Origin of the sequence: Roseixanthobacter liquoris (genome assembly GCF_043195135.2) — a bacterium.
In the GTDB taxonomy this organism is placed as follows: domain Bacteria; phylum Pseudomonadota; class Alphaproteobacteria; order Rhizobiales; family Xanthobacteraceae; genus NCEH01.
Genome location: NZ_CM195537.1, coordinates 709,835 through 763,910 on the forward strand (window position 1 = coordinate 709,835; position 54,076 = coordinate 763,910).

Consider the following 54,076-nt stretch of genomic DNA (forward strand, 5'->3'; position numbering starts at 1 on the left):
GCCGCCACATAGCCCGCCATGCCGGCGGCCTGCTCGGACGTGTCGAGCCGCTCCACGCGGAACGCGTCCACCACGATGTCCTGCGTCGCCGAGACCGTGGCGACGATCACCGCCCCGAGCGCGACGGCGAACGGCGCCGCCATCGGGTCCTGGATGCCGAGGAACAGGATGGCGCCGGCGAGCACGATCTGGGTCGCGAGCAGCCAGCCGCGCCGCCGGCCCAGCCAGCGCGAGAGCAGCGGCACGTCCAGCGCATCGACGATCGGCGCCCACAGGAATTTCAGCGTGTAGGGCAGGCCCACCAGGGAGAACAGGCCGATGGTGGCGAGATTGACGCCGGCTTCCGTCATCCAGACCGACAGCGTGGTGCCGGTGAGCGCCAGCGGCAGGCCGGAGGAGAAGCCGAGCAGGATCACCACCAGCACGCTCGGCCGCAGATAGACCGCGAGCGTCGACATCGCCGAGGAGACGCGCGCATTGGCAGAGGTGAGGCTCATGGGGCGGTCTCCTGCCAGGGGAGCCGGCGGGCGGGCGCGGGCTCGGATCTTCGGGCGTTCGGTGTGCGGCCGGCTCAGGCCTGCCCGTGGCTCCACAGGCCGGATTCCACCTTGGACACGGCGATGACGGCCTGGGTGCGGCTTTCCACGCCGAGCTTCTGGAGGATGGCCGAGACATGCGCCTTCACGGTCGCCTCGGACACCGACAATTCATAGGCGATCTGCTTGTTGAGCCGCCCTTCGGACAGCATCATCAGCACGCGCACCTGCTGCGGGGTCAAGGTGGAGAGACGGGCGAGGATGGCGTCGGATTCGCTGTCGCCCCGGCCGGACAGGTTGATGTCCGGCGGCGCCCAGCTGCCGCCGGCGAGCACGGTGGCCACCGCATCGCGCATGGCGGTGACGCCGAGGGTCTTCGGAATGAAGCCGGAGGCGCCGAGATCGAGGCAGCGGCGGATGATCGGCGCCTCCTCGTTTCCCGAGACCACGACCACCGGCACGCCGGCATATTGGGCGCGCAGATAGATGAGGCCGGAAAAGCCGCGCGCGCCGGGCATGGTGAGATCCAGCAGGATCAGGTCGAAATCCGCTTCCTTCTCCAGCAGGGCATGGAGATCGTCGAACGTGCCGACCTCCGCGATCTCGCTCTGCGGATAGAGGGCGGTGAGCGCCTCGCGCAGGGCGCCGCGAAACATCGGATGGTCGTCGGCGATGACGAGCCGGAAGGCGTTGGCGTCTCCCAAATGGCTTCTCCCCCCGGTCCCACCGGCTGTTACGGGCTCACCGTCTGTTGCTTGCCCGCCGGCTTGCTTGAGGCCCGCGCCCGAATCGGCCTTCAGCGAATGATCCGGCCCGTCGGCGCGCGTTGCAAGCCGGCTTATCCACCCGTGCCTTGAGGGCATAGGGGGCGGGGCGGAGTCAAGCGGGCAGGTCAAACCGGGCTGCAATCGGCGCAGAAGGGGATCGCGTCGCGGCGCGGATGAAGGATGCCTATTCAAAAGGCAGTCATGCATAAAAACAGAGCAAACCCGGCTCTCGCGGGGATGTTTCCGCCGCGGGGCGTGTCCGCCTCAAGCGCGAGAAGGATTTTTGCGCGAGGCAAGGTGACGCGGGCGGGGCGCTGCAAATAAAAAGGGCCGGCGCTCGTGCGGGCCGGCCCTCAGGTGATGTGCAAGTGTTTGAAAGACGAACGTGGCATGGGTTGCGTGAACGTCTTGAATTCAGCGCTTGCGCGGCGTCTCCGCATCCTGAATTGCGGCTTCGTGGTACCAGCTGCTGCCGAAGTTCATGGTAGCGATCTGCATTGCAGCAATTTCGTTAACCGGCTTCGCGGGGGTCTGCCGGCTGGAAACACCCGCGCGGCCGCCGGCGGGGAAGGCGTAAATCTTTGCAGATCCCGGATACTGACTCGTGGCCATTCTATCTCTCTCTCGGTTTGTGCTGTGCGATAACGCATCAGACGTTGGGTGAGCATAGCATGGTGTGCTCGCGTTTTATACAAGCTGCCTCTTTTAAAATCATCGTTTGACTACATTATCAGCACTTCGGTTTTTGCATCTTCGGCTAGCATTCCTCGAAGAGGGAACGTGCGGTTACGCATGAAGTTCCAGCCGCGCCCTGCGGCATTCCACGGGGTTGCTGTCAAATGGAGCCTGTTCATTTCCTGGGCACGCCATCCGACCGGATGTTGAGCCGTCTATCTTGTGCGGGCCTGGGAGAATCCGTTGTCGCCGTCGATTTCGCGGCCGGATCTGCCCGCTTTCGGCCGCTCGGCCGGGTTGGCATAGGAAATGCTTGGGAGAGGCCAGCCAGTTGGCGGCCGAGCACGCCATTCGCTGCCGGCCCCTTTTCGGGGTCGCGCATCCGAACACGGTCACATGTCGCGTCATCAGCTCACGAGAGGCTCGTAATGACAAAGTACAAACTCGAGTACATATGGCTGGACGGGTACACACCCGTCCCCAATCTGCGAGGAAAGACGCAGATCAAGGAATTCGACCATTTCCCCTCGCTCGATGAGCTGCCGCTCTGGGGCTTCGATGGCTCGTCCACCATGCAGGCCGAAGGCCGCAGCTCGGATTGCGTGCTGAAGCCGGTCGCGGTCTATCCCGACCCGGCGCGCAAGAACGGCGCCCTGGTGATGTGCGAAGTCATGATGCCCGATGGCGTCACCCCGCATGCCACCAATGCCCGCGCCACCATCCTGGACGACGAAGGCGCCTGGTTCGGCTTCGAGCAGGAATACTTCTTCTACAAGGACGGCCGCCCGCTCGGCTTCCCCGAGCATGGCTATCCGGCCCCGCAGGGTCCCTATTACACCGGCGTCGGCTTCAAGAATGTCGGCGACGTGGCCCGCGAGATCGTCGAGGAGCATCTTGAGCTCTGCCTCGAAGCTGGCATCAACCATGAAGGCATCAACGCGGAAGTCGCGAAGGGCCAGTGGGAATTCCAGATCTTCGGCAAGGGCTCCAAGAAGGCCGCCGACGAAGTGTGGATGGCCCGCTACCTGCTGCTCCGCCTGACCGAAAAGTACGGCGTGGACATCGAGTTCCACTGCAAGCCGCTCGGCGACACCGACTGGAACGGCTCGGGCATGCATGCCAACTTCTCGACCAAGTACATGCGCGAAGTCGGCGGCAAGGAGTATTTCGAGGCCCTCATGGCGGCCTTCGACAAGAATCTCGACGCCCATATCGCCGTGTATGGTCCCGACAACCACATGCGCCTGACCGGCAAGCACGAGACCGCGCCGTGGAACAAGTTCAGCTATGGCGTGGCTGACCGTGGCGCCTCGATCCGCGTTCCCCACTCGTTCATCAAGAACGACTACAAGGGCTATCTTGAGGATCGCCGCCCCAATTCCCAGGGCGACCCCTACCAGATCGCCTCGCAGATCCTGAAGACCATCTCCGAGGTTCCCACCAAGGACAGCGTCTCGGCCGCGGCCTGATCTTTTCGCATGGATATGAAAATGGCGCGGGCCTTCGGGTCCGCGCCATTTTCTTTTGGCGGTCGCGATGGGGCCGCTGCGCCGCCCTCAGTCCCGCGTTTCCCCGCAGAAGCACAGCACCACCTCGCGCACATGGGGGCGGGCGCGATGCTCGATGAGATAGAGCGCCTGCCAGGTGCCGAGCCGCAGCGCGCCGTCCGCCACCGGGATGGCGAGGTCGCTCGCGGTCAGCATCGTGCGGATATGGGCGGGCATGTCGTCCGGCCCCTCCAGGTCGTGCACCCAGGGATGGTCCGCCGGCGCGAGGCGCCGCAAAGCGGTGAGCAGGTCCACCCGCACGTCCGGATCGGCATTCTCCTGGATCGTCAGCGAGGCGGAGGTGTGGCGGCAGAAGGCGTGCAGCAGGCCGTCCCGCGCGCCGATCTCCGCCAGGAAGGCGCGCGCCTCGCGGGTGAGGTCGGTGAAGCCCTCGCCGCGCGTCTCCACCTCCAGCTGCGCCTGGGCGCAGATGTCGAGGGCGCTCACGCGCGGGCGACCGCGCCGGATCTGGCTCATGCCGGCCTCCCTTAAAGCATTTTCGAGCGAATCGGATCCCGGCTTGCGTGAAGAAAATGCGATGACACAATAAGTTAGAGCATTTCATCGTTTCTAATAATGATGAAATGCTCTAGAGCGCGACACCCTTCACCAGGGCCGTGATCAGCTGCGCGATCCGGCCCGAGGGTTCGGCCATGGTCTCCAATATGGTGAAATGATTGGCGTCGGGAATTTCCTCATAATGCAGCGGCAGGCCCTGCGCCGTGCGGTGGGCGGCGAAATCGGCGGTCTGCTTGCGCATGAGGGGCAGCTCGGCGCTGCCGGCCACCAGGATCAGGGGAACTTCCCCGCCCCCGGGCAGCAGGGTGGGCGAATTGCGCGCCACCGCCGCTTCGTCGAGCCTCAGCTTGGCGTTGATATAGATGTGCCGCATGGGCTCCAGATCGAACACGCCCGAGATGGCGAGGCCGCCCTTGATGAGGGGATGATCGAGGTTCATCACCGCCAGATGCCCGCCGGCCGACCAGCCGGAGAGGAACACGCGGTCCACATCGCCGCCGAGCGCCGGCAGTTCGCGCGTGAGATGGCGCAGGCCGGCGCGGATCTCCCGGCTGATCTCGTCGAGGGTGGCATCCGGCGCCAGCGTATAGCCCATGAGCGCCACATTGATGCCGTGGGCCAGCGGCCCGGCGGCGCAGAAGGTGAAATCCTCCTTCGCGCGCATCTGCCAATAGCCGCCATGGATGAACACCAGGGTCGGGGCATTCTCGCCGGCTTTCAGGAAATCGATGCGGTTGCGCGGGCCGGGGCCGTAGGGCAGGTCGAGGGTGAGGCAGCATTGCGCCCGCAGGGCGGCCGAGCGCTCGGCCCAGCCGCGCAGGATGTCGGCGCTGTCGGCGACGGCGGCCGCATTGTTGAAGGCGCGGTCGCGGGCCTCCTGGTCGAGGGCGCGCCAATCGGGCGCTTCAATCGCCATGTCCATCCTCGCTGTCTCCCGCGCGCCGAATCCGTTTCGCATCGAGCCAGAGCCGACACCGGAACGGCGCGGCATTCAAGAGGCGCGGCAATGTTCCGCGCCCCGTCGGGCGAGACCTAACGCATCAGCTCCGCGACCCGCGCCCCGTCGAGCGCCGCCACATGCCGCCCGCGCTTGCCGGTGACGGGATCGGCCGCCAGCATGGCGTTCAACACCGCCTCCTCCACGCTCTCCACCGCCGCCAGGAAGATCGGGTCGAGATCGTCGCTGGAGAGCGCCTCCAGCTTCAGGCGCGGTGGCTCGGGCAGCGGGCCGGGGGAATTGGCGGTGGTGAAGGCCAGGAAGATGTCGCCGGAATTATTGCCCGAGGGCGTGCCGCCGCGCCCGATGCCGATCGCCGCCCGCTTGGCGAGGCGCTGCATCTGGGTCGGCAGCAGGGGCGCGTCGGTGGCGAGGATGACGATGATGGAGCCGCGCTCGCGGGTCCACAGCAGGTTGTCGGTCAACGTCTCGCCCAGCCGGCGGCCGCATATGGTGAGCCAGGGCCGGATGCCGTGATTGGCCTGCACCAGCGCGCCCACGGTGAATGCCCCCGTGGGGGTCTGGGCGATGCGCGAGGCGGTGCCGGTGCCGCCCTTGTATTCATAGCAGATCATGCCCGCGCCGCCGCCCACCGAGCCCTCCGCCACCGGGCCGTCCCGGGCACTGTCGATGGCCGCGCGCACATCCTCTTCCGTGATGTGGAAGCCTGAGATGTCGTTGAGATATCCATCATAGGTCTCGGCCACCACCGGCAGCACCCACAGGTCCTCCCCGATCATCGGGCCGAACCGGTGGCACAGCCAGCGCGCCGTCGCATGATGGGCCATGCCGAGAGAGAGCGTGTTGGTCAGGACGATCGGCCCGGTGAACCAGCCGGCCTCGTGGATCCAGTGCACCCCGGTCATCTCGCCATTGCCGTTCAGGGAGAAGGCGCCGGCCCAGATGGGTTCGAGCAGGGCATCGGGCAGGCGGGGCAGGACGGCGGTGACCCCGGTGAGGATGCCGTCTGCCGGTGCCGTGCGCGTCGTCATGCCCACGCTGACGCCCGCCACATCGGTGATGGCGTTGAGCGGGCCGGGCCTCCCCGGCAGCTTCAGCCCGAGGCCGAGGGCGCGCGGCCGGCCGGTGGCGGCATGGGTCGCGGGGGCGAATCGGATGTGAGGTTCGCTCATGGTTCGGCCTTCGCGATTGCCTCGGGGAGGCGCAATTGCGGACATCGGGCGAAATCGGGGGGAAAAGACCCGAACATTGGTTTCGTGGCGCGTAAAGCGGGGATGAAACCGACGTTCGTCAGGTGCGGTCGCCGCTCGGCGTGCCGTTCACCAGGTCGCGCAGGCGGCGGAAGGCGCGCTCGGCATAATCCAGGGCCGCGTCGAAATCCGACTGGCTCGGCAGGTAGGATGATCCCGCTTTCGGGGCGGCGGCGGGTTGTCCTTCCAGGGTGGCGATCCGGGCCTGGAGGCGGGCGATCTCCGCCTCATAGGCATCGCGGGAATCCGGCACCGCCTCGCAGGAATAGCCCGCAGAACCCTTGCCGCAGAAGGAAACCTGCCCGGTCTGGGTGTCGAGCTTCAGCGCCCCTCCCTCGACGGGAGAGAAGGTGTAGCGCGGTCCCGCCGGTGCCTGGGCCCGTGCCGCCGTCCCGGGCGCGGCCGGTTCCGCCGCGTGCGCCGGTACCAGTAGAAGCGCCACAAACCCAATGCCCGCAAGGGCTGGCCGGCCCATGGAAACCCAGTTCATCGTCCGTCTCCCGTCAGGCATCGTTGAATCGACTGTCGCAGGGGAAAGGGGCCGAACAGCGGCGCTCAGGCCCGCTCCACGGGGCGAAACGGCGCCCGGCCGCTGGCCAGCGCATCGTCCAGCAGCTCGATCCGATCCTGGCCCCAAAACACTTCCCCATCAAGCACATAGGCCGGTGCGCCGAAGACGTCGGCGGCCAATGCCTGCTCACGGTTGGCGAGATAGGCGGCGTCAACCTCGGCGGTTTCTGCGGCGGCGAGCAGGTCCGCGCCGGGCAGTCCGGCGGCATCGCACAGGGCGGCGATCACCTGCGGGTCGGCCAAGTCCTGCTGCTTCTGCCAGATGCCGGAAAAGATAAGCGGCAGAAGGGGTTCGATGTTGTGCCCGCGGGCCAGCGCGGCAATCAGCACCTTGTCGGCGCGCGCCCCGTCGAGCGGCCAATGGGCCGGATGAATATGGAAATCCACCCCCAGCTTCACCCGCCAGCGCTGGAGTTCCAGCAGGCGATAGCGCTGGCGCTGCGGCGCCCGCCTGGCCAGTGGCAGTCCTCCGGATTCCGCGAACACCGGCCCCAATTCCACCGGAACGAACCGCACCTGCGCTTTGTGCCGCGCCGCGACCGCCATGAAAGGGGCATGGCCAAGGAAGGTCCAGGGACTGACGACGGAGAAGAAATAGTCGATATGGCGGGATGTTGCGGACATGGACGCCTCCGATTGCGCGTGTTCTAGCACGCCGGCGCGGGAGACGGAGCAGGGGGACTCGCTCCAAATAAACAATATTATAGTGTGATATAATTCATATATTGACTCGATGATGTGAAATTGGCATCGTTCGGCATTGCCTGCTGGTTCGTTCGTCATGTCGAACACCCCGCAGCTCTGGTAGAGGTCCTCCCTGACACCTTTGGGCGCGAACGCCGGTTCGCGCCCTTTTTCTATGATCGGCCCAAGCGCCCGGCGTTTGATGCGGGTCAAGGCGCGGAGGCGGCACAGGCGCATGGTTTCGCAAGACTTTGCCGAGCGGGGCCGCCGTGTCTAAGCTGTAGCGAGACCGTCGTCCGGCCGCTCATTCGAAAAAGGCCCGCCATGGCAACCCGCCGTCCCGAACTCGACGCCCTTAAGGCCGAACTGGCGGCCCAGTCCCCCGCCGATCCCGCGCCGGCGCCCCGCGCAACGCGCGCCCGCACCAAGGCGGCGGCGCACGATGGTCCGCCCGACCCGACGCGCCAGGAGCCGCCGCCCCCGGCGGACGAGGCCGCCCCCGACGCCGAGGCGGCAGGGGCGGCGGAGCCGAGCCTGAGCGAACTCCAGGCCCTCGTGCGCGATCTCCAGGCGGCCGTCACCGATGCGAAGGCGCAGGCCGACGCCACCGTTTCCGCCCATCCGGCGGTTTCCGTCGCCTCGGCATTCCTTCTCGGCGTCCTGGTGGGACGCGCATGGGGACGTTCGTCATGAAGCTCGACAATGCCGTGCGAAACCTGCGGGTGCTGTGGCGCGCCGATTCCATCATCGCGGACATTCACCTGCGCACGCTGCTGGCACGGTCCGGCATCTTCGTTTTCGCCGCCCTGATCGCCTCTGGCGGCGTACTGATGCTGGGCGTCGCGGCCTATCTCGCCTTGTCCCAGCTGTGGGGACCCATCTGGGCGGCAGTTGCGGTGGGCGGGGGAAACATCGTCGTCGCGGGCCTTGCCGCGGTGATCGCCAGCGCCATCAAGCCCGGGCGCGACCTGGATTTCGCAAATGAAATCCACAAATCGGCCATCGAGGCGCTGGCGGCGGACCTGCGCGAGGCGGAGGGCGAGGTGAAGGCGATCGCGAACGCGGTGCGCCACCCCTTCGATTCGGCCTTGCCCGCCTTGCTGGTGCCGGTGGTGGGATCGCTGCTGAAGGGGCTGCGATCCGACCGGGGAAAGCAGCAATAGGGCAAGGGTCTACGCCTTGCGCACCCAGCGGCCGTTCTCGTCCTGCTGCCAATAGGTGAGGGTGTGGCCGGCGGCCTTGGCCTCGCGCCAGCGGTCGCGCGCCGCGGCGACGGCTTCTTCGTCGCGGCCGTTGAACATGTGGACCACACGCACATAAGGCGTGGCGTCGGCGAGGATCGCACCATCCACCAGGAAGCGCACCTGCGCCCCGTTGGGATTGTCCTCGGTGGTGGTGATGAGGATCGGCTGGCGCTCCACCTGGGGCTGCGCGTCCGTGCCGTGGGGCAGGAACGAGCTTTCGTTATAGGTCCACAGATGGGCGTCGAGCGCGTCGCGCCGCTCGGGCGAGGAGCATTGGACGATGCAGCGCCATCCCCGCTCCAGGCTCTTTTCGAGCAAGGCGGGAAGCGCGTCCTCCAGGGGGCGCCGCTCCAGATGGTAGAAGACGACTTCGCTCAACGCCCGTTCCTTCGCCGCGCGACCGTGCGGAGTTGGAGCATTTCATTGTTTCACGGAAACAATGAAATGCTCCAACTCATTGCTTTTTTGCATTTTCTTCACGCGAACCGGTATCCACCTCGCTCGAAAATGCTCTAAGCGCCAGATGTGCGGCGCCCCGTGGGCCGGGTCAAGCGGCGCGCGGTCAGACGAATTCCTCCAGCACCGCCGTGAGCCGCTCCAGATCCTCCGGCCGGGAGAGGCGATGGTCGCCGTCCTTCACCAGCGAGAACACCACGTCGTCCTCCGCGAGGCAGGATACGAGGCGCATGGCGTGCTGCCAGGGCACGTCCACATCCTGTGCGCCCTGGAGGATGCGGACCGGACATCCCACCGCGAACGGGGCGCCAAGAATCAGATGGCGCCGCCCGTCCTCGATCAGGGCGCGGGTGATGACATAGGGATCGGCGCTGTAGTCGGAAGGCCGCTCATAACGGCCGGTCTCCAGGATCGCGTGCTGCGCCTCGGGCGGAAAGCGTGCCCACATGAGGTCCTCGGTGAAGTCGGGCGCGGGGGCGATGAGCACGAGGGCCTTCAGCCGGCTCTCGCCCCGTGCCGCGAGGGTGCGGGCGAGCAGCAGCGCCATCCAGCCGCCCATGGACGAGCCGACGAGGATCTGCGGCCCTTGGGTCTCCCGGTCGAACACGGCGAGCGCCTCGTCGGCCCACGCCGAGATGGTGCCATCCTCGAACTGGCCGGCGGATTCCCCATGGCCGGAATAATCGAACCGCACATAGGCCTGCCCGCGCTGGGCCGCCCAATGGGCAAGCGCCTGCGCCTTCGAGCCCATCATGTCGGACTTGAAGCCGCCGAGCCACATCACGCCGGGCACTTGGCCGGGCAGGCGGCGCACCGCGATGGCGCGGCCGTTCACGTCGAGATGGGAAAGGATTTCCGCGCCGGGAGTGGTCATGGTCGGTTCCGAACGGTCAGGCCGCGAAGGCGGCGAAATAGCGCGCGATCATCAGCTCATAGATGCGGGTCAGGTCTTCGAGGTCGGCGACCGGGGTGGATTCATCGACCGCATGCATGGTGCGGCCCACGAGCCCGAACTCTACCACCGGGCACAGGTCCTTGATGAAGCGGGCGTCCGACGTGCCGCCGGAGGTGGAATGCTCCGGCACGCAGCCCGTCACTTCGGCGATGGCGCCGCTGACGAGATCGACGAACGGGCCGGGCGCCGTGAGGAAGCTCGTGCTCGCACCGGTCTGGAAGCTCACGTCATAGGACCCCGTGCGGTGTGCCGAGGCGAGGCGCCGGGTGATCTCGGCCTTCAGGCTGTCGAGCGTGAACTGGTCGTTGAAGCGCACGTTGAACTTGGCCTGGGCCTCGGAGGGAATGACGTTGAACGCGGGGTTGCCGACGTCGACCGACACCACTTCCAGGTTCGAGGGCGGAAAATGCGCCGATCCGGAATCGAGCGGCTGCGCGGTCAAGGCCGTCAGAAGCCGCAGGAGGCGGGGCACCGGATTGTCCGCCAGATGGGGATAGGCCACATGGCCCTGCTTGCCGTGCACGCGGATGATGCCGGAAAGGCTGCCGCGCCGGCCGATCTTCACCGCATCGCCGAGCGCCGAGGGATTGGTGGGTTCGCCGAGGATGCAATGGTCCACCCGCTCGCCGCGGGCTTTCAGCCATTCGACCACCTTCACCGTACCGTCCAGGGCGGGGCCTTCCTCGTCGCCGGTGATGAGGAAGGAAATCGCGCCCGTGTTCGGTGCGCCATGGCGTGCCGCCGCAGCCAGAGCCGCGGCGACCGCGCCCTTCATGTCCACGGCGCCGCGGCCGAAAAGCTGCCCGTCCGCCACCTCCCCGCCGAACGGGGGATGCCGCCAGGTGGCCTCATCGCCCGGCGGCACCACGTCCACATGGCCGGCGAAGCACAGATTGGGCGCGCCGGAGCCGATCCGCGCATAGAGATTGGCGATCGGGGTCCCCGCGCTGTCGAACGGCAGGAGCGTGACCTCATAGCCGACGCTTTCGAGAATCTGGGCGACCAGGGCGATGGCGCCTTCGGCATGGGGGGTCACCGAGGGCGCGCGCACCAGGGCCTGGGCCAAAGCAAGGGGATCACGCACCGCGATCGGGGCTTCGCTCTTGACGGGAAGGGGGCTGCTCATGGAGGTAGGTCCGCCGAGGTTTTCCTGTTCTTAGTGCGCTTCGCCCACGAATGGAAACAGTCGCGCGCGGCGGACCCGGTGCGTATCGCGGCCATTTGCGGGCGGCCATCAGTCTGCCGCCTTCGCTTTCCTATAAGGGCGCCTTGGTACGGGCGCCCCCTGGAGGTTTTCTCATGTCGCGACCGATCGCGCGCGCCGCCGTTCTGGCCGCAGTCCTGATCGCCGTCCTGCTCGCCGGCATGGCCGCGCCCGGCTTTGCCGCCAGCGATCCGGCCGTGCAGGCCGCGCGCGAGAAGGTGGACGCGACGCGGTCCTCGCTCGACAGCATCGAGGGCGCGCTCTCGGTGGAGGGGCTGCGCGCCGACGATCTCGACGAATTGCGCAACCGCCTCGATCCGGTGCGCCGCGAACTGGCCCAGCGCACCGATGCCCTGGTGCCGCGCCTCGCCAATGCCAAGACCCGCGCGCAGGAACTGGGCGAGCCGCCGGCTGCCGGCGCGCCGCCGGAAGATCCCTCCGTCACCGCCGACCGCGAGAGCATGCAGAGCCTGATCGCGGAGCTGGATGCGGTGATCAAGCAGAACCGTGCCCTGCTGGTGCGGGCGGACCAATTGTCGGACCGCCTGTCGAGCCGCCGCCGCAGCCTGTTCACCGGGCAATTGTTCGACCGCTCCATGAGCATCCTCGACCCGAGCCTGTGGACCGGGGCGGCGAGCGGGCTCGGCAGCGAGGGCCGCTCGCTGCGCTTCCTCGCGAACGACTGGCTGGCTTTCGCCCTGCAACGCCAGGGCGCCCCGGTGCTGGTGGCGATCAATGCCGGCGCGCTGCTGATCTTTGCCCTGGTGTTCGCCGGCGGGCGTTTCCTGCGGCGCAAGTTCGCCTGTCCTCCGCCGGCGGAGGGCAACAGCTATTCGCGGCTCCGCTCCGGCCGCGAGGCGGTCAAGATGGGCGTGTTCAACGCCTTGACCACGCCGGTGGCGGTGATCGCGGCCTTCGCGTTCCTGGGCGGTTTCGACATCACGCCGCCGCGCGCCGCCGACGTGATCCACGGACTGCTGGTGGCGGTCTTCATCCAGTCGATCGGCCTTGCGGTGTCGCGCGCGGTGCTGGCGCCGGGCGAGCCCTGGCGGCGGCTCCCGCCCCTGTCGGATTATTCCGCGAGCCTCGGCTATCGCTATTTCACCTGGATGGTGTGGACGCTGTCGATCGCGGCCTTCCTCAATTCCATCCATCGCGCCCTGTTCGCCCCGGTGGCGCTGACGGTGGCCACCAGCGCGGTGATGGCGCTGCTGATCGGCCTGTTCATCTCCCGCATGCTGGTGGTGCTCGCCCGCGAAGGCGAAGAGGAGACGGGCACGGGGGAAATGCCGAGCAGCGGCGTGCCCTGGGTGCGGTTCCTGATGTGGCTGCTGCTGGCGGGGCTCGCCGGCGCGCTGGTGGCGGGCTATGTCGGCCTCGCCGCGTTCGTCGCCGCGCGGATCGTGGTCGCGACCACCGTGATCGCCGGCCTCTATGTGCTGAACGCGCTGATCGAGGCCTTCTTCGGCAGCCTTACGCCGGAAGCGATCCATGCCCGCCAGCTGTCGCGCACCCTCGGCCTGCGGCAGGAACGGCTGGACCTGCTGGGCACGCTGATCGCCGCGCTGCTCAAGCTGATGCTGCTCGCCATCGGCCTGCTGGTGATCGCAGGCAGCTGGGGCACCTCCACCGCCGACGTGATGGACACCATCGAGCGCGCCTCGTTCGGCGTGCGCATCGGCGCCACCACCATCACGCTGAGCAACGTGGTGTATGCCGTTGCCCTGCTGATGGCGGGTATCTTCATCGCCCGCACCATCCAGCGCTGGGTGTCCACCAAGTTCCTGCCCCGCACCGGCCTTGAACCGAGCCTGCAATCCTCCATCGCCACCATCGTCGGCTATATCGGCACCATCGTCGCCCTGATGGTCGCCATGGGGGAGATCGGGCTCAATCTTGAGAACATCGCCCTGGTCGCCGGCGCGCTCTCGGTCGGTATCGGTTTCGGCCTGCAATCGATCGTGTCGAACTTCGTATCCGGCCTGATCCTGCTGGCGGAACGGCCGATCCGGGTGGGCGACACCATCAATGTGAAGGGCGAGGAAGGCTATGTGCGCCGCATCAGCGTGCGCTCCACCGAGATCGAGACCTTCGAGCGGGCGACCGTCATCGTGCCCAATTCCGACCTGATCTCGGGCATGGTGAAGAACTTCACGCACTCCAACACCACCGGGCGCGTGATCGTGGCGGTGAACGTCACCTATGACGGCGACCTGGAGGAGGTGCGGGACATTCTGGTGGCCTGTGCGTGCGACCATCCCCAGGTGCTGCAATCGCCGCCGCCACGCGTGTTCCTGACCAAGTTTTCCGACGCGGGCCTCGGCTTCGAGCTGCGCTGCGTGGTGGCGAACGTGGATTACGGCCTGACGGTGAAAAGCGATCTGCACTTCGCCATCCTGACGCGCTTCCGCAAGGCGGGTATCGGCATGGCCTGCCAGCCCTGGGCGGCGCTGGCGCGCGCCCCCGCCGACCTGGTGCCCCCTCCGCCTCGGCCGGAAGGCGCCCCGCCGGCAGAGATTGCGCCGCCGCCTGCCGCCCCGGCCGCAGCTCCCCCCGCGCCCTCGTCGGCCCCCGTCGCTGATGCCGCGGAGGAGGAAAAGCCCAGCCGCCCGGGCATCATCGGCGCGGCGCAACAGCCGGAGGGCGCCTGAGGGAGAGGATGCTAACGCTTCCTAAACCTCGCCGCCCTCACATAGCGGGCCGAAACCTTTCCAGTTCTGGAGGCCGCATGCGCGCCGCTCCCCTCATCGTGCTCCTGTCTTTCCTGCTGGCCGCCTGCGGCACGACGGAAGTGGAGCCGACCAAGCCCGCTTTCTATGACGATCTCGCCAAGAGCGGGCAGCCCGTGGACCCGGCCGCCGCCGCCTCCATCATCAGCGCCTACCGGACCGGCAAGGGCCTGTCCGCCGTGACCATCGATCCCGCCCTCAGCCGCGTCGCCCAGGACCAGGCCGATGCCATGGCCAAGGCCGACACGCTCTCGCATGAAGTGGGCGGACGCACCTTCGTCATGCGCATGAAGGCCTCGGGCTATGACCCGGCGATTGCGGTGGAGAATGTGGGCGCCGGCTATCATACCCTCGCCGAGGCGTTCTCCGGCTGGCGCGACAGCCCGCCCCACAACAAGAACATGCTCACCCCCGGCGTCACCCGCATGGGCATCGCGACCGCCTTCAATCCGCGCTCCAAATACAAGGTCTATTGGGCCCTGGTGCTGGCGCAGCCGGAGAAGGTGCGCTGACGCGGGCGTCCGTGTCCCGGCCGGTGCATCGCACAATGAGGATGGACGCGGACGCAACAGCGCTTTAGCTTGCGTTCCTGCCTAAGCTTTAAGCAGGAAGGTGACGTTGTCCGCATCGGGTGAGTATGAACGCCGTCGTGCCGCGTTCCAATGGCACGTTCCTGCGCGCTACAACATCGCAATCCACGCCTGCGACAGCTGGGCCGAACGCGAGCCGGATCGCCCGGCCCTGTTCCTGCCGCGCGAGAACGGCTTCGCGCCGCTGAGCTATGGAGCGGTGGCCGCCGCCTCGAACCGGCTGGCGCGGGCACTCGCCCGCCGCGGCATCGGGCGCGGCGACCGGGTGGCCATCCTGCTGCCGCAAGGGCTGGAAGTGCTCGCCACCCATCTCGCCCTCTACAAGCTCGGCGCCATCGCCGTGCCGCTGGCGGCGGTATTCGGCATCGATGCCATCGCCTATCGCCTGGAGGATTCCGGCGCCGCCGCGCTGGTGAGCGATGCGGCGGGCCTCGCCAAGCTGCCGGTGCGGCCGGCCGGCCTGTCGGTCCTCGTCTCCACCGACGGCCCCTCGGGCGACGTGCTCGGCTTTCAGGAAATGAGTGCCGGCGAGAGCCCGGCGCCGCTGCCGATCGACAGCGGGCCGGACGATCCGGCGCTGATGATCTACACCTCGGGCACCACGGGCCAGCCCAAGGGCGCGCTGCACGGCCACCGGGTGCTGCTGCCCCATGTGGCGGGCATGCAATTCACCCATGACGATCTTCCCAAGGCCGGCGACCGCATGTGGACCCCGTCCGACTGGGCCTGGGCCGGCGGGCTGCTGAACACGCTGTTCCCTTCGCTCGCGCTGGGCGTGCCGGTGGTGGTGCAGCCGCCGGGCAAGTTCGACCCCGAGCGGGCGTTCCACATGATGGCGCGGGCGCAGGTGCGCAACGTCTTCATCCCGCCGACGGCGCTCAAGATGATGCGGGCGGTGCCGCGCCCGCGCGAACGCTTCGGCTTCGACCTGCGCACCGTGGGGTCGGCGGGGGAGGCGCTGGGAGCGGAGACGTTCCAATGGGGGCGCGAGGCCCTGGGCGTTGCCATCAACGAATTCTACGGCCAGACCGAATGCAATTACGTCATCGGCTCCAACGCCGCCATGGGGGTCGCGCGGGCCGGCGCCACGGGCAAGCCTTTGCCAGGCCATGACGTTGCGGTGCTGCGGCCCGACGGCACGCCGTGCGCCGTCGAGGAGATGGGGCAGATTGCCATTCGCGCGCCCAACCCGGTGATGTTCCTCAATTATTGGAACCGTCCCGAGGCGACGGCGGAGAAATTCTCCGGCGACTGGATGCTGACCGGCGACCTCGCCCGGCAGGACGGCGACGGCTATATCCATTTCCTCGGCCGGGATGACGATGTCATCACCTCCGCCGGCTATCGCATCGGCCCGGCGGAGATCGAGGACTGCATCCTGCGCCATCCCGCCATCGCCATCGCCGCCGTGGTCGGCAAGCCGGACCCGGTGCGCACGGAAGTGGTGAAAGCCTTCCTGGTGCTGAAGGACGGCGTGGTGCCGAGCGAGGCCTTGAAGGCCGAGGTGCAGGCGCTCGTGCGGAACAATCTGGCGGGCTACGAATATCCTCGCGAGATCGTGTTTCTGGAGGAACTACCGCTCACCAGCTCCGGCAAGGTGATCCGCCGCCTGCTGCGGGAGGGGGATTACTGACGCCCTGAGCCAGCTGCGGACCCGCGAGGTTCATATTCTCGTATTCTTCAAATTCTAAGACCGTCGCCGGCAGGTACGGGAGGTACTGGAGTGTCGTCACGCTCCGGGCGTTGCCACCCGTCTCGGTGAGCCACCGCCGTCGGAAGACCGCGGTCGACATTATTCAATTTGAGGATATGAGAATGACGGTCTCGTCCCGGGCCAAGTGGGCTGAAGACGCGCGCTATTTCGAATACACCAAGGTTGCAAATCCGATTGGGCATCAAACTCCGAAATGCCCCCTTGGAAGTTTTGACCGTCAGCTGCATCAGGGCGGCGAAACCCGCATCATCCCGCTGGATCTCAGCGCGGGCCTCATGTGTCCCAGTCCGGCGACAAGCCCCAATCTGAGCGCCAACTTCATTCGGATCAACGCCGGCGAGAGCATCACGACCTCCATCAATGCGACGTCCGAGCTTTATTTCGTGATCGAAGGCAAGGGTCAGACGCAGATTGGTGGCGACGCCCTTCCCTGGGAGCAGCACGATCTGTTCACGCTGCCCCTCGGCGCGGCGACGCACGTCGCCACCACGGACAGCGTCCTCTACTGGGTCCACGATCAGCCGCTGCTGACCTATCTCGGCGTTCGCGCAGAGACGCCGCGGTTTCGTCCGACCCTCTTCCGGCACGAGGACGAAGACAGCAATCTGAGCGCGATCCGCAATGATCCGCATGCAAAGGACCGCAATCGCGTCAGCGTGCTCCTGGCCAACAGCCAGTGCGCGATGACCGAGACCGCCACGCACGTTCTCTGGGCCATGTATGGCGTTCTGCCCGCCGGAGCGACCCAGCTGCCTCATCGCCACCAGTCCGTGGCGCTCGACCTCATCATCCATTGCAAGCCCGGCTGCTACAGCCTGCTGGGAGAGGAACTGGACGCAGACGGCAATATCATCAATCCGGTCCGCGCCGACTGGAACACCGCCTCCGCCTTCGTGACGCCGCCCGGCTGGTGGCATGCCCATTATAACGAAACCGACGAGGACGCTTTCCTGTTGCCGATCCAGGACGCGGGTCTCCAGACGTTCATGAGAACGCTCGACATCCACTTCTTCCACAAGGATCACCAGAGCTTCATCTCGTTGAAGAAGTGAGAAGCTCTGAGCGGAGGCTGGAGGTGCAATCCATCGCCGCGCCGCACTGATTTCGGGTGCGGTCAGGAAAAGCCGGACCGGGCCGTGGCAGCTCTACATGCTTCCGCGGCCCGGCCGGCCCGAGCGGCGTTGCCCGCTTCAGGCGCGGGCGCGCTCCGGGCCGGGCCACGCCGGCATGCGGGCGATGAGGGCGCGATAGGGGCCGAGGAACAGCAGGATCATGGCGAGCTTCACCCCATAGTCGAACACCGCCCAGGTCTGCCACGGCAGGTCGGTGCCGGCGAAGGCGAGGGTGAAGAAGACGATCGTGTCGATGGCGCTGGAGATCAGGCCCGAGACGAAGGGCGGCATCCACCAGGCGCGGCGGCGCAGGCGGTCGAACACGCGCGCGTCCAGCAATTGGGCGGCGAGGAAGGCGGTGCCCGAGGCGAGTGCGATGCGCGGAGTCGCCAGCCATGCGGAAAGCGCCACCGCCAGCGCAAACCCCACATAGATCACCCGCCGCGTGCGGGCGGGCCCGAGGCGTCGATTGGTGAGATCGTTCACCAGGAAGGTGACGGGATAGGTGAAGGCGCCATAGGTGAGGTAATCCGCGAGGCCGAACGGCTCGAACGGAAACTGCACCAGCACATTGGCGGTGAGCACCGCCGCGCACATGAAAAAAACCGCGAGCGCAAACGCCCGCGGTTCGGATTGCAGCGGAAACAGGCGCGCCATGGCGGACCGCCCAGACCGTCGATCGCGAGACGCGATCAGGCGGCCGGCTTCGCCTCGGCGAGGGCCTTGACCACGAGACGCTTCAGCTCGAGGGCGCGCTGGGAGAGCTCCTCGTCGCGCGCCTTCTTGAGGAAGGCATCGAGGCCGCCGCGATGATCAACGCTCTTCAGCGCGTTGGCGCTGACGCGGAAGCGCACCGAACGGCCGAGCACTTCGCTCTCGAGCGTCACGTTGCAGAGATTCGGCAAGAACCGGCGCTTGGTCTTGTGGTTCGAGTGGCTCACGAGGTGGCCAGTCAGAACCCCCTTGCCGGTCAGGTCGCACCGCCGGGACATGGCAGAAGTCCTTCAAATTCGTTGGTCACGGACGCGGAAGCCCAGGGCCGAACCCGACCCCTCGTCTCACACCCGCATGTATCGGGAAGGCGCTCGTATAAGGGGAGCCGGCTTCCGCGTCAAGGTGGGGAGGCGGGTTCCGGTGTCATGGCGCCGGGCAGGGCGCCTCCGGCGGTGCCGCTGGGGCACGGGGAGAGATCCGCAATCGGCGTGTATGGTGGCGCCCGAACGTCGATTTTCAGCCCAGGGCCGCCCCATGCCAGACCAGCCGGACGAACGCCTCGATCGCCGCGACTTTCTGATCGCGTCCCTTGCAACGATCGGCGGCTCGGCCGCGCTGGTCGCCGATGCGGGCGCCGCGAGTGCCCAATCCCAGCCCCCGACCGCACCGTCCTCGGGCACGGTCTATACCGGCGACACGATCCAGGGAAAGCAGGTCGTCAGCACGCTCGACGTCGGCGACCTGGAGCCGGGGCGGACGCACTTTTTATATTTTCAGGGCGTCCAGATGCCCACGGGACAATATTGGTACGTGTCCGTCACCGTCGCCAGGGGGGCAAAGCCGGGCAAGCGCGTGGTGCTGGTCAGCGGCGTGCACGGCGACGAGATGAGTTCCGTGCATACGGTGCAGAGCGTGATGAATCAGCTCGATCCGCGGCAGATGTCGGGCACGGTGATGGCGGTGACGGACGTCTCCCGCCCGGCGCTGGAAGGCATGCAGCGCCGCTGGCCCAACGCGGGCCGGGGCGCCGATCTCATTGACATGAACCGGGAATGGCCGGGCAATGAAAACGGCCTCACCGCGCCCAGCCGGCATGCCGGGCTGCTGTTCAACCGCCTGCTGCGGCCGAACGCCGATGCGGCCATCGATTTCCACACCGGCACCACCGGCTTCGATGTCACCGCCTTCAACATCGCCGGCCTGGATGTGCCCGCCATCAAGGCCATGGTGGAGCTTTATCCCGTGGCCCAGATCTTCGACAATCACGTCTATCCCGGCGTGCTGCACAATGCCTTCATCGACGCGGGCATTCCCGCCTTCACCCCGGAGATCGGCGCCGCGCGGGTGCTGAACCTCGAAATGGCCGCGCTGTTCGTGGAAGGCACGATGAACGTCCTCAAGCATCACGGCATCCTGCCCGGGCCGATGGGGCGCACGGGGAAGGACGTCAACGTCTTCATCGGCAATAGCGCGTTCCCCATCCTCGCCACCCAGGGCGGGCTGGTCGAGCATCTGGTGAAGCTGAACGACAAGGTCGAGGCCGGGCAGAAGGTGGCGGTCCAGCACGACAGTTTCGGGCAGGTGGTTGCGGAATATACCAGCGGCGTGGCCGGCGCAGTCACGGGCCAGCGCAGCGACGCCATGGCCGAGCCGGGCAACCCCCTGATCTTCATCCTGTTCCACAAGCCGACGCCGGATGGCGGCGAGACCTATCCCGAATGATCGGGCGGGGCGGGCGCCTCTGAGCGCTGGCCAGGCGCGGGTTCGAGGGACACGGCTTTTCCCTTCGTCTCCCCCCGTTCGGCCGGCAGAAATACCGCCTGCGCCTCCCGCGCCGCCTTGGCGATGAAATCGGCGGCGACTTTCACGCGGGCGAGATCGCGGGTGTCGGCATGGGTGAGCAGCCAGAAGCTGCGGATCAAGGACACCTCCTGCGGCAGAAGGGGCACGAGGTCGTCGGCGGTGTCGCCCATGAAGTTCGGCAGCACGCACACCCCCGCCCCGCCGCGCGTCGCCATGAATTGCGCCACGAGGTTCGAGCTTTTCAGGCGCGGTCGCAGCTCGCGCGAGACCAGCGGCACATAGTCCAGTTCGGGCGCATAGATCAGATCGTCGATATAGCTGATGAAGGGATGGCGCAGCAGCGCCGCCCGGCTCTCGATGGGTCCGTGGCGGGCGAGATAATCGCGCGCGGCATAGAGGCCGAGGCGATAGTCCGTGAGCTTCCTCGCATGCAGGCGCCCTTCCTTCGGCCGGCTGATGGAGATGGCGATATCCGCCTCGCGTTTCGACAGGCTGAACAGGCGCGGCATGGCCAGCAATTGGATGTCGAGCGCGGGATGCAGCGCCGCGAGCGCGCCGATGCGCGGGGCGAGGAAGAAGGTGCCGAAGCCGTCCGGCGCGCCGATGCGCACCGCCCCGGAGACGCCGAGATCGGCCCCGCCAATCTCCTGCTGGGCGCCGGCGGCCAGCGTCTCCATGGCTTCGGCCGTCGCCATCAGCCGTTCGCCCGCACTGGTGAGCACATAGCCGGCCGGCTGGCGATCGAACAGTTTCGCCCCGAGGCTATGCTCAAGCGCCGCGAGGCGGCGGCTGACCGTGGAATGCTCCACCCCCAGCAGGCGCGCCGCCGTAGTGAGCTTGCCGGTGCGGGCGATGGCCAGGAAATGGCGCAGGTCCGCCCAGTCGAACGCCGCCGATGGCATGTGAAAATCCGCACAGTTACCGTGCGACAATAGCCCTGGATGTGCAAAAAATGATAGGCCATTGTGCCGGCCAACAAGCGACGCCAAAATCTGGGAAACGCTTTAAGCAGGGAGGCGCATCATGCGCGATATCGGCCATTTCATCGGCGGCAAGCACGTCGCGGGCACGTCGGGACGCTATGGCGACGTATGGCAGCCCATGACGGGCGAAGTGGTGGGCCGCGTGGCGCTCGCCTCGGCCGCCGAGATGCGCGCCGCCGTGGAGAATGCCAAGGCCGCGCAGATCGGCTGGGCCGCCACCAATCCCCAGCGCCGCGCCCGCGTGATGATGAAGTTCCTCGAACTCGTGCAGCGTGATTACGACGCCCTCGCCGACCTGCTCGCCCGCGAGCACGGCAAGACCGTTCCCGACGCCAAGGGCGACATTCAGCGCGGCCTGGAGGTGATCGAGTTCGCCTGCGGCATCCCGCACCTGCTGAAGGGCGAGTTCACCGACGGCGCCGGCCCCGGCATCGACGTCTATTCCATGCGCCAGCCGCTGGGCGTGGTGGCCGGCATCACGCCGTTCAACTTCCCGGCCATGATCCCCATGTGGAAGTTCGGCCCCGCCATCGCCTGCGGCAACGCCTTCATCCTCAAGCCGTCCGAGCGCGATCCCGGCGTGCCCATGAAGCTGGCCGAGCTGATGATGGAAGCCGGCCTTCCGGCGGGCATCCTGAACGTGGTGAACGGCGACAAGGAAGCGGTGGACGCGATCCTCGACGACCCGGACATCCAGGCGGTCGGCTTCGTCGGCTCGTCCAACATCGCGCAATATATCTATGCGCGCGGCGCGGCTTCGGGCAAGCGCATCCAGGGCTTCGGCGGCGCCAAGAACCATATGATCATCATGCCCGACGCGGACATGGACCAGGCCGTGGACGCCCTGATCGGCGCCGGCTACGGCTCCGCCGGCGAGCGCTGCATGGCGATTTCGGTGGCGGTGCCGGTGGGCGACTATGCCGCCGAGAAGCTGCTGGAAAAGCTCGTCCCCCGCGTGGAAAGCCTGAAGATCGGCCCGTCCACCGATGTCACCGCCGATTTCGGCCCGCTCGTCACCCGCGAGGCGCTGGAGCGGGTGAAGAATTATGTCGACATCGGCATCAACGAAGGCGCCAAGCTGCTGGTGGACGGCCGCAATTTCAAGCTCCAGGGCTATGAGAACGGCTTCTACATGGGCGGCTGCCTGTTCGACAATGTCACCGCCGACATGCGCATCTACAAGGAAGAGATCTTCGGCCCGGTGCTGAGCGTCGTCCGCGCGCCGGACTATAAGGAGGCCCTGCGCCTGCCGACCGAGCATGAATATGGCAATGGCGTCGCCATCTTCACCCGCGACGGCGATGCCGCCCGCGACTTCGCCTCCAAGGTGCAGGTGGGCATGGTGGGCATCAATGTGCCGATCCCGGTTCCCATCGCCTACCACACCTTCGGCGGCTGGAAGCGCTCGGGCTTCGGCGATCTCAACCAGCACGGGCCGGACGGCGTGCGCTTCTACACCAAGACCAAGACCGTCACCTCCCGCTGGCCCTCGGGCGTCAAGGACGGCGCGGAATTCGTCATCCCCACCATGAGCTGAGCCAAGACGGCGCGTCTGGCCTTGCCGGCCGCGCCGGTTCGCTCCAACCGTTGTAAGCGTAGACGCCTCAGGCGCATGACGCGGCCGGTTCCAGCGCCATGCGCCTTCCTGCGGCACGCCGGGCCAACCGGCGGCCGGTGGTTCGTATTCGGGAGGGTGCCGTGTTTGAATTGACGGAAGACCAGCAGGCCATCCGCGCCATGGCGCAGGATTTCGCGCGCGAGGAGATCGCCCCCCACGCCCTGGCATGGGACGAGGCGGAGCATTTCCCCATTCCCACCCTCAAGGCCGCCGCCGCGCTCGGCATGGGCGGCATCTATGTGCGCGAGGAGTTCGGCGGCTCCGGCCTCTCGCGGCTCGACGGCACGCTGATCTTCGAGGCGCTGGCCAGCGGCTGCCCGGCCACCTCCGCCTTTCTGTCGATCCACAACATGGTCGCGGCCATGATCGACCGCTTCGGCGACGATGCCCAGCGCCTCGCCTGGCTGCCGGGCCTGTGCAGCATGGAGCGGGTGGCGAGCTATTGCCTCACCGAGCCCGGCAGCGGCTCGGACGCGGCGGCGCTGAAGACCCGCGCGGTGAAGGACGGCGACCATTATGTGCTCGACGGGGTGAAGCAGTTCATCTCCGGCGCCGGGGTCTCCGACCTTTACGTGGTGATGGCGCGTACCGGCGGCCCCGGCCCCTCGGGCATCTCCGCCTTCCTGGTGGAGGCGGGCACGCCCGGCCTCTCGTTCGGCGCCAATGAGAAGAAAATGGGCTGGAAGGTCCAGCCCACCCGCGCGGTCATCATGGAAGGCGTGCGCGTGCCGGCGGCAAACCTGCTGGGGCGGGAAGGCGAGGGCTTCAAGTTTGCCATGGCCGGGCTCGACGGCGGCCGGCTCAATATCGCCGCCTGCTCGCTCGGTGGCGCGCAGAGCGCCTTCGACAAGGCCCTCGGCTACATGCGCGAGCGCACCGCCTTCGGCAAGGCGCTCAACGAATTCCAGGCGCTGCAATTCCGCCTCGCCGACATGGAGACCGAGCTGGAGGTCGCCCGCACCTTCCTGTGGCGTGCCGCGGCCGCCTACGACCGGGCGGACCCGCAGGCCACCCGCCTGTGCGCCATGGCCAAGCGCGTGGTGACCGACAGCGGGTTCGAGGTGGCGAACCAGGCGCTGCAATTGCACGGCGGCTACGGCTATCTCGCCGATTACGGGGTCGAGAAGATCGTGCGCGACCTGCGGGTGCACCAGATCCTGGAAGGCACGAACGAAATCATGCGGGTCATCATCTCCCGCGCCCTGGTGGCGCGGGCGAACTGATCCGGCAACGAGAAGATCGGGAGGAAGACATGGCCAGCATCGGTTTCATCGGGCTCGGCAACATGGGCGGGCCCATGGCGGCCAATCTGGTCAAGGCGGGGCATGCGGTGCGCGGGTTCGACCTTTCCCCCGCCGCGCTGGAGGCCGCGAAGGCCAAGGGCGTCGCGATCGCGCCCACCGCCGCCGATGCGGTGGCGGACGCGGAAATCGTCGTCACCATGCTGCCCAGCGGCAGGCATGTGGTGGGCGCCACGACCGGCGACAACGGCCTGTTCGCGGCGGCAAAGCCCGGCACTTTGTTCATCGACAGCTCCACCATCGACGTCGCCTCGGCACGCGCCTTCCATGATGCGGCGCAGGCCGCCGGGCACGAACCCCTCGACGCGCCGGTGTCCGGCGGCGTGGGCGGGGCGGAAGCGGGCACGCTCACCTTCATGGCCGGCGGCACGGCGGAGGCGTTCGCGAAGGCCCAGCCCATCCTCGCGCTCATGGGCAAGAAGATCGTCCATTGCGGCGACGCCGGCGCCGGGCAAGCGGCCAAGATCTGCAACAATATGATCCTGGGCATTTCCATGATCGCGGTCAGCGAGGCGTTCGTCCTCGGGGAAAAGCTCGGCCTCTCCCATCAGGCGCTGTTCGATGTGGCCTCGACCTCCTCGGGGCAATGCTGGTCGCTGACCACCTATTGCCCCGTGCCGGGGCCGGTGCCCACCAGCCCCGCCAATCGCGGCTATCAGCCGGGCTTTGCCGCCGCGCTGATGCTGAAGGACCTGCGCCTCTCCCAGGAAGCCGCCGGCCAGGCCGGGGCGGCGACCGCGCTCGGGGCCGCCGCCACCGCGCTCTACACCGCCTTCGAGGAAGAGGGGAATGCCGGCAAGGATTTCTCCGGCATCATCGAATGGGTGCGCACTCGCGAGGGGTGAGGCGCCCGGATCGAGCCGCACGACGCGCGATGCCCCGGCTGGTCCGGGGCATTTTTTTGTCGGCGCGTTGGACGCGCTGGCATAGGGACAGGACGCGCGAGGCATGCCGGCGCGATGTCTGTTCAGGACGATGGATCGGGACGATGTCGGCCGGGAGGCGAATGGTAGCAGCGGGCGGATTTGAACCGCCGACCTCCGGGTTATGAATCCGGCGCTCTCACCAACTGAGCTACACTGCCACATCGCACGCCGCTCGGTGCCGGGCACGCGAGCTTGCGGAGGACGGGATATAGGGGAGCGGGCGCGGCGGTGTCAAGAAAGCGCGTGCGTTCTTCAACCGCTCTGCCTGCTCCTTTAGAGCGCGATCGGTGAATCGCCCTCTCCTTTATTGAACAGAGACGGATCCAGCTCTAGCCGCGCGCTTTCTTGATGCGCACCAGCTTGAAGAAGCCGACCGGGAAAACCGGCGAGATTTCCACCACTTCCATGTCGCCCTGGCGGGCCGCCCAGGCGCCGAGGCGGCTGGCCTTGAAGGCGATGCTCCAGCCCACCTTCTTCACCAGCGGGGCGAGGGCGGTTTCCACATGCATGGCGGCGCCCGCATCGGCGCCGAGCTTGGAAGCGATAATGATCTCGCCGTTCGGCTTCAGCACGCGGCGCATCTCGTCGAGCGCGCCTTCCGGGTCCGGCACGAGGGTGATGACGAAGGGCACGGTGACGGCGTCGAACCGGGCATCGGGGAAGCCGAGCGCGCAGGCGTCCATGGCCGCCAGCAGCGACACCTGCTTGAGGCCGCGCGCCGTGGTCTTCTGCACCGCCTTGCGCAGCATGTCCGAGGACAGATCGATACCGGTCACGCGGCAGCCGCGGGGATAATAAGGCAGGGTCAGCCCGGTGCCCACGCCGACTTCCAGAATGTCCGGGCCGCAGCTCGCGGCGGCGTTGGCGGCCTTGCGCTGGGCGTCGGCCAGCAGCTTCTCATAGACGGTATCGTAGATGGGCGCCCATTTCGCATAAGCGCGCTTCTGGCCTTCGAGATCGTACTGGACCGCCATGTCTGCCTCTGCCCCAGCCTGTGCATCCCGGCGATCGCCCCGCCGGGACGTGGTGTCGTGCGGCGTGTGGGCCGCGAAAATCTCGTTCGCTCAGGCGACCTGCGCCTGCATCGCGTCGCGCACCGCCGAGCGGGTGCGCAGGATGGTGCCGCCGCCCAGCAGGCGGGCGCCGCCGTCGGGTGCATCGTAGAGCACGCATGCCTGCCCCGGTGCAACGCCTTCTTCGCCCAGATGCAATTGCACCAGCGGCAGGCCCTGGGCGTCGAGCCCCAGCCGGCCGGGGGCCGGCGCGCGGGTGGAGCGCACCTTCACGAACACCTCGCGCCCCGCCGCACAGGCCTCCGCGAATGGCTCGTCGCCGAGCCAGTTCACGTCGGCGATGCGGATGGCGTGCACCGCCAGCGCCTCGCGCGGGCCGACCCTCACCTCGCGCCGCGCGGCGTCGATGCCGATCACGTAGAGCGGCTCCGGCGTGGAAATGCCGAGGCCCTTGCGCTGGCCGATGGTGTAATGCATCACGCCGCGATGGCGGCCGAGAAGGCGCCCGTCCAGATGCACGATGTCGCCGGGATCGCCCGCCTCGGGCCGCAGGCGCTGCACCACCTCGGCATAATCGCCGCCGGGCACGAAGCAGATATCCTGGCTGTCCGGCTTGTCGGCGACCACGAGCCCCAGCTCGGTGGCGAGCGCGCGCACCTCGTTCTTCTTAAGATGACCGAGCGGAAAGCGCAGCCGTGCCAGCTGCGCCTGGGTGGTGGCATAGAGGAAATAGCTCTGGTCGCGATTGTCCTCGGCGGCGCGATAGAGCGCGCGGCGCCCGTCCGGCAAAGCGCGGCTGGAGACATAATGGCCGGTGGCCAGGACCTGGGCGCCGAGATCCTCGGCGGTGGCCAGCAGATCGCGGAACTTGACCGTGCGGTTGCAATCCACGCACGGAATGGGGGTGACGCCGGAGGCATAGCTGTCGGCGAAGCGCTCGATCACTTCCTCGCGAAAGCGGCTTTCGTAATCGAGCACATAATGGGGAATGCCCAGCTTCTCGGCGACCGTGCGGGCGTCGTAAATGTCCTGCCCGGCGCAGCAGGCGCCCTTGCGCAGGGCTGCGGCGCCCTGGTCGTACAATTGCAGCGTCACGCCCACCACGTCATAGCCGGCGTGCGCCAGCAGTCCCGCCACGACGGACGAGTCGACTCCACCCGACATGGCCACCACCACCCGCGTGGACGCGGGGTCCGCGCCGATATCGCCGATCTGGTCGAGGAGGGTCGGAGGCAAATTCATGGGGCGGTGTCACCGGCAGAAGGACTGGCGCATGGCCAGAACCTGCGCGACCACGCCCCTTTAGTATAGGTCGCCGTCGCCAGTGTGCAATTGCGACGCAACACAACGTGCATGTGCGCCAAGCAGGGCAGGCGCCCCACCGGCGCGTGCGGCGCTCAGCTGAGCCCGGTCGCGCCGGCGAGATGATGCAGCACGATGCCGCTCGTGGTGGCGACATTCAGGCTGTCGAACCCGGCCGCCATGGGGATGGAAACGCTGCGCGTGCGGGCGAGCAGGTCCGCCGGCAGGCCCGGTCCCTCGGTGCCGAACAGGGCCGCGACGCGCGCGCCGCGGTCCAGCCGCGACAAGGGAAGCGTGCCGGAGGGGCTGAGCGAGACGATGTCGAAGCCGGCCTGTTCCAGCAGCGCCAGCATGTCCGCGCCACCGGCAACCCGCGCATAAGGCACGATCAGGCTCGCCCCGACGGAGACCCGGATCGCCTTGCGATAGAGCGGATCGCAACTCGCCCCGTCCAGCAGCACGGCGGCGGCGCCGAAGGCGGCGGCGTTGCGGAAGATGCCGCCCATATTGTCATGGTTGGAGATGCCCACCAGCCCCACCACCAGCGCACGCGCCGGCAGGGACGCGAGCAAGGCGGCCGGTTCGGGCGGCGGCGGCGGCTCCACCAGAGCGAGGATGCCGCGATGGATATGGAAGCCGACGATGGCGTCCATCACCGGCTGGGTGGCCACATGCACCTGCACCTCGTCCGCGAGCCGCTCGAGCACATCGGCCAGGCGCGCGGCGCTGGCGGCCGAGAGCAGCAGGGCCCGGATGCGGTGGTCGGCGCGCGGCGCCAGCAGGCGCAGCACCACCTCGCCCTCGGCGATGAAGCGGTCTTTCCGGCCGATCAGGTCACGCTCGCGCACGGCGACGAAATCGGCGACGCGCGGGTCGTGCGCATCGCTGATGGTGACGATCTCCGGCACGTCAGCGCGCGGGGCGGGCCGGCGGCGGGCCGGCGGAGGCGCGCGCCACGAGCCGCGGTTCCAGCACCACGCGCTCCACCGGGCGGGAAGGCGCGGCGATGCGCGCCAGCGCGAGCGCGGCGGCGGAGCGGCCATATTCGGGAATGCGCGTGTAGACGGTGGTCAACGCCGGATGCCACAGCGCGGCCTCGCCGATGTCGTCATAGCCGACGATGGAGAAGTCCGCCCCCACTTCCAGCCCCGCGGCCTGCACGCCCATGACCGCGCCGAACGCGCACAGATCATTGAAGCAGACCGCGGCGGTGGGCGGATGTTCCAGCGCCAGCAGGCGCGCGACGCCCTCGCGGCCATATTCGCGCAGGCCGGGACCGGGCACATGCAGCTCGGGCTCGAACGGCAGGCCCGCCTTCGCGAGCCCGGCCTTGTAGCCGGCGAGGCGCTTGCGCCCGGTGGAGGTTCCCTGCAGCCCGCCGATCATGCCGATGCGGCGATGGCCGAGCGCCACCAGATGGGCGACGCCGAGGCTCACGCCCGTTTCATCGTCGGAGCCGGCGAAATCGAAGCCCGATCCCTCCACTTCGCGCGTCACCTGCACCACGGCGATGCCGCTGATGGCCAGCGCTCGCAGGTCGGCGATGGTGGTGTCCACGGCGGGCGAGATGATGAAGGCGTCGGGCCGGTATTCGGCCAGCGTGCCGAGGGTGCGGGCCTGGCGCACCACGTCTTCCTGGCTCACCCCCAGCAGAATGGTCTTTCCGGCGCCGCTCAGCGCATCCTCGAGCGCCGCGAGCAGCTCGGTGAAGGAGGGGTTGACGATATCGTGCAGCCCGACACCGATGATGTTGGTGCGGGCGGTGCGCAGGGAGGCGGCGCCGCGATTGGCCACATAGCCGCGCTCGCGGGCCATCTCCTGCACCCGCTGGCGCGTGGCCTGCGCCACCACGGGGCTGTCGCGCAGGGCAAGCGAGATCGTGGCCGTCGACAGTCCCAGTTCCGACGCCAGACGTTGCAGCGTGACCCGACCGAGGCTGGCAGTCTCCGTATCGTCCATGATCCCTCCGTGCTGCCAAGTCTTAGACGCTTCGCTTGCTCACTTCATCCATGCTAAACGATTTAAGCCCCGCGACCAAAAGACAAAGTCACTCGGAGGAACCGGAAATGGAAAAACCGCGCATCGGCTTCATCGGCGTCGGCATCATGGGCCACGGCATGGCGAAGAACCTGCTGGAGAAGGGTTTTCCCCTGACCGTTCTCGCCCATCGCAACCGGGCGCCGATCGAGGATCTGCTCGCGCGCGGCGCGCAGGAGGCTGAGAGCGCGGCGCAAATGGCCGGCACCTGCGACATCATCTTCCTGTGCGTCACCGGCGCGCCCCAGGTGGAAGCGGTGGTGCGCGGTCCCGGTGGCCTGCTGGAAGGCGCCCGGCCGGGGCTGCATCTGGTGGATACGTCCACCTCGGAGCCGGCCTTGACCATCGCCCTGCATGCGGAACTGAAGGAAAAAGGCATCGCTCTCTGCGATTCCCCGCTCGGGGGCACGCCCACCAACGCGGCCGAGGGCACGCTGATCGCCATCGTCGGCGCCGAGGATGACGCCTTCGCCGTGATCAGGCCGGCGTTGGAGGCGATCGCTGCGCGGATCAATCATGTGGGCGCCCCCGGCGCCGGCCACACCATGAAGCTGCTCAACAATTTCCTGTCGCTGGGCTATGGCGCGCTCTATGCCGAGGCGCTCTCGCTGGCCGCCAAGGTGGGCGTCTCGCCACAGACCTTCGACAGTGTCATCCGCGGCTCGCGCATGGATTGCGGCTTCTACCAGACCTATTTCAAATATGTGCTGGAGCGCGACGAGAACGCCCATAAGTTCACTCTGTCCAATGCCCACAAGGACATGCGCTACGTGAACAATCTCGCCTCCGCGACCGGGGCGGCGAATTTCATCGGCGCCACCATCAAGAATGTCTATGCCGCAGCCGAGGGGCTCGGCCGGGGCGATTGGAACGTTCCGCAAATTTCCGACGTGGTGGCGGAGATGAACGACGTCTCGCTGGGCGAGATCCCGCAGATGAAAGCGGCGGCGGAATAGGGGCTGGAGCATTTCGTCGTTTCATAGAAGCGATGAGATGCTCTAACTCATTGCGTTGACGCATTTTCTTTACGCGAAGCGGTGTCCGTTTCGCGCGAAAATGCTCTATTCCACCTCGCTTTCCACCGGGCCACCGTCCATCAGCCGGCGCAGCGCCAGCAGCGCCTCGCGCAGGACCGCATGCGAGGGGGGCGACAGCGCGAGCCGCACCGCGTTCGGCGCATGGCCGGGGGTGACCGCGAACGCGCTGGACGGGGTGATGGCGATGCCCTGCCGCGCCGCGGCGCCGGCGAAGGCTTCCGCGCGCCAGGTGTCCGGCAGTTCCAGCCAGGCGTGATAGGAGCGCGGGTCGGTCTTCAGCATCGGGCCGTCGAACACGCTGCGCACGATCGCCTGGCGCGTCTGCGCATCCGCGCGCTTCGCCGCCACGAGACGGGCGACCACGCCCTCGGCCATGATGTGCAGCCCCTGGGCCAGGGGCAGGCCGGTCACCGCCCAGGCGCCGGCCCGCACCGCCGCGACCAGCCGCTCGCTCCAGGCCGGCGGCGCCGCGATGAAGCCGAGGGTGAGCCCCGGCGCGACCTGCTTGGACAGGCTGTCCACCAGCAGCACATGGTCCGGCGCGCGCGCGCTGAGGGGCGCGTCGTCGCACAAAAAGCCGTAGATGACGTCTTCCACGGCCATCAGCCCTTCGCCCGTCAGCAGATCGGCGAAGTCCGCACGCCGCGCCGCATCCATGGAGACGCCCAGCGGATTGTGCAGGCTCGGCTGCACATAGACGCCGCGCAGCGGCGCCGCGCGATGGGCGCGCAGGATGGCGTCGGGCTTGAGGCCCTTCTCGTCCATGGCGAGCGGCACCAGCGTGATGCCGAGGCGCGCCGCGATCCATTTGACGGCCGGATAGGTCATGGCCTCGACCCCGATGCGCTCTCCGGGCGGGGCGAGGGCGGCGAAGCTCGCGGCGATGGCCTGCCGCCCGTTGCCGGTGAACAGGATGCCGGCGGGATCGGGCTGCCAGCCGGCGCGGGCGAGGAAATCCGCCGTGGCGCTGCGGGCCGCGCGCGTGCCCGCGGCGCCGGTGGGTCGGAACGCCGCCGAAAGCCCACCCTGCCGGGCAAATTGCGCCAGGATCTGCTCCAGCTCCGCATCCTGGTTCGGCAGCATGGGGAAATTGAGCTGGAGATCGACCGACGCCTGCACCGGCTCGCCGAGCCCGCTGGTGCCCGTGGTCGGGGAGGTGCGTACATAGCTGCCGCGCCCCACCTCGCCCGAAACCAGGCCCCGCCGCACCAGCTCGGCATAGACGCGGCTGGCGGTGGAGGGCGCGATGCCGACCGTATAGGCGAAGTCCCGCTGGGTCGGCAGCCGGCTGCCGGGGGCGAGACGGCCGGCCGCGATATCGGCGGCGAGCATGTCGGCGAGAGCGCGATAATCGGTCGAAGGCATTATTGATCCGAGTGCAATATAATAATTGCACCGATATCATGGCGGCGCAATGAATGCGAGCAATTCATGAGGATCTCACCATGACGCCGCGCATTCGCCAGATTACACCGACCGAGAGCCGGGGACGCCCCTCGCTCCCCGGTGCGCACCCGCTCCGGCCGACCCCGCTCTCCGCCGCGCGCGGGCGGGTGGCCCATCAAGACGGGATCACGGAGGCCTTCGGCGCGCCGCAGGATCGGCTCGCGGGGCTTTGGGGGCTGCTGCGGGTGTGGCTGCGGCGGGCGCGCGAGCGGCGCGCCCTGGCGGATCTGGACGACGACCAGATGCGCGATGCGGGCATCAGCCGGGAGGCGGCGCGCCGCGAGGCGGAAAAGCCGTTCTGGCGGGCGTGAGCGCGCTCAGCGCTTCACGCCATAGGCGCCCATGAACATGCGCACCGCGCGGCCGACCACGGCCTCGATCTGATCATGCTGGATCGTGGCGGCGGCCCCGAACAGGACCGGTGCCAGGATGGTATCCTTGGACAGCGACAGGAACTGGCTCGCTGCCGCCTCGGTGTCGTCGATATCGAGCACGCCCTGGTCCACCTTGGCCTGAAGGAAGGCGGACAGGCGCTGCGTGCCGGAGTTTGGCCCCGCCTCCAGGAACCGCAACCCGATGGCGGGGAATTTCTCGGCGATGGCGATCACGCTGCGCACGGTCGCCACGTGGCAGGGCCGCAGCATAGCTTCGATGAAGGAGATGCCGAGCTTGGTCAGCGCCGCTTCCACGTCCGGCTCCTTGGCGTCGAGCACGAACAGGCGCTCGGCGGTTTCCGCGCATTCGCAGCTCACGAGGCTGGCGAAAAGATCGACCTTGTCGTGGAAATAGACATAGAGCGTGCCCTTGGAGACGCCGGCCGCGCGCGCAATCTCGCCCATGCTGGCGGCGTCGAAGCCCTGGTCCAGAAACACCTGCCGCGCGCCGGCCAGGATCTGCCTGCGCTTTTCCGGGTCCTGGCCCGCCACTGCTTCCCTGGTTTCCACAACCGACAAAATATGTTCTCCGCGCTCCGCCACGGCGCGCCAAGGCGCTGCCAATGTTGCATTACCCTTGGCTGAAAGGACCGCCGCGTCAATTGTCTGCGCGCCGACAATGGTTAAAAATTGACCGAACCGTTCAGTACCACTTGCATCGATCTAAAAGCTCAGCTAGATAGAGGATGTCTTGACCGAACCGTTCGGTCACGTCCGGTGCCGCAACCCGGATTTGACTGGCGTTGAGGGAGGAGAGCACCGCCCCCGCTCTCCTCCCTCATTCTCTCCAAGACCCTCTTTCCCAAGACCTTCCCGCCTCTCCCGTGCTGAACCGGCGGATCTCCTCGCCCGGGCGCGCGCCTTCACGCGCAATGGCCCTCACGCCGGCCCTGGGGTTCGCGCGCTTGGGTTCACCGCTGCATGGCCAGCGCGGGTGTTTCGAGGGGGGCGGCGACGCTCAGGTGATTGTGGCCCTCGCGCTTGGCGTCATAGAGCGCCCGGTCCGCCGCCTGGAGAAGCGCCTCCATGTTGCCGGTCGTGCCGGCGCGGGTCGAGGCGATGCCGGCGGAAGCGGTGCACAGGCTTTCGCAGCCCTCCACCATGCCCGAGAGATGGGTGAATGTGACCATGATGCGCCGCGCCGCGATGGCCGCCTGCTGGCCATCCGTTTCCGGCAGCAGCACCGCGAATTCTTCGCCGCCGATCCGCCCGGCCATGTCGCCGGCGCGCAATTGCGTCGTGGCGGCGCTCGCGAACGCCAGCAGCACCGCATCACCCACCGGATGGCCGTAGGTATCGTTGATGTATTTGAAGCGGTCGAGATCGAACACGATCACCGCGCTCGGCCGCGCGCGTCGCGCATCGCGGGCCAGAGCGGAGACCGCGTGAACGAACAGGGCGCGCCGGTTCGGCAGGCCGGTCAGCGCATCGGTGTTGGCGGCGAGCCGCAGGTCCACCGCGATCTTCTCCTTGGTCAGGGTTACCAGGAGAAAGGCGAACAATTGCAGCATCATCACGTTTTCAAGCGCAATCGGGATGAACCACGGATTGGCGAACATGAAGATCGGCCCCTGGGGCTGCGCGAGCGCCAGCGGGATGCGCAGCAGCAGGCCGATGCCGTGCACGAACAGCAGGCCGGCCAGCAGAATGCGGCTCGGCAGGCCCTTGGCCCGCAGGAACTCCAGCGCCGCGGCCGCGCAATAGCCCGCCAGCAGCACCGAGGCGAGCGTGATGCGGCCGGCCGTGTTGCTGTAGAAATCGGGGAATTGGCAGGCCATCAGCCACAGCACGGCGCCGGCAATCGCGACCAGGGGCTCCATCTGCCGGCCGTTGAAGGCGCGCGCGGCGGCATACATGAGGCCGCCGCCATAGATGACGAGGCCGGTGCCCAGCATCTGCGAGAACAGCGCCGGCAACATCTCGCGCGCCGCATTCAGCAAGATGCCGAGCGTGATGATCGCATAGGCGATGCCGCCCCACAGCAGCAGCCGCTCGCTGCGCGCCTGCGACCACGCCCAGATCTGAAGGCAGGCGCCGATCGCGGACGTGAGCACAAGCAAGGCGAATAGGGTATAAGGCTCTGACGGCATCGGGATTTTCGTGGCCTGCGGCGAAAAGCTACGCGCGGGCGATCGTCGCGCCAAGCCTATATAGCACCGCCCTGGGTTGTCGTCGCGCGCTCCGGCCAGTGGGTGCTGCGGCCAGCGTGCAATGCCCTGGCGCGCCCTCCGGCGGATCGGCTAGTCTGCGCCTCATCTGCCTTCGCGCGCGCCTCAGGCGCCCCCTTGCCCGGACGCCTCGATGACCCCTCAGGCCCGCAACGACACCCGCTTTTCCCGCCAGGCGTGGGACGCCAACGCGCCGCTCTACGACGCCATCCGCGCCATGCCGTTCAATGCCGAGCTTGCGGCGGGGTCGCTGGAGGAGGCGCGGTTCAAGCAATATATCGTGCAGGACGCCCATTATCTGATCGGCTTCGGCCGCGCCCTGGCGCTGGCGGCCGCCAAGGCGCCGACTCCGGACCGGATCGTGCAATTCGCCAAGGGGGCGGAGGTCGCGATCATCGTCGAGCGGGAATTGCACGGCTCGTTCTTCCTCCAGTTCGGCATCGGCCCGTCGGCGTTCGCGCACACGCCCCTGTCCCCCGCCTGCCATCATTATGTGTCCTTCCTGCTGGCCACCGCCCATGGGGAACCGTATGAGGTGGTGCTCGGGGCGCTGCTGCCGTGCTTCTGGATCTATGCCGAGGTGGGACGCGACATTCTCGCCCGCGCGGCGCCCGCCAATCCCTATCAGGCCTGGATCGACACCTATGCCGGAGAGGAATTCCACGCCGCCGTGCGGGAGGTGATCGCCGCCACCGACGAGGCGGCGGAGCAGGCCTCCGCCGGCACCCGCGCACGCATGCATGCGGCCTTCACCCGCGCGACCCAGCTCGAGTGGATGTTCTGGGACTCCGCCTATCGCCTGGAAGCCTGGCCGGTCTGAAGGCGCGATTCCCCCGCCAGGGGCAGCCATGCGAAAAGGGACGGGAAGACGCGCGCAATTCGTCCACAGCATGGTCTTGCCGCCGTCGCCGGACATGGACACACTCCGCCGCAAATCACCCCGGAGCCGCGCCGCGAGCGGCTGCACGGGCCGCGCAGATGGAGCCGCCATGACCGCCCAACCCGCATTCGTCCGCACCGTCGCCGCCTGCGTCGCGGCTGCCGGCCTTCTGGCCGCCGTGGCGGTTCCGCTGGCGCCCGCGCGCGCGGAAACCTGCCTGGAGCAGATCGTCGCGCTTCAGAAGCGCGTGGACGCGGTGCAGGGCCAGCCCGCGACCCCGCGCTCGGAGCCGCAGACCGTCGGCGCCCAGCTCGACCGGCAGCCGACCCCGGGTTCGGTCGCCGCCGCGGCCGGAGACCTGCCGCCGCCGGTCGGCCCGGCCGCCGCGCTCAATGCGGCGCAGAATTTCCAGGCCGCCGGCGATGAAGCCAAGTGCCTGAAGGCGGTCGGCGAGGCCCGCGACATGCTGGAAGGCCGCTGAGCGACCGCTTTTTTCCGCGCGGCTGTCCTTGCGGCCGTCCTTCCGTCTGCCCGCAGGCCGCGGACAGCGCAAGATCCCGGTGACGGCGCACGCCGGCGCCGGCAGCCTCAGGGGCGTGCGGCGGGGCGGCCTTGTCGGCCTTATCCATTTGGCTAAGGTGGCGCCATGATCGATCCCTTCCTCGCCGGCCGCCTCACCTTCACCCCCACCGCCCCGAGCAAGCCGCCGCTTTCCCCCGGCCGCCATGCGCTGGGCATCGCGGCGGAGCGCGACGCCATCCTGTTTGTGCCCGCCGGGCTTGATCCCGCCCGGCCGGCGCCGCTGGTGGTGCTGTTCCACGGCGGCGGCGGCAGCGCGGAGAAGATTCTCCCCGTGCTGGAAGCCCAGGCGCAGATGCATTCCTTCCTGCTCCTGGCACCGCAATCGCAGTTTCCCACCTGGGACATCGTCATCGCCGGGAACGGCCCGGACCGCGAGCGGCTCGACAAGGCGCTGGCCGAGGTGGCGGCGCATTTCACCGTGGACCGCGGCCACCTGGCCTTCGCCGGCTTCTCCGACGGCGGCAGCTATGCCCTGTCGCTGGGCCTGACCAATGGCGACATCGTCAGCCATATCATCGCATTCTCGGCCGGCTTCATGTCGGTGCATGTGCAGGAAGGCGCGCCGCGGGTGTTCATCGCGCACGGCCTCCAGGACGAGCAATTGCCCATCGCCACCGCCGGTCGCGCCAATGCCGCCAAGCTCCAGGCGGCCGGCTATGATGTGCAATATGTGGAATTCAACGGCAACCACTCGGTCCAGCCGCCGATCGTGTTCCTGGCCATGAGTTTCTTTCTCGGCGCCGGCGGGGCGGCGTGAGGCGCCGCACCCTCAGGGCTTGGCGTTCAGGAACTTGATCCGGCCCACCGCCGCGATCAGGGCTGCGACCAGGCGCGGGGCAAAGCGCTGGTAGCGTTTCGCCTCGCGGGTGATCTCCTCCGCCACGCTTTGGTTGAAGCGATCGTTCATCACGATGCCGCTCAAGGGCGCATTGGCGGTGCGCAGGGCGGCGGCGGCGCGGGACAGGGCGATCCGGGAATCGCGCCCCGGCATGCACAGCACCACGACGCTGTCGCACGCCGCGGCGATGCTCGTCACCGGCACGGCGACGCGCTCGCGCGGCTCCACGGCCGCAAGGTCGAGCACGATGGCGTCGTAGGACTCCAGCAATTGGTCGAGCATGGCGCGGATCGCCGGCGCGCTGCGAAAGGCGAAACTGGCTTCCGGCAGCGGCGCGGCGAGCAGCGTATCGAAGCCGCGCGGGTCGGCGCCGACGAACGCGAGCAGGTCGGGGTCGCCGGGGGTCCAGGCGGTCGCCTGCGCCGGCACGGCGGCGGTGGGGTCCGCAAGGCCGATCAGCAAGGTGCGGTTCTGGCGCTGCGACCGCACCGCCAGAGCCCCCGACAGCGCCGACACCCCGCTGGCGCTGTGCACGCTGGTGATGCCGACCGCGCGGGCGCCTTGCCCGAAGGTGGAGAGGTAGATGGATTCGACCTCGCGCAGGCTGCGTCCCCTCACCTTACCCTCCCATCGCCAGAATGAGCGAGATCACCGGCAGGATGTTGCGCATGGCGTCGACGAAGATCTTCCACTCGCTCTGGGAGGAGTTGGGCACATAGACGGTATCTCCCGGCCCGACCACGGGCAGCATCGTGATGTCGCCGGTGCGGGCGAACTCCACGAGATCGAACACCCGCGCCTGCTCCCGGCAGCAGCCAAGATTCACCACCACGATGCGCTGCTGATAGGCGTCCGCCGTGGGGCCGCCGGCCTCGGCGAGGAGATCCAGCAGGGTCATGTTGGCGGCGAAGCGGTAGCGGCCGGGCTTGCCCACGGCGCCCAGCACCCGCACGGTGTTTTCGGCGGGTTCGTCGAACCAGTCCTTGTTGGTGCGGTCGGGCACGAAGATGACATCGCCGGTGCGCACCTTGGGCAACAGCTTTTCGTCTCCGGTGGCGAAATATTGCGCCAAGTTGACCTGGGTGACCTTCGAGCCCGGCTGGTTGCGATGGGATACCCGCACGTTGCGCAGGTCGGCATTGGAGGTGGGCCCGTTGGCGGCGGTGAGGATGTCCATGAAGGTCATGCTCTTGTTGAAGGCATAGCGCCCGGGCGCGCCCACCTGTCCCATCACATAGATGGCGTCCTCCTTGGCCAGCTGGACCCACTTCGCCTTGTTGTCCACCGGCGAATCCGGCAGCGACGGCACGCGGATCACGTCGCCGGCCTCGATCTTCGGCAGGTCCGACAGCTTCCCGCCCGTGGTGATGAAGGCGCCGAGATCGAAGCTGATCGCCTTGCCGCCCTGGCGCGCCTTGAGAATCTGCAAATGGGCGATGTCGCCGTTCTGGGTCGGGCCGCCCGCCTCGCCCAGCAGGTCCAGCAAGGTCATCTCGTCGGACCATTCGTAGCGGCCGGTCCGCTGCACGGCGCCCAGCACCTCCACCGCCCGGCCGGGAGGGATCTTCAGCCAGGAGGGGCGATCCGAGGCCTCGACCTTCTCCGGCACGAACACCGCATCGCCGGGCAGGATCTCCGGCAGGGGCTTCTTGTCGCCCTCCGTATAGGCGAACAGGTTGAATTGCAGGACGCTGCCGTCGGCCTTCAGGATCTTAACCCGCGTCGTATCGGCGAAGCGGGTCGGGCCACCGGCATTGGCGAGGATCTCCACCAGCCGCGCATCGGGCGGGGCTTCTAGCGAGCCCGGCCGCGCCACCTCGCCGATCACATAGACAGTGCGCACCGAGCGGCGGATCTCGTCCTCCTGCTTGGGAATGAAGATGGTGGCGCCGGGCTTCAGCGGCGGCATCAGCTTCGCGTCGCCGGTATCGAGATATTTGCGCAGGTTGAAGATCTTCGGCTCGCCGCCGTCTATCACCCGCACCTGGTCGATGGAGGAGAAGCGGGTGACGCCGCCGGCGCGCATGATCATGTCCACCACGCTGAGCCCCTCCTTGTAGGCGAAGGAGCCGGCACGGCTCACCTCGCCGAACACCTTCACGGCGGACGGGGATTCGGCGGCATCGCCCTGCTCGGCGAGGGTGCGGCTGTCGAAATTGATCTGGACGTTGCCGGTGGCGGGGGAGGCCGGCACGAAGATGATGTCGAGCGGCTGCAATTGCGGCAGCAGGCTGGTATCGCCGGTGTCGAGATAGCGCTTGTAATTGAACACGGTGGTGCGGGTGCCGCGGCGCACCTGGAGGCGGTCGAGCTGGGCCCCCTGGAGCAGGCCGCCGGCCGCGCCGATGGCCTGCTGCACGTTGGAATCCCCCGGCAGATCCACTTCGCCGGGCTTGTCCACATAGCCGAGCACGGTGATGTAGAGCCGCCGGTCCTTGAGCGTCACGGTGAGGCGGTCCAGATCCCGATAGGCGCGCCCCAAGGTATTGCGAATCAACGCGGAAGCTTCCGCCAGCGTGCGGCCGGCCACATCCAGGGCGCCGACTTCCGGCAGCGTCACGCGGCCGCGCCGGTCGACGTTCAGATCCTTGTTGAGCGCCGGTTCGCCGGGCAGGGCGATGGCCAGCAAGTCGCCGATCCGCAACCGCACCTCCTCGCCCGCGCCGGCGGACTGGGCGCGCGCCGTCCCGCACAGGCCCAGCGCCAGCGCGATCAGCGCTGCGCAGAGCCAGGCGAGGGCCAGGGCACCAGAACCGGCGAGGGGCAGGCAGGGGCGTTGCATATCACGGCGCCCGCTCGCCTTTTGGCCGCGCGAGCGCATGCTCGATCTGGTCGAGCTTGCGCTTCAGGCGCGCCATCTGGATTTCCGCGTCTTCCGGCAGGCCGCCTTCCGAGAGCCGACGCACGGAGACGAGCATCATCTCCGCATCGGCATAGTCCGCAGCCGCATAATAGCGCGCGTTGCGTTCGGTCAGCGCCATCAGCCGCCGTTGAAGCGCGTCGATCCGCGGGTCCTCGGACGGGCGGCGTTCGGCCATGCCCCCGGCGCCCTTCGGAGGCCAGGGCACATAGGTGACCGTGTCGCATGCCGACGTGAGAAGTCCAGCGACGATCGCAAGCACGATATGATCGTGCGCGATCCTCATGTGGCGCAGCTCTCTTCCGTCAGATCGGCGAGGCGCAGGTGGTTGATGAGCCGCATGGGCTGGCCGCTGGCACCCCGCAGGCGCAGCGTGCGGCCGGCGATGCGCAGGCGCTTATAGAGATAGACGATGCCGCCGATGCCCGAGGAATCGATGAATTCCACCGCGCTCAGATCGAGCGTGACGTCGTCGGTCGCGGTTCCGAGCTCCTCGAACACAGGTTTGAGCTTAGCCATGGACGCCGCGTCCATGTCCTCGACGATCTGAACCAACTTTGACATTGATTGCCCACCTGGTTGGTCTTCCGCGATGCCGCAAGCGCGCGTTTCGCCGGCCCGGTGAGCGCAAGCGCACACCGTCCCCTGCCGGGCGAATCGAGCATGTTGTGTCGCAGCATCGTTCCCTCGCAACAAGGAACCATTTACCTTAATGAGTGGTGAATAACGGGCGATGACAGGGGGATTCGTGTCCGGCGCATTGGTGCAGATTGTGCAGCGCCTTGCTCCGGGCGGTATCGAGGTGCTAGCCCTTGAGCTTGCACGCCGATTGCCCGGATCCAACCCCGTTTTCAGCCTCGACGGCGACACGCAAAGCCTCGTGGAATCCTGGTCCGCATTGGCGCAGGCAGGGATGGTGGAGGGGCTCGACAAGGCGCCCGGCCTGCGGCCCGGCCTCGTCGTCTCGCTCGCCGCGCGCCTGCGGGCGCTGAAGCCGCGTGCGGTCCTCCTTCACCATATCGGCCCGCTGCTCTATGGCGGCCTCGCCGCGCGGCTCGCGCGGGTGCCGGTGGTGGCGTATGTCGAACACGATTCCTGGCATTATGATGCGCCGCGACAGCGCACCCTCACTGCCGCCCTCGCGCGGATCGTGCGGCCGCAGGTGGTGGCGGTCTCGCAGGCGGTGGCCGAGGTTTCGCGCACCGTCATGCCGGGCGCCCCGGTGCGGGTGATCTTAAATGCGGTGGACACCGAGCGCTTTCGCCCCGCCCCCCGCGCGGCGGCGCGGGCCGCGCTCGGGCTGCCGGCCGAGGGGGCGCTGGTCGGGTCGGCGGGCCGGCTGGAACCGGTGAAGGGTCACGACGTGCTGCTGCGGGCCATGGTGGAGGTGCCCGAAGCCCGGCTCGTGCTGATCGGCCAGGGCAGCGCGGGCGAGGCCCTGCGCCACCTCGCGGACCAGCTCGGCCTCGCCGGACGCGTGCATTTCCTCGGGCATCGTGGCGACATGCCACAGGTTCTCCCTGCCCTCGACCTGTTCTGCCTGCCATCCCGCAACGAGGGCCTGCCTCTTTCGGTGATCGAGGCGCAGGCCTGCGACATGCCGGTGGTTGCGAGCTCTGTCGGCTCGCTGCGCGAGGCGGTGTGCCCGGTCTCCGGCCGGCTGGTGCCACCCGAGGATCCGGCGGCGCTGGCGGCCGCTATCCGGGCGGGGCTCGCCGCCCCCCCGCCAGTCGCGCCGCGCGCGTTCGTGCGCGCGCATTTCTGCTGGGACCGGATGCTGGCCGCCTATGAGGACCTCATGGCGGGGCGCCCGCCATGCTGATGCTTCAGATCCTGTTCTGGGCAAGCGTCGCAGCCGTGGTCTATCACCATGCCCTCTATCCCGCGGCGCTGCGCCTGCTGGCGCGCCTGCGTCCGGCGGCGCCGCTTCCGCCGGTGCCCGCCGCTTCCGCGCTGCCCTTCGTCACCCTCGTCGTTCCGGCCTATCAGGAGGCCGCCTATATCGCGCTGAAGCTGCGGGACTGCGCGCGCCTCGCCTATCCGCGCGACCGCCTGCACGTGATCGTCGCCTGCGACGGCTGCACCGACGACACGGTGGGCCTCGCCCGAGCCGCTCTGGTATCGGGCGACTGTGAGGGCCTGAGCGCCGAGGTCCGCGCCTTCCCGGTCAATCGCGGCAAGGTCGCGGTGCTGAACGAGGTGATCGGCTCGATCCCGGGCGGCATCGTCGCGCTGTCGGACGCCTCGGCCACCCTCTCCGCCGATGCCCTGATGCGCGCCGCCGCGCATTTCTCGCGGCCCGAGGTGGGTGTGGTGGCGGGCACCTATGCCCTGAAGGAAGCGGGCAGCGCAGGCGAAGCGGGCTATTGGGCCTATCAGACCGCCATCAAGGCCGACGAGGCCGCCCTCAGCGCGCCGTTCGGGGTCCACGGCGCCTTCTATCTGTTCCGCCGCGCCCTCTGGACCCCCCTGCCGGGGGACACCATCAATGACGACGTGGTGCTGCCGATGGCCATCGTCGCCGGCGGCGCGCGGGCGGTCTATGACCTGAAGATCGTCGCCACCGAGGAGGAACGCAGCCGGCGAGGCCAGGAATTCCGGCGCCGGGTGCGCATCTCCTCGGGCAATGTCCAGCAGGCGCTGCGCCTGTGGCGCCTCGCCGACCCGCGCCGCCCGGGCCTCGCCTTCGTGTTCCTTTCGGGCAAGGCCCTGCGGGCGCTGGTGCCCGTGCTGCTGGTGGTGGCCTTCCTGAGCAATCTGGCCCTCGCATTGGCGGGAATTGCGCTGTACCAGCTGCTGCTTGCGAGCCAGGTCGCCTTCTACCTGCTGGCGGGCGTCGCGATGACGCATCGCGGCAATCTTCCCCGCGCGGCGCGATTCGCGGCCTATTTCGTGGAAGGGCATGCGGCGGGCCTGGTGGGGGGAATGCGCCAGATCGCCGGGCGGGACAAGGGACGCTGGCATCGGGCGGGGGGAGCGCAGCCGTGAGTTTCGACGAGGATTTCACCCATCCCCTGGTGCGCCTGGGAAAGCGCGTGTTCGATATCGCCGTGGGCCTTGTCGCGACCGTGGTGCTTGCGCTGGCCTTCCTGCCGGTGGCGCTGGCGATCAAGCTCACCTCGCGCGGCCCGGTGCTGTATCGCCAGCTGCGCGTGGGCGAGGCGACGCCCACCTGCACCCGCCTGTTCTATCTTTACAAGTTCCGCACCATGTATGTGGATGCGGAGGCGCGCACCGGCGCCGTGTGGGCCAGCGTGAACGATCCGCGCGTCACCCCTGTCGGCCGCTTCATGCGCAAGACCCGCATCGACGAACTGCCGCAGGCGCTGAACGTGCTGAAGGGCGAGATGTCGATCGTCGGCCCGCGTCCGGAGCGGCCGGCCTTCTTCGCCAAGCTGGAAACCGAGATCCCCTTCTATACCGAGCGCACCTTCGACCTGAAGCCGGGCATCACCGGCCTTGCCCAGGTGAACCAGGGCTATGACGCCTCGATCGAGGATGTGCGCTCCAAGGTGTCCTACGACCACGCCTATGCCATGCGGCTGCTGGACCCGCTGGACTGGTTCAAGACCGACCTTTGGATCATCCTGCGCACCGCCTCCACCATGGTGCTGGGCAAGGGCCAATAGGGCCGGCGCAACATAGCTTTTGATCTTGCCGCGTTCTGGGGGTAGAGGATCAGGCCGATTGTGAGCCCCATGAATTCCTCAGCGCCCCCTCCCGTTCTCGCCGACCTGCGCGCCGAGATCGACCGCATCGACGAGACCATGCACCGCCTCCTGATGGAGCGCGGCGAGATCATCGATCGCCTGGTCGCGGTGAAGCGCAGCCAGAGCGAGGGCTCCGCCTTCCGCCCCGCCCGCGAGGCCGCCATGATGCGCCGCCTCGTGGACCGGCACGCCGGCCTGCTCCCGCTCGATACGGTGGAGAGCATCTGGCGTGTCATCATCTCCACCTTCACCTATGTCCAGGCGCCCTATGCGGTGCACGCCGACCTTTCCGTGGGCGAGCCGCAGATGCGCGACAGCGCGCGATTCCATTTCGGCTTCACCACGCCGTTCGTGACCCATATGGGGCCGCGCGGCGTGATCGACGCGGTCGTGGGCTCAAAGGGCGACCTCGGCCTTCTGCCGGCCTCCGCGCTTTCCGGCGGGGATGGCTGGTGGACCGCGCTCGAAGGGACCGACGCGCCGAAGATCATCGCGCGCCTGCCGTTCGTGGAGCGGGCGGACCATCCCGCCGGCCTGCCGGTGTTCGTGGTCTCGCACCCGATCAACGATGCCGCCGTGACCGAAGTGGAGACCTGGAGCCTCCATCTGTCCGGCTGGAGCGCCCGGGCCGCCGGTGCGCTGGGCGGGCAGGGCGACATGCTGGTCGCCGCCGACCGCGCCCCCGGCCAGGCCGCGGTCCTGCTGAGCGTGCCCGCCGGCACCCGGGACGCGGCGCTGGAGGCCCTGCGGCAAGCCGGGGCGCAGATTGGCGCCGTTCTCCCCGTGGGCAGCCACGCTGCCCCCTATCGTCTTGGCGCGGACGGCACCCGCCGTTCGTGACCTGTGGAGTTCAGTATGTCCACCCCCGCGCAAAGCCCCCATCTTCCCGTCCGCCCCGTGCCGCGCCCCGGCGTGCTCGATATCCGCGCCTATGTGCCGGGCAAGAGCCATGCGCACGGCGTCGAGAAGGTGTTCAAGCTCTCGTCCAACGAGACGCCCATGGGCCCGAGCCCGGAGGCGCTGAAGGCGTTCGCGGAAGCCGGCGCGCATTTGCAGGATTATCCCGACGGCACCGCCGGCGTGCTGCGCCGGGCGATCGGGCGCACCTTCGGCATCGATCCAGAGCGCATCATCTGCGGTGCCGGCTCGGACGAATTGCTGAGCATGATCGCCCACACCTATATCGGGCCGGGCGACGAGGCGATCTACAGCCAGTACGGCTTCCTGGTCTATCCCATCGCGACCATGGCGGCCGGCGGAACGCCCGTGGTGGCGCGCGAGACCGACCATACGGCAAGCGTGGACGCCATCCTCGCGGCCGTGACGCCGCGCACCCGCGTGGTGTTCCTGGCCAATCCCAACAATCCCACCGGCACCTACCTGCCGTTCGAGGAGGTGCGCCGCCTGCACGCGGGCCTGCCGGGCAATGTGCTGCTGGTGCTGGACGCCGCCTATGCGGAATATGTCCGCCGCAACGATTACGAGACCGGGCTCGAACTCGCGCTGACCGCCGAGAACGTCATCATGACCCGCACCTTTTCCAAGATCCACGGGCTCGCGGCCCTGCGGGTCGGCTGGGCGGTGGGGCCGGCGGCGGTGCTCGACGCCATGAACCGCGTGCGCGGCCCGTTCAACATGAACACGCCGGCCATTCTGGCGGGCGCCGCCGCGATCGCCGACGCCGCCCATGTGGACCTCGCTGTGGCGCACAACGACCGCTGGCTGCCCTGGCTCACCAGCGAGATCGAGAAGCTCGGCCTCAAGGTGACGCCATCGGTCGCCAATTTCCTGCTGATCCATTTCGACGAGACGCCGGGCCGCACCGCCCGCGACGCCGACGCCTTCCTGAGCGCGCGCGGGCTGATCCTGCGTTCGGTCGCTTCCTACGGCCTGCCGGGCGCACTGCGCATGACGGTGGGCACCGAGGAAGCGAACCGCCTGGTGGTGGAGGCGCTCGCCGCCTTCCTTTCGGGGGCGGAGCGTTGAACGCGCCGCTCGTCGGGCGTCTTGCGGTCATCGGCGCGGGCCTGATCGGATCGTCCGTCGCCCGTGCCGCGCGCGAGAAGGGCCTTGCCGGCGAAGTCGTGGTGTTCGATGCCGACGCCGGGGTGCGCGACCGCGTGCGCGCGCTCGGGTTTGCGGACCGCGTGCCCGAGAGCGTGGCCGAGGCGGTGCGCGGCGCCGACATCGTGATCGCCGCCGTGCCGGTGGGAGCCTCCGGCGCCGTGGCGGAACTGGCAGGGCCGCATCTTGGCCCCGGCGCCATCCTCTCCGACGTCGGATCGGTGAAGGGGGCGGTGGTGGAGGCCATGGCGCCGTTCGTGCCGGCGCATGCTCATCTCGTCCCGGCGCATCCCGTGGCGGGCACGGAATTTTCCGGACCCGAGGCGGGGTTCGCCAGCCTGTTCGAAAACCGCTGGTGCATCGTCACGCCGCCCGACGGCGCCGACCCGGCGGCGGTGGAAAAGCTCTCGGCGCTCTGGCGCGGCTTCGGCTCCAATGTGGAGCAGATGTCGGCGCAGCATCACGATTTGGTGCTGGCCATCACCAGCCACGTGCCGCATTTGATCGCCTACAATATCGTCGGCACGGCCGAGCACCTGGAGCAGACGCTGACCTCCGAGGTGATCAAATTCTCGGCCGGCGGGTTCCGCGACTTCACCCGCATCGCGGCGTCCGATCCCACCATGTGGCGCGACGTGTTCCTCTATAATCGCGAGGCGGTACTGGAGATGCTGGCCCGCTTCAACGAGGACCTCATGCAGCTCCAGCGGGCGATCCGCTACGGCGACGGCGAGGCGCTGTTCGAGCATTTCACCCGCACCCGCGCGATCCGCAAATCGATCATCGACATCGGCCAGGAAACCGCCGCGCCGGATTTCGGCCGCCGGGGCGGCGAGGGCGGCGCCGCTCAATAGAGCGGCGGAATGATCCCGACCGGGAACTTGCCGAGCTGGAGCACGCCTTCCTTCAGCAGCAGCGAGAAGGTCGCCCCCCGGCGCCCGGCAACGTCGCCGGGCTTTCCGGCCATGGCCAGCGCGCCGACGATGGGCGCCATCTCCTGGGGAATGACGCCGCTGCGCGAGAGGTTCCGCGCCAGGTCCTCGATGCCGGCAAAGCCGACGTTCACGGCGCCGTTGAGGCGGCCGGCGGGATCGAGGGCGAGCGCGCCCGATGCGCTCACGGCGGCTTTCGGCGTGGTGATGGCGAGCGTATCGAGCTTCAGGATGCCGCCCGCAGCCGCCCAGGCGCGCAGGCGGTCGGTCACGGCCATGGGGCGGAAATCCTCGGCCGCCGTGACCGTGCCTTGCAGGTTCAGGTTCAGCGGGCCGGTGGCGCCGGCGGCGGCCAGCATGGCGCTTTCCCCGCCCTCGATGGTGGCGGCGTAATCCACGCCGTCGGGCACGGCGGTGGTGGCCGGGTTGCGCCGGGCATGGATCTCCAGGTGCGTCGCGGACAGCACCGGCAGCGCGTCGGCGCCCGGCGCGGGCACCCATTTCACGTCCGGCTGGTCCACCACCAGGGCGAAGCGCTGGGGGCGCCCGCTGGTATCGCCGATGCCGCTCATCTGGAGCAGGGTCCAGTTCGCCTCATAGATGCGGCCGGTCTTGGGGTCTTCCACGCGTGCGGGCGCGGCGAACTCGGCGACGATATGGTTCGGCGCCCACACCTGCGCGACCGCATGGGCGTTGGCGGCGCTGATGCGCAGCGGGTCTCCGCCCTGGGTCTCCAGCGTCGCGGACTTGCACAACAGCTCGAAGCGGAAGGGGAAGCCGCCGAGGCTTCGCTCGCCGCAATTCCAGATCCGGCCGAGGCTCTTCTCGCGCACGATCCAGGCGTCGATCTCCCGTTCCGCGCGGCCGGCGGCATAGAACCACAGGCCGCACCAGCCGATGGCGAGAATCACCACCAGGGCGAACGGGATGGCGACGATCCAGCTCTTGCGGCGACGCGGCGCGGGCGAAGTATCGGTCATGGGCGTTCCTATGATCAGTCCGGACGAAAATGCCTGCGCGAATGGCCGGAAATACGGCCTGCCCGGGCGCGCGCGGCGCGGCTTGCCCTTGCAGACGGTGAAAGACGCTGTTAGGCGACGATGAACGTTCCGTGTCAATGCCGGCCCGCGCCGCGATGATCTCCCCTGCACACATGCCCCACGACCATTGGGTGTTCGCCTATGGCTCGCTGATGTGGAATCCCGGCTTCGCATTCGCGGAGAAGGTGGAAGCGCGGCTGCTCGGCGCGCATCGGGCGCTGTGCGTGTATTCGTTCCACCATCGCGGCACGCCGGAACAGCCGGGCCTGGTGCTGGGGCTGGACCTCGGCGGGTCGTGCCGGGGTATCGCCTATCGCATCGCGCCCGAGGATTGGGCGCAAACCCACGCCTATCTCACCGCGCGCGAACAGATTTCAGGGGTGTATCGCGAGCGCGTGCGGCGGGTGCAACTGCTGGATGGCTCGCGGCGGGATGTGGCGGCGGTGGCCTATCTGGTGGATCGCAGCCACGCGCAATATGCCCGGCGGCTGGATCTGGAAGACCAGCTCCACCTGGTGCGGCGCGCCCATGGAAAATCCGGGCCGAACCGGGACTATGTGCTCTCCACCGTGCAGGCGCTGGAGGCCATGGGGATCGCCGATTCGGGCCTGGGCTGGATCGCCCACCGCCTGAACGCGGGCCGCGACTAACGGCGGCCGCGAAGCTGCGCCGGCCACCGTGCGGCGGTTCAGGCCGCCTGGCGGCTGTGGTTCGCGAACCGGGGTGCCAGGGAGGCGGGCGCGGGCAGGGCGAGGCATTCTTCCGGCGCCTGATGGGGCCGCAGGAAGCGGGCCAGGGTTTCCGGCACCTCTTCGCCGAAGACGTGCACGTGCACTTCCTCCGCCTGCATGCGCCTGGCCGCCCGCCGCGCCGGCTCCCCGGCCGGGCCCGCCCACATGGCGATGGGACCCGCCGGCGTGCGCCGCGCCACGATGGCGAGCGCGTCCGGATAGTCCGGCACCGCATCGGCGTCGTAGATGGAGAAGATGTGGCGTTGCCCGTCCGCGTCGCGCCAGAATCGATAGCGCGGGCCCAAAGGACCACCCGTCAGCCCGGAAAGCCGGCCGGCATCGAACAAGGGGATAAGGAGCGAATCAGTCGCGTTCATGAGAACGAAACTAGAACGGCCCGAATCCGCGATCAAGAGTTTTCCACAGATGCGAATTATGGGGATAAATCGTCCGCCTCGGCGCCCGCGGTGCGGTCGATTTTCGGGGCGTTCGGGCCAAGCTCCTGCAATCCCTCTTCAAGCAGGCGATCGGACGCGGTTTCGATGGCCTCCTGCATGCGCTTGAGGAACACGCCGCGCGGCAATCCAATGGGGATAACCGGCAAGATCTCCACCCGCACCGTGCCCGGGCGGCGGATCAATTGGTTGCGCGGCCAGAACAGCCCGGAATTGAGCGCGATGGGCAGGCAGGGCGCCTTCAGCGTGGTGTAGAGGTGCGCCACGCCGAACTTATAGGCCGGTGGTGCGCCGGGCGGGCGACGGGTGCCTTCGGGGAAAATCAGGATCTGGCGGCCCTCGGCGATCTTTTCCATCGCCGCGTCGGTCATGCCCCGCAGCGCCGAGGAGCCCGCGCTGCGATCGATGGGGACCATCTCGGCCTTGGCCAGGAACCAGCCGAACAGCGGCATCGACATCAATTCGCGCTTCAGGATGAACACCGGGTCGGAGAACAAGGGCAGGAGCGCGATGGTCTCCCACGCCGACTGGTGCTTGGCGACCACCAGAAGCGGGCCCTCGGGAATGTTCTCCCGGCCCGTGATCTCCACCTTCATGCCCACCACCACCCGCAGCAGCAGCATGACGATGCGCACCCACAGCATGATGAAGCGATCCCACAGCACCCGCCGGGGGAGAACGGCCATCAGCGGCAGCAGCAGAAGCATGACGATGATTGTGATGCCGTAGAACAGCACCTGAAACAGGATCGACCGCAGAACAATCACGCTTCGTCCCCTGGCCCCATCGTGCGCGCCTTTCGGCGGATCAGCGATTGGCCGAAACCTGCGCGGGGGCGGGCGGCGGCGAATCGAGCGGCGCGACCGCCTGGGCCGGGCGGATCTTGGCCTTCGCCATCATGTACTTCAAATATTCCTTCACGAGGAGCTTCACCATGTGCGGATCGCTCCACCAGTCGCGCGCGCTCATGCGGTCGCTCACCACCGGGTAGGCGACCAGCTCCACGTCCGGCAGGGCGCGGCCGAGTTCGAACAGGGCGCGCGGCATGTGCCAGGTTGAGGTGACCACCATCAGCGAGCGGAAGCGCTTCGCCCGCGCCCATTCCGCCGCCTCGATGGCATTGCCCCAGGTGTTGAGCGCCTTGTGGCCGAGGTCGACGCAGCAGTCGAGCAGCGCTTCGCTTACCGGCAGGGCGCGGCGCAATTCTCCCGGCGAGGTGCTGCGGTTCACGCCGGTGATCAGCAGCCGCTTGCCGTGGCCCTCGGCGAGCAATTGCACGCCGTCCGACACCCGCGACTGGCCGCCGGTCAGCACCACGATGGCATCCACGGGCTTCAGAGCAACGGGTTCCCGGCCGGCGATGCGGGCGGTGAAGAGCAGGAAGCCGCCGGCCAGCGCCAGGGTGGCGCTGCCGATGAGAAGGCCGACCGCCAGCGCCGCGATCCGGCACCGGGAATGCCGCCGTTTCCCGTGCGAAGCCGGGCTCTTGTCCGTCCTGGTTCCTGTTGCTGCGTCAGAAGCCATCATGGGTGCAGCATGTCGGTGGAATAAGGCGGGGGCGAGGAGAAATTTTGAGCCGCCTCACTGGATCGTCCTCAACGTCCGGTAAACGGTCATGCGCGAGGTCAGCGCGGTGACGCCGGCCACCAGCAGCACCAGCCCCGCGATGCCGGCGAATCCCAGCAGGCCGGGATAGAGCCAGGTGAGGATGGAGGGATTTTCCGGATCGCCGCCGAAGCCGAGGCGCGGCAGGCTGGCGATGGCCAGGAAGACCGCGCTCGCGGTCAGCCCGCCGAGCAGCCCGCCCTGGGCGCCGATCTTCAGGAAATGGCGCTGGAACTGGGCGGCGATGAAGCCGTCGCGGGCGCCGACGAAATGCAGCACCTCGACGATGGTGCGGTTGGTGGCGACCGCCGCGCGGGTGGCGAACACCACCGACAGCACGGTGGCGATGGCCACCAGCACGAGGAGGCCGATGCCGGTCGCCATCACGCCCTCGGCCATGGAGCCGAGCCGCCGCGACCAGGAGCGGTGATCGTCCAGGGTGGCGGTGGGGATCTTGTCGGTGAGCGTGCGGCGCAGGCGCGCGAGGTCCGGGCTCTGGCTCGGATCGAGCCGCAGCACGATGATGCGCGGCACCGGCAGGTCGGAAATATCGAGCCCGGTCCCGAGCCAGGGCTCCAGCAGCCGCCCGGTCTCGTCCTGGCTCAGCACATGAACTTCGCCGATGCCGGGGGTGTGCTGGGCGATGTCCGTGGCAGCCTTCACCTGGGCATCCACCGCGGCCGGATCGCCGGCCCGGATCTGGATCGTCACCTCGCGGGCCACGTCGGAGCGCCACATGTCGGCGGTCGCCCGCACCGCCATGACGGTGCCGAGGGTGAGGCTGGCGAGGAACGTCATGATCGCCACCACGGCCACCAGCGCCCGGCCGGCGACGGTGGCGCGCGGCACGATGGAGCCCTGGGCCTTCCGGCTCGCCTTCTTGCGCGGCGCGGCGGGCGCATCCTTCGTGGCGGGGGCGGGGCTATTCATAGACATAGAGCCGCCCGTCCGCGATCACGAGGCGCCGCGCGTCGAACTGATCCATGAGCGCGATGTCGTGGGTGGCCAGCAGCACCGAGGTGCCGGATTTGTTCAATTCCACGAACAGGCGCAGCAGGCGGCGCGCCAAGGTGGGATCCACATTGCCCGTGGGTTCGTCGGCGAGCAGGAATTCGGGCCGGCCGATCAGCGCGCGGGCGATGGCGGCGCGCTGCTTCTCGCCGCCCGAGAGCACGGGCGGCAGCACGTTCATGCGGTCGCCGAGGCCGACCCAATGCATCAATTCCGTCACTTCCGCGCGGTAGCTGGTCTCCTCCTTGCCGAGCACGCGCAGCGGCAGGGCGACATTCTCATAGGTGGTGAGATGATCCAGCAGGCGGAAATCCTGGAACACGATGCCGATGCGTCGGCGCAGCACCGCCACCTCGTCGGGGTCGAGCGAGGAGACGTCGCGGCCGAACAGGGTGATCAGCCCCCGCGTCGGCTTGAGCGAGAGGAACAGCAGGCGCATCAAAGTGGTCTTGCCGGCGCCCGACGGCCCGGTGAGGAACTGGAACGAATTGGGCTCGATGCCGAAGGTCACGTCCTTCAGCACTTCGGGACCCATGCCGTATCTCAGGCCGACATTCTCGAAGCGGACCAAAGCCCCCACCTTAAGCGAATCGGACGTCTTGCGCCCGCCAACCATAGACCGTGCCGGCGCGCGAGGCGAAACGCCTCGGCGCATCCGGCGCTTGCAGGCCGAGTCTGGACGCTTGCCCGCGCCCGGTCCATGCTCGCACGAAATGAGAGGAACCATGTCGCTCCCTACGGTTAAAGTTCTGTTCGATGAGAACCGCATCGCCGCCCGCAATCGCGAGCTGGCGTTCGAAATCGCTGCCCTGGAGCCGGAAAAGCTCCTGGTGGTCGCGGTGCTGAAGGGCTCGTTCATGTTCGCGGCGGACCTGCTGCGGGCGCTGCATGGCTCCGGCCTGACGCCGGAAATGGAATTCGTGCACCTCTCCTCCTACCGCGAGGCGACCGTCTCCTCCGGCCAGGTGCAGATCCTGCGCGACGTGGAAAGCGACGTGCGCGACCGCGACGTGCTGCTGGTGGACGATATTCTCGAATCCGGCCGCACCCTGGCGTTCGCCAAGGACCTGCTGGCGGCGCGGGGCGCGCGGCGGGTGCTGGTGTGCGTGCTGCTGGAAAAGCCCGGCAAGCGGGCGGTGCAGATCGAGGCGGATCTCGTCGGCTTCGAGTGCCCGGATGTGTTCGTGGTCGGCTACGGCATGGATGTCGCCCACGCCTTCCGCCAATTGCCGTTCATCGGCCATATCGAGGGGCTGGAATGACGACCCCGGCCTCCGCCGCCCCCGAAGAAGCCGTGCGCAAGTTCGATCCCGCGCGGGCGGGCGAATACCAGGCCCAGAGCCGGATCGCGCTCGCGGGCTATGATGCCTGCCACGAATTGTCGGCCTGCATGCTGGCGGCGGCCATCGGACCGGGCGTGCCCGCGCACATCCTGGTGGCGGGCGCGGGCGGCGGGGCGCAGGAGGTGCTGAGCGCCGGCGCGCTGGAGCCGCACTGGCGCTTCACCGCCATCGACCCCTCCGCGCCCATGCTGGAGCTTGCGGTGGCGCAGGTGCTGCGGGCCGGACTTGCCGAGCGGACCACCTTTCGCCTCGCTTTGGTGTCCGACCTGCCGGCCGAACCGCAGTTCGACGGGGCGACCTTGATCGGGGTGCTGCACCACCTGCCCGGGCGGGAGGCCAAGCGCGCGATCCTCGCGGATCTCGCCGCGCGGCTGAAGCCGGGCGCGCCGCTGATCCTTGCCGGCAACCGGTTTGCCTATGCCAGCCAGCCCTTGCTGCTGAAGGCCTGGGGCGAGCGCTGGCGCATGCATGGCGCCTCCGCGCTCGAGGTGGAGGCGAAGCTCGGCAAGATCCTGCAAGGAGCGGACCCGCCGCAATCGGAGGCGGAAGTGGCGCAATTGCTGGAGGAAGCCGGCTTCGAGCCGCCGACCTTCTTCTTCTCCAGCCTGTTCTGGGCCGCCAGCCTCTCGCGCCGCAAGGGCTGAGGCCAGGCACCGCGGACGCGCTGCGAGCGGGCGAGAAACTCCGGTTTCGTGCCGCTTCTCGCCGCCTTTGATGTGAAGTTCGGCGCTTCAAACCGCCTTTTCGGCCGGACGCATTTCGGCGCCGGACGACCAAGTCAGCCGCGGATCAGAAATTCTCCAGCAGGCGCTCGATATAGTCGAGTTCGAGCTGGGGCCGGTTGGTCTGCTCCAGGCGGCGGCGCAATTCCTCCAGCACCTGGCGGGCGCGCTGGACATCCACCTCCTCGGGTACCTTCACGGAATAATCGTCGCCATAATCCTGGCTGCGCAGGGGGCGGCCCATGGGGTCGGTGCGCTGGGCGCCCTGGCCGGAGGGGCCGCCGGGGCCCTGGCCGTTGGGATTGGACTGCTGGCCTTCCGCCATGGCCTGGGCGCCCTGGCGCAGGGCCTGGAGGGCGCGGCCCTGGGAGTCGAGCGCGCCCTGGGCATTGCCTTCGCCGAGCGCCCGCTCGGCATCGCGCATGGCCTGCTCGGCGCGGCCGAAGGCGCGGCCCGCGCGGCCGGCGGCGCCCTCGCCGCCTTCGCCCGCCTGGCCCTGCCCCTGACCCTGGCCTTCTCCCTGTCCCTCAGCCTGGTCCTGGCCCTCGCCTTGTCCCTGTCCTTGCCCGCGCTGCTGCTGCTCCATGCGGCGCATTTCGTCGAGCATCTGGCCGAGGCGGCGGCGCAGGCTCTCCTGGCCCTCCTGGAGCGGACCGAAGGCGCCGTCCTGCCCCTGCTCGCCCTCCTGTCCCTGCTCGCCCTCCTGTCCCTGCTGTCCCTGCTGGCCTTGCTGTCCCTGCCCCTGCTGCTGGCGCTGCTTGTAGGTGCGATCGCGCAGGCGCTGCTGCTCCTGGATCATGTTGCCCAGCTCGCTCTGGCCCTGCTGCCCCTGCTGGCCGGCCTGGCGATTGCCCGGCTTGAGATTGTCCATCATGGCCTGGAGTTCATCGAGCAGCTGCTTGGCGGCATCCTTGGCGCCGCTGCGGGCGAGGTTCTCGATGCGGTCCAGCATGCGCTGGAGGTCCTGCGGGCGGATCACGCGGCTGTTCTGGTCGAGCGGGCGGGCGTCGG

At 68.2% G+C, this 54,076-nt stretch carries 57 protein-coding genes and 1 tRNA gene (2 of these 58 cut by a window edge); 25 read left to right on the plus strand and 33 right to left on the minus strand.

Annotated elements, in window-relative coordinates; genetic code table 11:
- The 3 genes from V5F84_RS03140 to V5F84_RS03150 all read right to left on the minus strand — a co-directional run.
- Positions 1 to 497, minus strand: partial view of an AmpG family muropeptide MFS transporter gene (locus V5F84_RS03140; protein WP_394043898.1) — the 5' portion only. Its footprint begins 874 nt before the window's first position; 497 of the gene's 1,371 nt are visible here — the first part of the coding sequence; the start codon lies at positions 495 to 497; the stop codon falls past the left edge of the window.
- Between the two features lie 74 nt (positions 498 to 571).
- Positions 572 to 1,192, minus strand: coding sequence for a LuxR C-terminal-related transcriptional regulator (locus V5F84_RS03145; protein ID WP_509274719.1), 621 nt, complete (start codon positions 1,190 to 1,192; stop codon positions 572 to 574).
- A gap of 525 nt (positions 1,193 to 1,717) precedes the next feature.
- Entirely contained in the window at positions 1,718 to 1,915 is a 198-nt protein-coding gene (locus V5F84_RS03150) for a DUF2735 domain-containing protein (protein WP_394043899.1), read from the minus strand.
- A gap of 491 nt (positions 1,916 to 2,406) precedes the next feature.
- Between V5F84_RS03150 and V5F84_RS03155 the strand changes: the two genes are divergently transcribed.
- Complete coding sequence (locus V5F84_RS03155) at positions 2,407 to 3,447, plus strand: glutamine synthetase beta-grasp domain-containing protein (protein WP_394043900.1); 1,041 nt, start codon at positions 2,407 to 2,409, stop codon at positions 3,445 to 3,447.
- Between the two features lie 87 nt (positions 3,448 to 3,534).
- Here the strand turns inward: V5F84_RS03155 and V5F84_RS03160 are convergent, their stop codons facing one another.
- The 5 genes from V5F84_RS03160 to V5F84_RS03180 form a co-directional block, all read right to left on the minus strand.
- A complete protein-coding gene (locus tag V5F84_RS03160; protein WP_394043901.1) occupies positions 3,535 to 4,002 on the minus strand; it encodes a secondary thiamine-phosphate synthase enzyme YjbQ in 468 nt (155 codons plus the stop codon).
- A 112-nt stretch (positions 4,003 to 4,114) separates the two neighbouring features.
- Positions 4,115 to 4,966, minus strand: coding sequence for an alpha/beta hydrolase (locus tag V5F84_RS03165; protein WP_394043902.1), 852 nt, complete (start codon positions 4,964 to 4,966; stop codon positions 4,115 to 4,117).
- Between the two features lie 110 nt (positions 4,967 to 5,076).
- The gene (locus V5F84_RS03170; RefSeq protein WP_394043903.1) at positions 5,077 to 6,174 is read right to left on the minus strand and encodes a DmpA family aminopeptidase; all 1,098 of its coding nucleotides are present in this window, start codon (positions 6,172 to 6,174) and stop codon (positions 5,077 to 5,079) included.
- Between the two features lie 118 nt (positions 6,175 to 6,292).
- Positions 6,293 to 6,742, minus strand: coding sequence for a hypothetical protein (locus V5F84_RS03175; protein WP_394043904.1), 450 nt, complete (start codon positions 6,740 to 6,742; stop codon positions 6,293 to 6,295).
- Between the two features lie 65 nt (positions 6,743 to 6,807).
- Positions 6,808 to 7,719, minus strand: coding sequence for a 2-hydroxychromene-2-carboxylate isomerase (locus V5F84_RS03180; protein WP_394043905.1), 912 nt, complete (start codon positions 7,717 to 7,719; stop codon positions 6,808 to 6,810).
- A gap of 111 nt (positions 7,720 to 7,830) precedes the next feature.
- Here V5F84_RS03180 and V5F84_RS03185 point away from each other — a divergent pair, with 111 nt between their 5' ends.
- Both V5F84_RS03185 and V5F84_RS03190 read left to right on the plus strand, forming a co-directional pair.
- A complete protein-coding gene (locus tag V5F84_RS03185) occupies positions 7,831 to 8,199 on the plus strand; it encodes a hypothetical protein (RefSeq protein ID WP_394043906.1) in 369 nt (122 codons plus the stop codon).
- Positions 8,181 to 8,669: a phage holin family protein gene (locus V5F84_RS03190; protein ID WP_394043907.1), complete on the plus strand. Its 489-nt coding sequence runs from the start codon at positions 8,181 to 8,183 to the stop codon at positions 8,667 to 8,669. Before V5F84_RS03185 ends, V5F84_RS03190 begins: the two co-directional genes overlap by 19 nt.
- A 9-nt stretch (positions 8,670 to 8,678) precedes the next feature.
- On the opposite strand, the gene V5F84_RS03195 is transcribed toward V5F84_RS03190, so the two are convergent.
- The 3 genes from V5F84_RS03195 to dapE form a co-directional block, all read right to left on the minus strand.
- The gene (locus V5F84_RS03195) at positions 8,679 to 9,128 is read right to left on the minus strand and encodes a DNA polymerase III subunit chi (RefSeq protein WP_394043908.1); all 450 of its coding nucleotides are present in this window, start codon (positions 9,126 to 9,128) and stop codon (positions 8,679 to 8,681) included.
- 184 nt (positions 9,129 to 9,312) lie between these two features.
- Positions 9,313 to 10,080: an alpha/beta hydrolase gene (locus tag V5F84_RS03200; RefSeq protein ID WP_394043909.1), complete on the minus strand. Its 768-nt coding sequence runs from the start codon at positions 10,078 to 10,080 to the stop codon at positions 9,313 to 9,315.
- A 16-nt stretch (positions 10,081 to 10,096) separates the two neighbouring features.
- Positions 10,097 to 11,287 carry a succinyl-diaminopimelate desuccinylase gene (gene dapE, locus V5F84_RS03205; protein WP_394043910.1) on the minus strand — a complete coding sequence of 397 codons (1,191 nt, stop codon included), beginning with the start codon at positions 11,285 to 11,287 and terminating at the stop codon, positions 10,097 to 10,099.
- 173 nt (positions 11,288 to 11,460) lie between these two features.
- Here dapE and V5F84_RS03210 point away from each other — a divergent pair, with 173 nt between their 5' ends.
- The 4 genes from V5F84_RS03210 (at position 11,461) to V5F84_RS03225 (ending at position 17,450) form a co-directional block, all read left to right on the plus strand.
- The gene (locus V5F84_RS03210; RefSeq protein WP_394043911.1) at positions 11,461 to 14,016 is read left to right on the plus strand and encodes a DUF3772 domain-containing protein; all 2,556 of its coding nucleotides are present in this window, start codon (positions 11,461 to 11,463) and stop codon (positions 14,014 to 14,016) included.
- Between the two features lie 77 nt (positions 14,017 to 14,093).
- On the plus strand, positions 14,094 to 14,606 hold the full coding sequence (locus V5F84_RS03215; protein ID WP_394043912.1) for a CAP domain-containing protein: 513 nt from the start codon (positions 14,094 to 14,096) through the stop codon (positions 14,604 to 14,606).
- Positions 14,607 to 14,706: 100 nt separating this feature from the next.
- The gene (locus V5F84_RS03220; protein WP_394043913.1) at positions 14,707 to 16,317 is read left to right on the plus strand and encodes an AMP-binding protein; all 1,611 of its coding nucleotides are present in this window, start codon (positions 14,707 to 14,709) and stop codon (positions 16,315 to 16,317) included.
- A 182-nt stretch (positions 16,318 to 16,499) separates the two neighbouring features.
- Complete coding sequence (locus tag V5F84_RS03225; protein WP_394043914.1) at positions 16,500 to 17,450, plus strand: cupin domain-containing protein; 951 nt, start codon at positions 16,500 to 16,502, stop codon at positions 17,448 to 17,450.
- A 138-nt stretch (positions 17,451 to 17,588) separates the two neighbouring features.
- Here the strand turns inward: V5F84_RS03225 and V5F84_RS03230 are convergent, their stop codons facing one another.
- A complete protein-coding gene (locus V5F84_RS03230) occupies positions 17,589 to 18,167 on the minus strand; it encodes a queuosine precursor transporter (protein WP_394043915.1) in 579 nt (192 codons plus the stop codon).
- Between the two features lie 35 nt (positions 18,168 to 18,202).
- Positions 18,203 to 18,502, minus strand: coding sequence for a 50S ribosomal protein L28 (rpmB, locus tag V5F84_RS03235; RefSeq protein ID WP_394043916.1), 300 nt, complete (start codon positions 18,500 to 18,502; stop codon positions 18,203 to 18,205).
- Between the two features lie 256 nt (positions 18,503 to 18,758).
- On the opposite strand from rpmB, the gene V5F84_RS03240 reads away from it, so the two are divergent.
- On the plus strand, positions 18,759 to 19,946 hold the full coding sequence (locus tag V5F84_RS03240; RefSeq protein WP_394043917.1) for a succinylglutamate desuccinylase/aspartoacylase domain-containing protein: 1,188 nt from the start codon (positions 18,759 to 18,761) through the stop codon (positions 19,944 to 19,946).
- Here V5F84_RS03240 and V5F84_RS03245 read toward each other — a convergent pair.
- Positions 19,934 to 20,929 carry a LysR family transcriptional regulator gene (locus V5F84_RS03245; protein WP_394043918.1) on the minus strand — a complete coding sequence of 332 codons (996 nt, stop codon included), beginning with the start codon at positions 20,927 to 20,929 and terminating at the stop codon, positions 19,934 to 19,936. The genes V5F84_RS03240 and V5F84_RS03245 overlap by 13 nt on opposite strands.
- A gap of 121 nt (positions 20,930 to 21,050) precedes the next feature.
- Here V5F84_RS03245 and V5F84_RS03250 point away from each other — a divergent pair, with 121 nt between their 5' ends.
- From V5F84_RS03250 to mmsB, 3 genes are all read left to right on the plus strand, one after another.
- Positions 21,051 to 22,547 carry a CoA-acylating methylmalonate-semialdehyde dehydrogenase gene (locus tag V5F84_RS03250; protein ID WP_394043919.1) on the plus strand — a complete coding sequence of 499 codons (1,497 nt, stop codon included), beginning with the start codon at positions 21,051 to 21,053 and terminating at the stop codon, positions 22,545 to 22,547.
- A gap of 200 nt (positions 22,548 to 22,747) precedes the next feature.
- Positions 22,748 to 23,851 (plus strand): acyl-CoA dehydrogenase family protein, encoded by a 1,104-nt coding sequence (locus tag V5F84_RS03255; protein ID WP_509277197.1) that lies wholly within the window; start codon positions 22,748 to 22,750, stop codon positions 23,849 to 23,851.
- A 29-nt stretch (positions 23,852 to 23,880) separates the two neighbouring features.
- Positions 23,881 to 24,774, plus strand: coding sequence for a 3-hydroxyisobutyrate dehydrogenase (gene mmsB, locus V5F84_RS03260; RefSeq protein WP_394043921.1), 894 nt, complete (start codon positions 23,881 to 23,883; stop codon positions 24,772 to 24,774).
- A 162-nt stretch (positions 24,775 to 24,936) separates the two neighbouring features.
- On the opposite strand, the gene V5F84_RS03265 is transcribed toward mmsB, so the two are convergent.
- The 5 genes from V5F84_RS03265 to V5F84_RS03285 form a co-directional block, all read right to left on the minus strand.
- Positions 24,937 to 25,013: transfer RNA gene (locus V5F84_RS03265), tRNA-Met, on the minus strand.
- Between the two features lie 171 nt (positions 25,014 to 25,184).
- Positions 25,185 to 25,829 carry a class I SAM-dependent methyltransferase gene (locus V5F84_RS03270; RefSeq protein ID WP_394043922.1) on the minus strand — a complete coding sequence of 215 codons (645 nt, stop codon included), beginning with the start codon at positions 25,827 to 25,829 and terminating at the stop codon, positions 25,185 to 25,187.
- Positions 25,830 to 25,919: 90 nt separating this feature from the next.
- Positions 25,920 to 27,110 (minus strand): tRNA 2-thiouridine(34) synthase MnmA, encoded by a 1,191-nt coding sequence (gene mnmA / locus V5F84_RS03275; protein WP_394043923.1) that lies wholly within the window; start codon positions 27,108 to 27,110, stop codon positions 25,920 to 25,922.
- A gap of 155 nt (positions 27,111 to 27,265) precedes the next feature.
- Entirely contained in the window at positions 27,266 to 28,078 is an 813-nt protein-coding gene (locus V5F84_RS03280) for a TrmH family RNA methyltransferase (RefSeq protein ID WP_394043924.1), read from the minus strand.
- Between the two features lies 1 nt (position 28,079).
- Positions 28,080 to 29,129 (minus strand): LacI family DNA-binding transcriptional regulator, encoded by a 1,050-nt coding sequence (locus V5F84_RS03285; protein WP_394043925.1) that lies wholly within the window; start codon positions 29,127 to 29,129, stop codon positions 28,080 to 28,082.
- A 107-nt stretch (positions 29,130 to 29,236) separates the two neighbouring features.
- Between V5F84_RS03285 and V5F84_RS03290 the strand changes: the two genes are divergently transcribed.
- Complete coding sequence (locus V5F84_RS03290) at positions 29,237 to 30,163, plus strand: NAD(P)-binding domain-containing protein (protein ID WP_509277153.1); 927 nt, start codon at positions 29,237 to 29,239, stop codon at positions 30,161 to 30,163.
- 105 nt (positions 30,164 to 30,268) lie between these two features.
- Here the strand turns inward: V5F84_RS03290 and V5F84_RS03295 are convergent, their stop codons facing one another.
- On the minus strand, positions 30,269 to 31,609 hold the full coding sequence (locus V5F84_RS03295) for an aminotransferase-like domain-containing protein (protein WP_394043927.1): 1,341 nt from the start codon (positions 31,607 to 31,609) through the stop codon (positions 30,269 to 30,271).
- Positions 31,610 to 31,689: 80 nt separating this feature from the next.
- Between V5F84_RS03295 and V5F84_RS03300 the strand changes: the two genes are divergently transcribed.
- Positions 31,690 to 32,001, plus strand: coding sequence for a DUF1127 domain-containing protein (locus tag V5F84_RS03300; protein ID WP_394043928.1), 312 nt, complete (start codon positions 31,690 to 31,692; stop codon positions 31,999 to 32,001).
- A gap of 6 nt (positions 32,002 to 32,007) precedes the next feature.
- On the opposite strand, the gene V5F84_RS03305 is transcribed toward V5F84_RS03300, so the two are convergent.
- Complete coding sequence (locus tag V5F84_RS03305; protein ID WP_394043929.1) at positions 32,008 to 32,616, minus strand: TetR/AcrR family transcriptional regulator; 609 nt, start codon at positions 32,614 to 32,616, stop codon at positions 32,008 to 32,010.
- 419 nt (positions 32,617 to 33,035) lie between these two features.
- Positions 33,036 to 34,214, minus strand: a complete 1,179-nt coding sequence (locus V5F84_RS03310) for a GGDEF domain-containing protein (protein ID WP_394043930.1) — start codon at positions 34,212 to 34,214, stop codon at positions 33,036 to 33,038.
- Positions 34,215 to 34,425: 211 nt separating this feature from the next.
- Here V5F84_RS03310 and V5F84_RS03315 point away from each other — a divergent pair, with 211 nt between their 5' ends.
- The 3 genes from V5F84_RS03315 (at position 34,426) to V5F84_RS03325 (ending at position 36,511) form a co-directional block, all read left to right on the plus strand.
- On the plus strand, positions 34,426 to 35,112 hold the full coding sequence (locus V5F84_RS03315; RefSeq protein ID WP_394043931.1) for a TenA family protein: 687 nt from the start codon (positions 34,426 to 34,428) through the stop codon (positions 35,110 to 35,112).
- 169 nt (positions 35,113 to 35,281) lie between these two features.
- Positions 35,282 to 35,653, plus strand: a complete 372-nt coding sequence (locus V5F84_RS03320) for a hypothetical protein (protein WP_394043932.1) — start codon at positions 35,282 to 35,284, stop codon at positions 35,651 to 35,653.
- A gap of 165 nt (positions 35,654 to 35,818) precedes the next feature.
- Positions 35,819 to 36,511: an alpha/beta hydrolase gene (locus tag V5F84_RS03325; RefSeq protein WP_394043933.1), complete on the plus strand. Its 693-nt coding sequence runs from the start codon at positions 35,819 to 35,821 to the stop codon at positions 36,509 to 36,511.
- A 12-nt stretch (positions 36,512 to 36,523) separates the two neighbouring features.
- Here the strand turns inward: V5F84_RS03325 and V5F84_RS03330 are convergent, their stop codons facing one another.
- The 4 genes from V5F84_RS03330 to V5F84_RS03345 are packed head-to-tail and all read right to left on the minus strand — an operon-like array spanning position 36,524 to position 40,016.
- A complete protein-coding gene (locus V5F84_RS03330; RefSeq protein WP_394043934.1) occupies positions 36,524 to 37,210 on the minus strand; it encodes a P-loop NTPase family protein in 687 nt (228 codons plus the stop codon).
- A 1-nt stretch (position 37,211) separates the two neighbouring features.
- Positions 37,212 to 39,374 carry an SLBB domain-containing protein gene (locus tag V5F84_RS03335; RefSeq protein ID WP_394043935.1) on the minus strand — a complete coding sequence of 721 codons (2,163 nt, stop codon included), beginning with the start codon at positions 39,372 to 39,374 and terminating at the stop codon, positions 37,212 to 37,214.
- Position 39,375: 1 nt separating this feature from the next.
- Positions 39,376 to 39,738: a hypothetical protein gene (locus V5F84_RS03340; protein WP_394043936.1), complete on the minus strand. Its 363-nt coding sequence runs from the start codon at positions 39,736 to 39,738 to the stop codon at positions 39,376 to 39,378.
- Entirely contained in the window at positions 39,735 to 40,016 is a 282-nt protein-coding gene (locus V5F84_RS03345) for an STAS domain-containing protein (RefSeq protein WP_394043937.1), read from the minus strand. The genes V5F84_RS03340 and V5F84_RS03345 overlap by 4 nt, the downstream gene beginning before the upstream one ends.
- Before the next feature lie 169 nt (positions 40,017 to 40,185).
- Here V5F84_RS03345 and V5F84_RS03350 point away from each other — a divergent pair, with 169 nt between their 5' ends.
- The 6 genes from V5F84_RS03350 (at position 40,186) to V5F84_RS03375 (ending at position 46,080) form a co-directional block, all read left to right on the plus strand.
- Positions 40,186 to 41,274 carry a glycosyltransferase gene (locus V5F84_RS03350; protein WP_394043938.1) on the plus strand — a complete coding sequence of 363 codons (1,089 nt, stop codon included), beginning with the start codon at positions 40,186 to 40,188 and terminating at the stop codon, positions 41,272 to 41,274.
- The gene (locus V5F84_RS03355; RefSeq protein ID WP_394043939.1) at positions 41,268 to 42,440 is read left to right on the plus strand and encodes a glycosyltransferase family 2 protein; all 1,173 of its coding nucleotides are present in this window, start codon (positions 41,268 to 41,270) and stop codon (positions 42,438 to 42,440) included. The genes V5F84_RS03350 and V5F84_RS03355 overlap by 7 nt, the downstream gene beginning before the upstream one ends.
- Positions 42,437 to 43,081: a sugar transferase gene (locus V5F84_RS03360; protein ID WP_394043940.1), complete on the plus strand. Its 645-nt coding sequence runs from the start codon at positions 42,437 to 42,439 to the stop codon at positions 43,079 to 43,081. Before V5F84_RS03355 ends, V5F84_RS03360 begins: the two co-directional genes overlap by 4 nt.
- 69 nt (positions 43,082 to 43,150) lie before the next feature.
- On the plus strand, positions 43,151 to 44,002 hold the full coding sequence (locus V5F84_RS03365; protein ID WP_394043941.1) for a chorismate mutase: 852 nt from the start codon (positions 43,151 to 43,153) through the stop codon (positions 44,000 to 44,002).
- 15 nt (positions 44,003 to 44,017) lie between these two features.
- Positions 44,018 to 45,148: a pyridoxal phosphate-dependent aminotransferase gene (locus V5F84_RS03370; protein WP_394043942.1), complete on the plus strand. Its 1,131-nt coding sequence runs from the start codon at positions 44,018 to 44,020 to the stop codon at positions 45,146 to 45,148.
- Positions 45,145 to 46,080: a prephenate/arogenate dehydrogenase family protein gene (locus V5F84_RS03375; RefSeq protein WP_394043943.1), complete on the plus strand. Its 936-nt coding sequence runs from the start codon at positions 45,145 to 45,147 to the stop codon at positions 46,078 to 46,080. The genes V5F84_RS03370 and V5F84_RS03375 overlap by 4 nt, the downstream gene beginning before the upstream one ends.
- Here the strand turns inward: V5F84_RS03375 and V5F84_RS03380 are convergent.
- The gene (locus V5F84_RS03380; protein ID WP_394043944.1) at positions 46,074 to 47,138 is read right to left on the minus strand and encodes a DUF2125 domain-containing protein; all 1,065 of its coding nucleotides are present in this window, start codon (positions 47,136 to 47,138) and stop codon (positions 46,074 to 46,076) included. The two genes, V5F84_RS03375 and V5F84_RS03380, sit on opposite strands and share 7 nt — an antisense overlap.
- A gap of 137 nt (positions 47,139 to 47,275) precedes the next feature.
- Here V5F84_RS03380 and V5F84_RS03385 point away from each other — a divergent pair, with 137 nt between their 5' ends.
- Positions 47,276 to 47,848 carry a gamma-glutamylcyclotransferase gene (locus V5F84_RS03385; RefSeq protein ID WP_394044053.1) on the plus strand — a complete coding sequence of 191 codons (573 nt, stop codon included), beginning with the start codon at positions 47,276 to 47,278 and terminating at the stop codon, positions 47,846 to 47,848.
- A gap of 38 nt (positions 47,849 to 47,886) precedes the next feature.
- Here V5F84_RS03385 and V5F84_RS03390 read toward each other — a convergent pair whose 3' ends face one another.
- From V5F84_RS03390 to ftsE, 5 genes are all read right to left on the minus strand, one after another.
- A complete protein-coding gene (locus V5F84_RS03390; protein WP_394043945.1) occupies positions 47,887 to 48,306 on the minus strand; it encodes a hypothetical protein in 420 nt (139 codons plus the stop codon).
- Between the two features lie 56 nt (positions 48,307 to 48,362).
- Positions 48,363 to 49,091, minus strand: a complete 729-nt coding sequence (locus V5F84_RS03395) for a lysophospholipid acyltransferase family protein (protein ID WP_394044054.1) — start codon at positions 49,089 to 49,091, stop codon at positions 48,363 to 48,365.
- Between the two features lie 100 nt (positions 49,092 to 49,191).
- Positions 49,192 to 49,911, minus strand: a complete 720-nt coding sequence (locus V5F84_RS03400) for a YdcF family protein (RefSeq protein WP_394043946.1) — start codon at positions 49,909 to 49,911, stop codon at positions 49,192 to 49,194.
- A 54-nt stretch (positions 49,912 to 49,965) separates the two neighbouring features.
- On the minus strand, positions 49,966 to 50,925 hold the full coding sequence (locus V5F84_RS03405) for a cell division protein FtsX (protein WP_394043947.1): 960 nt from the start codon (positions 50,923 to 50,925) through the stop codon (positions 49,966 to 49,968).
- On the minus strand, positions 50,912 to 51,571 hold the full coding sequence (gene ftsE / locus V5F84_RS03410) for a cell division ATP-binding protein FtsE (protein ID WP_348844549.1): 660 nt from the start codon (positions 51,569 to 51,571) through the stop codon (positions 50,912 to 50,914). Before ftsE ends, V5F84_RS03405 begins: the two co-directional genes overlap by 14 nt.
- A gap of 154 nt (positions 51,572 to 51,725) precedes the next feature.
- On the opposite strand from ftsE, the gene hpt reads away from it, so the two are divergent.
- Positions 51,726 to 52,262 (plus strand): hypoxanthine phosphoribosyltransferase, encoded by a 537-nt coding sequence (gene hpt, locus V5F84_RS03415; protein ID WP_394043948.1) that lies wholly within the window; start codon positions 51,726 to 51,728, stop codon positions 52,260 to 52,262.
- On the plus strand, positions 52,259 to 52,987 hold the full coding sequence (locus V5F84_RS03420; protein WP_394043949.1) for an SAM-dependent methyltransferase: 729 nt from the start codon (positions 52,259 to 52,261) through the stop codon (positions 52,985 to 52,987). Before hpt ends, V5F84_RS03420 begins: the two co-directional genes overlap by 4 nt.
- 145 nt (positions 52,988 to 53,132) lie before the next feature.
- Here the strand turns inward: V5F84_RS03420 and V5F84_RS03425 are convergent, their stop codons facing one another.
- A protein-coding gene (locus tag V5F84_RS03425) for a TIGR02302 family protein (protein WP_394043950.1) crosses the window boundary here: on the minus strand, positions 53,133 to 54,076 show its final stretch. It continues 1,750 nt past the right edge of the window; only the last 944 of its 2,694 coding nucleotides appear in the window; the start codon falls outside the window, past its right edge — the gene reads right to left on this strand; the stop codon is at positions 53,133 to 53,135.

Coding starts and splice junctions, on each gene's coding strand:
- mmsB (WP_394043921.1), top strand. CDS start 23,881: ATGGCCAGCATCGGTTTCATCGGGCTCGGCAACATGGGCGGGCCCATG.
- mnmA (WP_394043923.1), bottom strand. CDS start 27,110: ATGAATTTGCCTCCGACCCTCCTCGACCAGATCGGCGATATCGGCGCG.
- V5F84_RS03345 (WP_394043937.1), bottom strand. CDS start 40,016: ATGTCAAAGTTGGTTCAGATCGTCGAGGACATGGACGCGGCGTCCATG.
- V5F84_RS03355 (WP_394043939.1), top strand. CDS start 41,268: ATGCTGATGCTTCAGATCCTGTTCTGGGCAAGCGTCGCAGCCGTGGTC.
- V5F84_RS03370 (WP_394043942.1), top strand. CDS start 44,018: ATGTCCACCCCCGCGCAAAGCCCCCATCTTCCCGTCCGCCCCGTGCCG.
- V5F84_RS03340 (WP_394043936.1), bottom strand. CDS start 39,738: ATGAGGATCGCGCACGATCATATCGTGCTTGCGATCGTCGCTGGACTT.
- V5F84_RS03255 (WP_509277197.1), top strand. CDS start 22,748: ATGGCGCAGGATTTCGCGCGCGAGGAGATCGCCCCCCACGCCCTGGCA.
- V5F84_RS03290 (WP_509277153.1), top strand. CDS start 29,237: ATGGAAAAACCGCGCATCGGCTTCATCGGCGTCGGCATCATGGGCCAC.
- V5F84_RS03295 (WP_394043927.1), bottom strand. CDS start 31,609: ATGCCTTCGACCGATTATCGCGCTCTCGCCGACATGCTCGCCGCCGAT.
- V5F84_RS03300 (WP_394043928.1), top strand. CDS start 31,690: ATGACGCCGCGCATTCGCCAGATTACACCGACCGAGAGCCGGGGACGC.
- V5F84_RS03325 (WP_394043933.1), top strand. CDS start 35,819: ATGATCGATCCCTTCCTCGCCGGCCGCCTCACCTTCACCCCCACCGCC.
- V5F84_RS03400 (WP_394043946.1), bottom strand. CDS start 49,911: ATGATGGCTTCTGACGCAGCAACAGGAACCAGGACGGACAAGAGCCCG.
- V5F84_RS03170 (WP_394043903.1), bottom strand. CDS start 6,174: ATGAGCGAACCTCACATCCGATTCGCCCCCGCGACCCATGCCGCCACC.
- V5F84_RS03150 (WP_394043899.1), bottom strand. CDS start 1,915: ATGGCCACGAGTCAGTATCCGGGATCTGCAAAGATTTACGCCTTCCCC.
- V5F84_RS03335 (WP_394043935.1), bottom strand. CDS start 39,374: ATGCAACGCCCCTGCCTGCCCCTCGCCGGTTCTGGTGCCCTGGCCCTC.
- V5F84_RS03395 (WP_394044054.1), bottom strand. CDS start 49,091: ATGCTTCTGCTGCTGCCGCTGATGGCCGTTCTCCCCCGGCGGGTGCTG.
- rpmB (WP_394043916.1), bottom strand. CDS start 18,502: ATGTCCCGGCGGTGCGACCTGACCGGCAAGGGGGTTCTGACTGGCCAC.
- V5F84_RS03240 (WP_394043917.1), top strand. CDS start 18,759: ATGCCAGACCAGCCGGACGAACGCCTCGATCGCCGCGACTTTCTGATC.
- V5F84_RS03350 (WP_394043938.1), top strand. CDS start 40,186: ATGACAGGGGGATTCGTGTCCGGCGCATTGGTGCAGATTGTGCAGCGC.
- V5F84_RS03175 (WP_394043904.1), bottom strand. CDS start 6,742: ATGAACTGGGTTTCCATGGGCCGGCCAGCCCTTGCGGGCATTGGGTTT.
- V5F84_RS03310 (WP_394043930.1), bottom strand. CDS start 34,214: ATGCCGTCAGAGCCTTATACCCTATTCGCCTTGCTTGTGCTCACGTCC.
- V5F84_RS03155 (WP_394043900.1), top strand. CDS start 2,407: ATGACAAAGTACAAACTCGAGTACATATGGCTGGACGGGTACACACCC.
- V5F84_RS03315 (WP_394043931.1), top strand. CDS start 34,426: ATGACCCCTCAGGCCCGCAACGACACCCGCTTTTCCCGCCAGGCGTGG.
- V5F84_RS03210 (WP_394043911.1), top strand. CDS start 11,461: ATGTCGCGACCGATCGCGCGCGCCGCCGTTCTGGCCGCAGTCCTGATC.
- V5F84_RS03215 (WP_394043912.1), top strand. CDS start 14,094: ATGCGCGCCGCTCCCCTCATCGTGCTCCTGTCTTTCCTGCTGGCCGCC.
- V5F84_RS03225 (WP_394043914.1), top strand. CDS start 16,500: ATGACGGTCTCGTCCCGGGCCAAGTGGGCTGAAGACGCGCGCTATTTC.
- V5F84_RS03250 (WP_394043919.1), top strand. CDS start 21,051: ATGCGCGATATCGGCCATTTCATCGGCGGCAAGCACGTCGCGGGCACG.
- V5F84_RS03285 (WP_394043925.1), bottom strand. CDS start 29,129: ATGGACGATACGGAGACTGCCAGCCTCGGTCGGGTCACGCTGCAACGT.
- V5F84_RS03390 (WP_394043945.1), bottom strand. CDS start 48,306: ATGAACGCGACTGATTCGCTCCTTATCCCCTTGTTCGATGCCGGCCGG.
- V5F84_RS03365 (WP_394043941.1), top strand. CDS start 43,151: ATGAATTCCTCAGCGCCCCCTCCCGTTCTCGCCGACCTGCGCGCCGAG.
- V5F84_RS03420 (WP_394043949.1), top strand. CDS start 52,259: ATGACGACCCCGGCCTCCGCCGCCCCCGAAGAAGCCGTGCGCAAGTTC.
- V5F84_RS03165 (WP_394043902.1), bottom strand. CDS start 4,966: ATGGACATGGCGATTGAAGCGCCCGATTGGCGCGCCCTCGACCAGGAG.
- V5F84_RS03145 (WP_509274719.1), bottom strand. CDS start 1,192: ATGTTTCGCGGCGCCCTGCGCGAGGCGCTCACCGCCCTCTATCCGCAG.
- V5F84_RS03190 (WP_394043907.1), top strand. CDS start 8,181: ATGGGGACGTTCGTCATGAAGCTCGACAATGCCGTGCGAAACCTGCGG.
- V5F84_RS03200 (WP_394043909.1), bottom strand. CDS start 10,080: ATGACCACTCCCGGCGCGGAAATCCTTTCCCATCTCGACGTGAACGGC.
- V5F84_RS03385 (WP_394044053.1), top strand. CDS start 47,276: ATGCCGGCCCGCGCCGCGATGATCTCCCCTGCACACATGCCCCACGAC.
- V5F84_RS03160 (WP_394043901.1), bottom strand. CDS start 4,002: ATGAGCCAGATCCGGCGCGGTCGCCCGCGCGTGAGCGCCCTCGACATC.
- V5F84_RS03380 (WP_394043944.1), bottom strand. CDS start 47,138: ATGACCGATACTTCGCCCGCGCCGCGTCGCCGCAAGAGCTGGATCGTC.
- V5F84_RS03245 (WP_394043918.1), bottom strand. CDS start 20,929: ATGCCATCGGCGGCGTTCGACTGGGCGGACCTGCGCCATTTCCTGGCC.
- V5F84_RS03230 (WP_394043915.1), bottom strand. CDS start 18,167: ATGGCGCGCCTGTTTCCGCTGCAATCCGAACCGCGGGCGTTTGCGCTC.
- dapE (WP_394043910.1), bottom strand. CDS start 11,287: ATGAGCAGCCCCCTTCCCGTCAAGAGCGAAGCCCCGATCGCGGTGCGT.
- V5F84_RS03405 (WP_394043947.1), bottom strand. CDS start 50,925: ATGTCTATGAATAGCCCCGCCCCCGCCACGAAGGATGCGCCCGCCGCG.
- V5F84_RS03270 (WP_394043922.1), bottom strand. CDS start 25,829: ATGGCGGTCCAGTACGATCTCGAAGGCCAGAAGCGCGCTTATGCGAAA.
- hpt (WP_394043948.1), top strand. CDS start 51,726: ATGTCGCTCCCTACGGTTAAAGTTCTGTTCGATGAGAACCGCATCGCC.
- V5F84_RS03320 (WP_394043932.1), top strand. CDS start 35,282: ATGACCGCCCAACCCGCATTCGTCCGCACCGTCGCCGCCTGCGTCGCG.
- V5F84_RS03185 (WP_394043906.1), top strand. CDS start 7,831: ATGGCAACCCGCCGTCCCGAACTCGACGCCCTTAAGGCCGAACTGGCG.